This is a genomic window from Microbacterium pasadenense (assembly GCF_047246565.1).
GTDB lineage: Bacteria > Actinomycetota > Actinomycetes > Actinomycetales > Microbacteriaceae > Microbacterium.
The window spans coordinates 848,631-905,183 of sequence record NZ_JBFOKN010000002.1 but is presented as its reverse complement, the minus strand read 5'-3'; the positions used below and the strand labels follow the sequence as shown (position 1 = coordinate 905,183).

General features: G+C 70.4%; 55 protein-coding genes and 1 tRNA gene (2 of these 56 running past the window's edge). 42 read left to right on the top strand and 14 right to left on the bottom strand.

The features are described from left to right. Positions 1-325, top strand: partial view of a ribosomal maturation YjgA family protein gene (locus tag AB3M83_RS10525; protein ID WP_412947792.1) — the 3' portion only. The gene continues 83 nt to the left of window position 1, outside the view; only the last 325 of its 408 coding nucleotides appear in the window; its start codon lies off the left edge, out of view; the stop codon is at positions 323-325. A 6-nt stretch (positions 326-331) separates the two neighbouring features. On the opposite strand, the gene AB3M83_RS10520 is transcribed toward AB3M83_RS10525, so the two are convergent. From AB3M83_RS10520 to AB3M83_RS10510, 3 genes are all read right to left on the bottom strand, one after another. Beyond that, complete coding sequence (locus AB3M83_RS10520; protein ID WP_412947790.1) at positions 332-697, bottom strand: RNA-binding S4 domain-containing protein; 366 nt, start codon at positions 695-697, stop codon at positions 332-334. Positions 698-764: 67 nt separating this feature from the next. Then, on the bottom strand, positions 765-1,271 hold the full coding sequence (locus tag AB3M83_RS10515; RefSeq protein ID WP_412947789.1) for an O-acetyl-ADP-ribose deacetylase: 507 nt from the start codon (positions 1,269-1,271) through the stop codon (positions 765-767). Further along, positions 1,268-1,843: a GNAT family N-acetyltransferase gene (locus AB3M83_RS10510; protein ID WP_412947787.1), complete on the bottom strand. Its 576-nt coding sequence runs from the start codon at positions 1,841-1,843 to the stop codon at positions 1,268-1,270. Before AB3M83_RS10510 ends, AB3M83_RS10515 begins: the two co-directional genes overlap by 4 nt. A 104-nt stretch (positions 1,844-1,947) precedes the next feature. Between AB3M83_RS10510 and AB3M83_RS10505 the strand changes: the two genes are divergently transcribed. Continuing rightward, positions 1,948-2,021, top strand: a tRNA-Pro gene (locus AB3M83_RS10505). A 475-nt stretch (positions 2,022-2,496) separates the two neighbouring features. Here the strand turns inward: AB3M83_RS10505 and AB3M83_RS10495 are convergent. Then, positions 2,497-3,594, bottom strand: a complete 1,098-nt coding sequence (locus tag AB3M83_RS10495) for an SDR family oxidoreductase (protein WP_412947786.1) — start codon at positions 3,592-3,594, stop codon at positions 2,497-2,499. Positions 3,595-3,916: 322 nt separating this feature from the next. Between AB3M83_RS10495 and AB3M83_RS10490 the strand changes: the two genes are divergently transcribed. The 4 genes from AB3M83_RS10490 to AB3M83_RS10475 all read left to right on the top strand — a co-directional run bounded on the left by AB3M83_RS10490 (position 3,917) and on the right by AB3M83_RS10475 (position 8,089). Next, positions 3,917-5,452 (top strand): glycosyltransferase family 2 protein, encoded by a 1,536-nt coding sequence (locus AB3M83_RS10490; protein ID WP_412947784.1) that lies wholly within the window; start codon positions 3,917-3,919, stop codon positions 5,450-5,452. Positions 5,453-5,538: 86 nt separating this feature from the next. Then, positions 5,539-6,783, top strand: a complete 1,245-nt coding sequence (locus AB3M83_RS10485; protein WP_412947880.1) for an MFS transporter — start codon at positions 5,539-5,541, stop codon at positions 6,781-6,783. 128 nt (positions 6,784-6,911) lie between these two features. Beyond that, complete coding sequence (locus tag AB3M83_RS10480; RefSeq protein WP_412947783.1) at positions 6,912-7,505, top strand: fasciclin domain-containing protein; 594 nt, start codon at positions 6,912-6,914, stop codon at positions 7,503-7,505. A gap of 185 nt (positions 7,506-7,690) precedes the next feature. Then, entirely contained in the window at positions 7,691-8,089 is a 399-nt protein-coding gene (locus AB3M83_RS10475; protein WP_412947782.1) for a hypothetical protein, read from the top strand. 18 nt (positions 8,090-8,107) lie between these two features. Here AB3M83_RS10475 and AB3M83_RS10470 read toward each other — a convergent pair whose 3' ends face one another. Further along, positions 8,108-9,130, bottom strand: coding sequence for an NADPH:quinone reductase (locus tag AB3M83_RS10470; protein WP_412947780.1), 1,023 nt, complete (start codon positions 9,128-9,130; stop codon positions 8,108-8,110). 162 nt (positions 9,131-9,292) lie between these two features. Here AB3M83_RS10470 and AB3M83_RS10465 point away from each other — a divergent pair, with 162 nt between their 5' ends. From AB3M83_RS10465 to AB3M83_RS10455, 3 genes are all read left to right on the top strand, one after another. Beyond that, positions 9,293-10,282 (top strand): aldo/keto reductase, encoded by a 990-nt coding sequence (locus AB3M83_RS10465; protein ID WP_412947778.1) that lies wholly within the window; start codon positions 9,293-9,295, stop codon positions 10,280-10,282. A gap of 38 nt (positions 10,283-10,320) precedes the next feature. Continuing rightward, positions 10,321-11,340: a YihY/virulence factor BrkB family protein gene (locus AB3M83_RS10460; protein WP_412947777.1), complete on the top strand. Its 1,020-nt coding sequence runs from the start codon at positions 10,321-10,323 to the stop codon at positions 11,338-11,340. Between the two features lie 83 nt (positions 11,341-11,423). Further along, positions 11,424-13,919 (top strand): glycogen/starch/alpha-glucan phosphorylase, encoded by a 2,496-nt coding sequence (locus AB3M83_RS10455; protein ID WP_412947775.1) that lies wholly within the window; start codon positions 11,424-11,426, stop codon positions 13,917-13,919. A gap of 2 nt (positions 13,920-13,921) precedes the next feature. Here the strand turns inward: AB3M83_RS10455 and AB3M83_RS10450 are convergent, their stop codons facing one another. Next, entirely contained in the window at positions 13,922-14,656 is a 735-nt protein-coding gene (locus tag AB3M83_RS10450; protein WP_412947773.1) for a glutamine amidotransferase, read from the bottom strand. Between the two features lie 102 nt (positions 14,657-14,758). On the opposite strand from AB3M83_RS10450, the gene AB3M83_RS10445 reads away from it, so the two are divergent. Beyond that, entirely contained in the window at positions 14,759-15,004 is a 246-nt protein-coding gene (locus AB3M83_RS10445; protein WP_412947772.1) for a response regulator, read from the top strand. Further along, complete coding sequence (locus tag AB3M83_RS10440; protein WP_412947771.1) at positions 14,994-15,626, top strand: CYTH domain-containing protein; 633 nt, start codon at positions 14,994-14,996, stop codon at positions 15,624-15,626. Before AB3M83_RS10445 ends, AB3M83_RS10440 begins: the two co-directional genes overlap by 11 nt. 120 nt (positions 15,627-15,746) lie before the next feature. Here the strand turns inward: AB3M83_RS10440 and lpdA are convergent, their stop codons facing one another. Together lpdA and AB3M83_RS10430 are read right to left on the bottom strand one after the other, a co-directional pair. Beyond that, positions 15,747-17,147 carry a dihydrolipoyl dehydrogenase gene (gene lpdA / locus AB3M83_RS10435; RefSeq protein WP_412947770.1) on the bottom strand — a complete coding sequence of 467 codons (1,401 nt, stop codon included), beginning with the start codon at positions 17,145-17,147 and terminating at the stop codon, positions 15,747-15,749. 28 nt (positions 17,148-17,175) lie between these two features. Next, the gene (locus AB3M83_RS10430) at positions 17,176-17,739 is read right to left on the bottom strand and encodes a copper resistance CopC family protein (RefSeq protein WP_412947768.1); all 564 of its coding nucleotides are present in this window, start codon (positions 17,737-17,739) and stop codon (positions 17,176-17,178) included. Positions 17,740-18,072: 333 nt separating this feature from the next. Between AB3M83_RS10430 and AB3M83_RS10425 the strand changes: the two genes are divergently transcribed. The 3 genes from AB3M83_RS10425 to AB3M83_RS10415 all read left to right on the top strand — a co-directional run bounded on the left by AB3M83_RS10425 (position 18,073) and on the right by AB3M83_RS10415 (position 19,882). Further along, on the top strand, positions 18,073-18,561 hold the full coding sequence (locus AB3M83_RS10425; protein ID WP_412947767.1) for an FHA domain-containing protein: 489 nt from the start codon (positions 18,073-18,075) through the stop codon (positions 18,559-18,561). Beyond that, a complete protein-coding gene (gene ftsR / locus AB3M83_RS10420) occupies positions 18,558-19,238 on the top strand; it encodes a transcriptional regulator FtsR (RefSeq protein ID WP_412947766.1) in 681 nt (226 codons plus the stop codon). Before AB3M83_RS10425 ends, ftsR begins: the two co-directional genes overlap by 4 nt. 98 nt (positions 19,239-19,336) lie before the next feature. Next, positions 19,337-19,882, top strand: coding sequence for a MerR family transcriptional regulator (locus AB3M83_RS10415; protein WP_412947764.1), 546 nt, complete (start codon positions 19,337-19,339; stop codon positions 19,880-19,882). A 60-nt stretch (positions 19,883-19,942) separates the two neighbouring features. On the opposite strand, the gene AB3M83_RS10410 is transcribed toward AB3M83_RS10415, so the two are convergent. Next, positions 19,943-20,755 (bottom strand): ParA family protein, encoded by an 813-nt coding sequence (locus tag AB3M83_RS10410; protein WP_412947762.1) that lies wholly within the window; start codon positions 20,753-20,755, stop codon positions 19,943-19,945. Positions 20,756-20,855: 100 nt separating this feature from the next. Here AB3M83_RS10410 and AB3M83_RS10405 point away from each other — a divergent pair, with 100 nt between their 5' ends. Genes AB3M83_RS10405 through AB3M83_RS10395 form a run of 3 tightly spaced genes read left to right on the top strand, consistent with a single transcriptional unit; the run spans position 20,856 to position 26,205 of the window. Further along, a complete protein-coding gene (locus AB3M83_RS10405; protein ID WP_412947761.1) occupies positions 20,856-24,263 on the top strand; it encodes a pyruvate carboxylase in 3,408 nt (1,135 codons plus the stop codon). 51 nt (positions 24,264-24,314) lie between these two features. Continuing rightward, the gene (locus AB3M83_RS10400) at positions 24,315-25,715 is read left to right on the top strand and encodes a MinD/ParA family ATP-binding protein (RefSeq protein ID WP_412947760.1); all 1,401 of its coding nucleotides are present in this window, start codon (positions 24,315-24,317) and stop codon (positions 25,713-25,715) included. 1 nt (position 25,716) lies between these two features. After that, positions 25,717-26,205, top strand: coding sequence for a peptide deformylase (locus tag AB3M83_RS10395; RefSeq protein WP_412947759.1), 489 nt, complete (start codon positions 25,717-25,719; stop codon positions 26,203-26,205). Positions 26,206-26,267: 62 nt separating this feature from the next. Here AB3M83_RS10395 and AB3M83_RS10390 read toward each other — a convergent pair whose 3' ends face one another. Then, on the bottom strand, positions 26,268-28,103 hold the full coding sequence (locus AB3M83_RS10390) for an AMP-dependent synthetase/ligase (RefSeq protein WP_412947757.1): 1,836 nt from the start codon (positions 28,101-28,103) through the stop codon (positions 26,268-26,270). A 151-nt stretch (positions 28,104-28,254) separates the two neighbouring features. Between AB3M83_RS10390 and AB3M83_RS10385 the strand changes: the two genes are divergently transcribed. The 3 genes from AB3M83_RS10385 to AB3M83_RS10375 are packed head-to-tail and all read left to right on the top strand — an operon-like array spanning position 28,255 to position 31,257. Next, positions 28,255-29,190, top strand: a complete 936-nt coding sequence (locus AB3M83_RS10385) for an ROK family protein (RefSeq protein ID WP_412947756.1) — start codon at positions 28,255-28,257, stop codon at positions 29,188-29,190. 1 nt (position 29,191) lies between these two features. Then, positions 29,192-29,881: a lysophospholipid acyltransferase family protein gene (locus AB3M83_RS10380; RefSeq protein WP_412947754.1), complete on the top strand. Its 690-nt coding sequence runs from the start codon at positions 29,192-29,194 to the stop codon at positions 29,879-29,881. A 47-nt stretch (positions 29,882-29,928) separates the two neighbouring features. Continuing rightward, entirely contained in the window at positions 29,929-31,257 is a 1,329-nt protein-coding gene (locus tag AB3M83_RS10375) for a class II 3-deoxy-7-phosphoheptulonate synthase (protein WP_412947753.1), read from the top strand. 87 nt (positions 31,258-31,344) lie between these two features. Here AB3M83_RS10375 and pknB read toward each other — a convergent pair whose 3' ends face one another. Together pknB and AB3M83_RS10365 are read right to left on the bottom strand one after the other, a co-directional pair. Next, positions 31,345-33,303 carry a Stk1 family PASTA domain-containing Ser/Thr kinase gene (pknB, locus tag AB3M83_RS10370; RefSeq protein WP_412947752.1) on the bottom strand — a complete coding sequence of 653 codons (1,959 nt, stop codon included), beginning with the start codon at positions 33,301-33,303 and terminating at the stop codon, positions 31,345-31,347. Between the two features lie 69 nt (positions 33,304-33,372). Beyond that, complete coding sequence (locus AB3M83_RS10365) at positions 33,373-34,602, bottom strand: LysM peptidoglycan-binding domain-containing protein (RefSeq protein ID WP_412947750.1); 1,230 nt, start codon at positions 34,600-34,602, stop codon at positions 33,373-33,375. A gap of 192 nt (positions 34,603-34,794) precedes the next feature. Between AB3M83_RS10365 and AB3M83_RS10360 the strand changes: the two genes are divergently transcribed. After that, complete coding sequence (locus tag AB3M83_RS10360; RefSeq protein WP_412947748.1) at positions 34,795-35,139, top strand: Rv2175c family DNA-binding protein; 345 nt, start codon at positions 34,795-34,797, stop codon at positions 35,137-35,139. A gap of 21 nt (positions 35,140-35,160) precedes the next feature. Here AB3M83_RS10360 and AB3M83_RS10355 read toward each other — a convergent pair whose 3' ends face one another. After that, positions 35,161-36,261, bottom strand: a complete 1,101-nt coding sequence (locus AB3M83_RS10355) for a polyprenyl synthetase family protein (protein ID WP_412947747.1) — start codon at positions 36,259-36,261, stop codon at positions 35,161-35,163. Between the two features lie 61 nt (positions 36,262-36,322). On the opposite strand from AB3M83_RS10355, the gene AB3M83_RS10350 reads away from it, so the two are divergent. The 20 genes from AB3M83_RS10350 to AB3M83_RS10255 all read left to right on the top strand — a co-directional run bounded on the left by AB3M83_RS10350 (position 36,323) and on the right by AB3M83_RS10255 (position 55,522). Next, positions 36,323-36,697 carry an SCO2097 family morphological protein gene (locus AB3M83_RS10350; protein ID WP_412947745.1) on the top strand — a complete coding sequence of 125 codons (375 nt, stop codon included), beginning with the start codon at positions 36,323-36,325 and terminating at the stop codon, positions 36,695-36,697. A gap of 228 nt (positions 36,698-36,925) precedes the next feature. Beyond that, complete coding sequence (gene mraZ / locus AB3M83_RS10345) at positions 36,926-37,357, top strand: division/cell wall cluster transcriptional repressor MraZ (RefSeq protein WP_412947743.1); 432 nt, start codon at positions 36,926-36,928, stop codon at positions 37,355-37,357. A gap of 101 nt (positions 37,358-37,458) precedes the next feature. Further along, positions 37,459-38,418, top strand: a complete 960-nt coding sequence (gene rsmH / locus AB3M83_RS10340) for a 16S rRNA (cytosine(1402)-N(4))-methyltransferase RsmH (RefSeq protein WP_412947742.1) — start codon at positions 37,459-37,461, stop codon at positions 38,416-38,418. Then, the gene (gene ftsL / locus AB3M83_RS10335) at positions 38,415-38,990 is read left to right on the top strand and encodes a cell division protein FtsL (RefSeq protein ID WP_412947741.1); all 576 of its coding nucleotides are present in this window, start codon (positions 38,415-38,417) and stop codon (positions 38,988-38,990) included. The genes rsmH and ftsL overlap by 4 nt, the downstream gene beginning before the upstream one ends. A gap of 5 nt (positions 38,991-38,995) precedes the next feature. Further along, a complete protein-coding gene (locus tag AB3M83_RS10330; protein ID WP_412947739.1) occupies positions 38,996-40,807 on the top strand; it encodes a peptidoglycan D,D-transpeptidase FtsI family protein in 1,812 nt (603 codons plus the stop codon). Between the two features lie 28 nt (positions 40,808-40,835). Further along, complete coding sequence (locus tag AB3M83_RS10325; protein ID WP_412947738.1) at positions 40,836-42,248, top strand: UDP-N-acetylmuramoyl-tripeptide--D-alanyl-D-alanine ligase; 1,413 nt, start codon at positions 40,836-40,838, stop codon at positions 42,246-42,248. Next, positions 42,245-43,354, top strand: coding sequence for a phospho-N-acetylmuramoyl-pentapeptide-transferase (gene mraY, locus AB3M83_RS10320; protein WP_412947736.1), 1,110 nt, complete (start codon positions 42,245-42,247; stop codon positions 43,352-43,354). The genes AB3M83_RS10325 and mraY overlap by 4 nt, the downstream gene beginning before the upstream one ends. Then, positions 43,351-44,892: a UDP-N-acetylmuramoyl-L-alanine--D-glutamate ligase gene (gene murD, locus AB3M83_RS10315; protein WP_412947733.1), complete on the top strand. Its 1,542-nt coding sequence runs from the start codon at positions 43,351-43,353 to the stop codon at positions 44,890-44,892. Before mraY ends, murD begins: the two co-directional genes overlap by 4 nt. Continuing rightward, positions 44,849-46,078, top strand: coding sequence for a putative lipid II flippase FtsW (ftsW, locus tag AB3M83_RS10310; protein WP_412947731.1), 1,230 nt, complete (start codon positions 44,849-44,851; stop codon positions 46,076-46,078). The genes murD and ftsW overlap by 44 nt, the downstream gene beginning before the upstream one ends. Positions 46,079-46,088: 10 nt before the next feature. Then, positions 46,089-47,162: a UDP-N-acetylglucosamine--N-acetylmuramyl-(pentapeptide) pyrophosphoryl-undecaprenol N-acetylglucosamine transferase gene (locus tag AB3M83_RS10305; RefSeq protein WP_412947729.1), complete on the top strand. Its 1,074-nt coding sequence runs from the start codon at positions 46,089-46,091 to the stop codon at positions 47,160-47,162. Positions 47,163-47,271: 109 nt separating this feature from the next. Continuing rightward, a complete protein-coding gene (gene murC, locus AB3M83_RS10300; protein ID WP_412947728.1) occupies positions 47,272-48,672 on the top strand; it encodes a UDP-N-acetylmuramate--L-alanine ligase in 1,401 nt (466 codons plus the stop codon). 2 nt (positions 48,673-48,674) lie between these two features. After that, positions 48,675-49,862, top strand: a complete 1,188-nt coding sequence (locus AB3M83_RS10295; protein ID WP_412947726.1) for an FtsQ-type POTRA domain-containing protein — start codon at positions 48,675-48,677, stop codon at positions 49,860-49,862. A gap of 155 nt (positions 49,863-50,017) precedes the next feature. Then, positions 50,018-51,178, top strand: coding sequence for a cell division protein FtsZ (gene ftsZ / locus AB3M83_RS10290; protein ID WP_412947724.1), 1,161 nt, complete (start codon positions 50,018-50,020; stop codon positions 51,176-51,178). 4 nt (positions 51,179-51,182) lie between these two features. After that, entirely contained in the window at positions 51,183-51,872 is a 690-nt protein-coding gene (locus AB3M83_RS10285) for a YggS family pyridoxal phosphate-dependent enzyme (protein WP_412947722.1), read from the top strand. Positions 51,873-51,903: 31 nt separating this feature from the next. Continuing rightward, a complete protein-coding gene (locus AB3M83_RS10280; RefSeq protein ID WP_412947721.1) occupies positions 51,904-52,350 on the top strand; it encodes a cell division protein SepF in 447 nt (148 codons plus the stop codon). Positions 52,351-52,354: 4 nt separating this feature from the next. Beyond that, positions 52,355-52,657 carry a YggT family protein gene (locus AB3M83_RS10275; RefSeq protein ID WP_412947720.1) on the top strand — a complete coding sequence of 101 codons (303 nt, stop codon included), beginning with the start codon at positions 52,355-52,357 and terminating at the stop codon, positions 52,655-52,657. Positions 52,658-52,768: 111 nt separating this feature from the next. After that, positions 52,769-53,374 (top strand): DivIVA domain-containing protein, encoded by a 606-nt coding sequence (locus tag AB3M83_RS10270; RefSeq protein ID WP_412947719.1) that lies wholly within the window; start codon positions 52,769-52,771, stop codon positions 53,372-53,374. Between the two features lie 11 nt (positions 53,375-53,385). Then, a complete protein-coding gene (lspA, locus tag AB3M83_RS10265) occupies positions 53,386-53,952 on the top strand; it encodes a signal peptidase II (protein ID WP_412947718.1) in 567 nt (188 codons plus the stop codon). Position 53,953: 1 nt separating this feature from the next. Next, positions 53,954-54,874: an RluA family pseudouridine synthase gene (locus AB3M83_RS10260; protein WP_412947717.1), complete on the top strand. Its 921-nt coding sequence runs from the start codon at positions 53,954-53,956 to the stop codon at positions 54,872-54,874. A gap of 78 nt (positions 54,875-54,952) precedes the next feature. Next, the gene (locus AB3M83_RS10255) at positions 54,953-55,522 is read left to right on the top strand and encodes a GNAT family N-acetyltransferase (RefSeq protein WP_412947716.1); all 570 of its coding nucleotides are present in this window, start codon (positions 54,953-54,955) and stop codon (positions 55,520-55,522) included. A 1-nt stretch (position 55,523) separates the two neighbouring features. On the opposite strand, the gene AB3M83_RS10250 is transcribed toward AB3M83_RS10255, so the two are convergent. Then, entirely contained in the window at positions 55,524-55,997 is a 474-nt protein-coding gene (locus AB3M83_RS10250) for an NUDIX hydrolase (protein WP_412947715.1), read from the bottom strand. A 126-nt stretch (positions 55,998-56,123) separates the two neighbouring features. Here AB3M83_RS10250 and dnaE point away from each other — a divergent pair, with 126 nt between their 5' ends. Continuing rightward, positions 56,124-56,553, top strand: the beginning of a protein-coding gene (gene dnaE, locus AB3M83_RS10245; RefSeq protein ID WP_412947714.1) for a DNA polymerase III subunit alpha. 3,089 nt of this gene lie beyond the right edge of the window; 430 of the gene's 3,519 nt are visible here — the first part of the coding sequence; the start codon lies at positions 56,124-56,126; its stop codon lies beyond the right edge, outside the window.

The following is a 56,553-nucleotide window of genomic DNA, read 5'->3' as shown; positions in this document are numbered from 1 at the left end:
GGCGGCAGACGGCGCGGCATCCGACGTCGCTGGAGACGCCCTGTACGTCATCGCGGTCTGGGGCGGAATCGTCGCCCTCGCCCCGCGGTGGCCGTCCGCCGCGGTGGGCGGTGTCGTCCTGGCGTGGTGCGTCGGCGTCGAGCTGTTCCAGCTGACCGGCCTGCCGGTGCAGTGGGCACAGGCGTGGCCTCCGGTCATGCTTGCGCTCGGCACCGTCTTCGACCTCCGAGACCTGGTCGTCTATGCGATCACGGCTGCGGTGATCACGGCGACGGATGCGGCGCTGCGGGGGATCCGGGGTGGCCCGCGAGCAGTGTCGCGCTGACGAGCGTCAGCGGTCGTCGCGACCGCGGAGCCGCTCGATGTCGCGTCGCTCGCGCTTGGTCGGGCGCCCGGCGCCGCGGTCGCGGACGGCGAGTTTCGCCACCGGTTCACGGACCGGAGTGCGGTCTTCGGCGGCGAGTGCCGCCTGAGGTGCACCGACGCGTTTCGTGAGGAGCTGGCGGACGGCGAGGATGCGGTCGAACCCCGCGATCCGCACCCGCAGCTCGTCGCCCACCCGCACCTGCTGCGCCGCTTTCGCCTTCTCGCCGTTCACGCGGACATGGCCCGCACGGCACGCCGTGGTCGCGGCTGACCGGGTCTTGTAGACCCGCACCGCCCACAGCCACGAGTCGACACGAACGGCGTCCGCCATGGTCGGCCTCCCGGTGTCATGCGTGCAACACGGCCCGGCTCCGGGCCCCGACCATCGTAGAACGCCGTCAGCCCCGTTCGATCCGGCGCCGCACGAGGTCGTGCATCGCCGTGTCGAAGGCGACGATGCGCACGTCCGTCACTGCGGTGTCGGCGGCGGCGATGGTGGCGACCGCGGCATCCACGGCATCCTCATGCGGCCAGCCGTAGATGCCCGCGCTGATCAACGGGAAGGCGACGGTACGCGCGCCCAGCTCGTCGGCGACGGCCAGGGCGCGGCGATAACACGACTCCAGAAGCGCCCGGTCACGCTCACCGGCGCGGAAGTTCGGGCCGACGACGTGGATGACCCAGCGGGCCGGCAGGAGACCCGCCGTCGTCCAGCCGGCGTCGCCGGTCGCCAGGCCGGTCGGGAAGCGGGCGATGCAGTCCTCGAGGATGGTGCGGCCGCCGGCGCGGTGGATCGCGCCGTCGACGCCGCCGCCGCCGCGCATCGCCCGGTTCGCCGCGTTCACGATCGCGTCGACATGCTGCTCGGTGATGTCGCCGCGGACGGCGGTGATCGTCGGCGTCACAGCGTCAGCGAGACGATGGGGCGGGCGGCGGCCGGTCTGGCGACCTCGGTGAACCCGGCCGCGAGGAAGCTCGACAGGGTGCCGTGGAAGAGCTCGTTCGACGTGAAGCGCTTGACGTCGGAGTCCAGCGGATATCCCTCGACGATCCGCGCTCCGGAGGTCCGGGCATGATCGACGGCCGCATCGAGAAGAGCGCTCGCGACGCCCTGGCTGCGGTGCTCGCGACGGACCACGAAACAGGTGATCGCCCACACGGTCGGATCGTCCATCGGCTCGGGCGATTTCTGGATGTTCCGGGTCCGGGCGAGGCGGGGCTGGTCGGGGCGTGGCGACACCTTGACCCAGCCCGCGGCGTCGCCGTCGACGTAGGCGATCAGCGCCGACGGGACGGATGCTGCCAGGTCCTCACGGAGGCGATCACGCCGCTGCTCGCGCGAGAGGGCGTCGAACTCCTTCGGCGCGAGCATCCACCACTGGCACCAGCAGCTCGCCCCATCGCCGCCGCCGGTCATGGTGCGCTCCGCATCCGGGAACCGGTCGGCGGTGGCCGGTTCGATCGTGAGGTGAGTCATGCCGGGAAGGTTAGTGGGCGGCGGGGACACGCGGAAGGCAGGGCCGGTTCGCAGCACCCCGAGAGAGCGGGTAGGATAGGGGAGTTGTCCGAGAGGACGATGTCCGGGATGTGGCGCAGCTTGGTAGCGCACTTGACTGGGGGTCAAGGGGTCGCAGGTTCAAATCCTGTCATCCCGACGGAATGAGAAAAGGCCCGCCTAATGGCGGGCCTTTTCTCATTCCCGCGAGCGATTGTCCAGGCGGGGCCCGCGGGTGGAGCCTCCGCGTCCCTTCTGCATTCGTGAAGCACGATGACGGCGCTGCCGGTGCTGATCGTGTTCGTGTTCGCGCTGCACCGCTGACGAGCTCAGGCGCGCCATCGCTGACGGCCGCATCTCCGAAATGGCTCTCGGGGCGATCAGTCAGATCCCGATGGACAGACTCCGATTCTTCCTGGCTGGGTCTGACGCAGGGACGCGCGGCGTCGCGACGAGTCCGCAGCCGCTCTCCGGGGACGAGGCGACTCGCCTTTCCATGCTCGCCTCGCAGATCTTCCAGGGGTTGGAGGTCGGCGACGATGAGCGTCTCCCAGCGATGCTCGAGGGGCTGACGACGCAATTCCATCTCACTCTCGAGAACTTCTCGCTACGGCCGCGCGCGCGGACTGGCGACCCTAGGGAATGAGGCGTTCGGCACGGTAGCGGTCGAACAGATCGACGAAGGCCCGCTCCGTACGCCGGTAGGCGAGGAAGCCGGCATCCCGGCTCTTGCCCATGTCGGTGACGACCTCCATGTCGCGGCCGAGGTCCGCGTCGGTGTGCCACCACGAGGCGATGCGGCTCAGGTCGGACTCGACGAGCCCATGCTTGCGGGCGATGTGGGGCCAAGCCTGCTCGTGAGCCGCCATCTGCTGCTCGAGGGGTCGCGGTGCGTCCTCGTACCCCTTGACGCGATCCGGGTCGACGCCGAGGTGTTCGGCCAGACGCGGCCACATCCAGCGCCAACGGAAGACGTCTCCGTTGACGATGTTGAACGCCTCATTGGCGCCAGCCGGATCCGTCGCGGCCCACACCATCTGCTCGGCGAGAACACCGGCGTCCGTCATGTCGGTCAATCCGTTCCACTGCGTGTCGCTGCCGGGGAAGACGAAGTCGAGGTCGAGCTCCTTCGCGATCGTCGCCTGTGCGGCGATCGTCAGCCCCATGTTCATCGCGTTGCCGACGGCGTACCCGATGATGGTGTGCGAACGGTGCACCGACCAGGTGAAGCCCTGCGCCGCTGCCGCGGCGAACAGCTCGTCCTCCTGCGCGTAGTAGAAGTTCGGGGTGTCGAGCCGCTCCTCCTCCTCGTGGAACGGGGTGTCGGGCATCTCACCCGCGGCGTACGCCTCGAACGGACCGAGGTAGTGCTTCAGCCCGGTCACCAGAGCGACGTGCTCGAGGGGCGCGTGCGCGAGCGCTGCGAGAAGATCGCGCACCATCGCGCCGTTGACCGCGATGTTCTCCGCCTCGGTGGCCTGCCGCTGCCAGGCCGTGAAGAACACGTGGGTGGGATGCTCGTCGGCGAGGGCGGCCGTGAGGCTGCTCGGGTCACGCAGATCGGCCGCGATGCCTCGCACCGCTCCGTCGGTCAACGCGCGTCGCGAGAGAGCGAGCACCTCCCAGCCGTCTTCCACCAGCTGGTCGACGAGCGCCGATCCGGTGATGCCCGAGGCGCCGACGACGAGAGCGCGGCGGATCGGAGAGTCGGGGGCCTGCGTCGAAGTAGTCATCCTGAGGTCAACAGCTCACGCCCAGCGGCATTCCTCAGGTCGCCGAGGTGGTGAGGCGCCGCCCGAGGTACGGCGCCGTCCGGTTCTTGTGCCAGCGTCATGCGTCGTCGCCCAGCTGGCACACCGCCATTCATACGGTGGCATCCACCGTGCCCGCATCGCCTTCAACTTCGACACAGCCCTCATCGGCACCTCACTCTCCGCGGGGCGCCGATGCCCGGAGGGTGGTCGGTGCGCCGAGATCGGGCGCCCACCATATTGGCGGTCGGCGTCCAAGACCAGCCCTTTGTCCCAATTTTTCCGGGATGGCTTCATTGAGCGCATGACATCCCGCACGGCCCTGACGACGATACTCAGCGCAGCGGCGTGGCTGTGTCTCGTGGCGGGGCTCTCTGCCGGCGTGCTGGGCGAAGGCGGCTCTCCTGCGGGAGTCGTGTTCTGCGTGGCATCCGCTCTGCTGTGGATGCCGGGGCTTCGCACCGCCGCGCTGTGGATGCGATCCGCGGCCCGGCCGGTGCCCGCGCCGGCATCTCTGACCGGCCCACGGCGGGCCGACGCCGACCTCCGCATCGCGCTGCTCTACTGCGTGACCGACGATGTCGATCTACGCGCGATCGCCGCCAGCATGCGTCAGGACCGTCCCGTCGACACCGTCATCCTCGATGATTCGGGCGACTCCGCGACGCAGCGCAGGATCGACCTCTTCGCTGCACGAAGCGGATGCCGGGTGATCCGCCGCAGCGACCGTGCCGGCTACAAGGCCGGGAACCTCAACCATGCTCTGTCGGTCCTTCGCGGTCAGTTCGATGCGTACGTCATCTGCGACAGCGATGTCGTCCTGCCGACCGAGTTCGCACGCGTCGCTGCCGGTGCACTCGCAGACCCCGCGGTCGCTGTCGCACAGGGAGCGCCGGATGCCCGCGGCGGGCGCACATGGTTCGCGCGCTACTTCGGCCCGCTGTTGACGACGCATGTCGCGATGACGCGACGGGGCCGTGAGGCGCACGGCGTCGTGGCGTTCCTCGGCAGGGGAGCGATGGTGCGAGCGACGGCACTCGATGCGGTGGGGGGATTCCCCACGGCCGTCGCCGAGGACCTCTCGCTCACGGCCGCGCTGCGACGCCACGGGTGGCGGCTCGTCAACGTCGATCTGTCGTTCCGCGAGGACTACCCGGTCGACTACCGCTCCTTCCGGACGCAGACCCGCAAGACGGCGGAAGGGGCCGTCGAGTTCCTGCGGCGCCCCGGTCACCTGCGCGGGCTCCCGCTCCGAGAGCGGATCGACCTCCTCCTCGACGTCTCGATGGTGCCGGTGACCGCGCTGGCGGGCGTGACCGCCCTGATGTCCGGCTCTGTTCTGGCCGCGAACGGCGAACCGCCGCCCGTGTGGGCGCTGGCGGTGAGCGCCCTGAGCGCTCTGGCGCCGCTGCTGCCCGAAGCCGTGGCGCGCGGACGCACCGAGCGGATCCCGGCGGCGCTCATGTTCGTCGGGCTCGGCGGAGCGCTCTACGCCTCGTCCATGTTCGTCATGCTCGGGGCCGTCCTGCGCACCGTCGGGGGCGGCCGGGCGGTCTTCTGGACGACGCCGAAGACAGCCCGCAGGCTCGGCCTCCGGCAGGTGCTCGTCCAGCTCGGACCGGAACTGATCCTCGCGCCGCCGCTGATGGTGGCGACGATGCTCGTGTCCGGCATGCCGCTGTCCGCTGTCGGGCTGCTGTGGCCGCTGGTGGCGTCGCTCGCCTTCCTGTACCCGGCGATGCGGGCAGTCGCGGTCCTGCCGGTGGATCGTCCGCGGCGGGAGCGCCGCCTGGCGCCCCTGCGACGGACGGAGAACAGTCTCGCGACGACGAGGTCCTGACGCCGCCGGGTCCCGCCCCCCGGACGGCTTCGCGGTCCGCTCATGTCGGCGGATCGTCCTAGGCTCGTCCGGTGGGCATCGGAGAGATGGTGGCGCCGCGGCGGCTGGGACGCGACTTCCGGTGGCTGCTGGCCTCGTCGTGGACCAGCAATGTCGGCGACGGCATCGCGCTCGCCGCCTCACCGCTGCTGATCGCCTCGATGACGGATTCGCCCGTGCTCGTGGCATCCGGAGCCGTCATGCAGTTCCTGCCCTGGCTCCTGTTCGGGCTCCACGCCGGTGCCATCGCGGACCGGGTCGACCGGCGGGTGCTGATCATGCTCGCCAACAGCACGCGTGCCCTGGTCCTCGTGGGGCTCTGCGTCTTCCTCGTGACCGGCGCCGCGAGCATCTGGATCGTGCTCGCGGTGGCATTCGTCTACGGCTGCGCGGAGGTCTTCGTCGACACGACCAGCAGCACCCTGCTCCCCATGATGGTCCGCAAGGCCGATCTCGGCGTCGGGAATGCCCGGCTGCAGGCCGGCTTCCTCGTCGCGAACCAGTTCGGCGGCCCGCCGCTGGGAGCGTTCCTCTTCGCCCTGGGGTCGTTCTGGCCGTTCGCGGTCCAGGCGATCTGCGTCGCGCTCGCCGTGGTGCTGATCTCACGAATCGCCACCAGTCGCGTCGTCCCGGCGCACGAGGATCGCCGTCGCACGGCGGTGCACACCGACATCGCCGAGGGAGTGCGCTGGCTGTGGGGGAACCCGCCGGTGCGGACGCTCGTCATCATCATCCTGACCTTCAACATCACCTGGGCGGCGCCGTGGGGCGTGCTCGTGCTCTATGCGACCGAGCACCTGCAGATGGGACCCGTCGGATACGGGGCGCTCACCACCGCCTCCGCGGTCGGCGGCCTGCTCGCGACCGTGAGCTTCGGCTGGCTCGAGCGACGCTTCTCCTTCACCGCGCTCATGCGCGTCTGCCTCAGCGCGGAGGTGCTCATGCACCTCGCGTTCGCGCTCACGACCTCCGGCGGCGTCGCCCTGGTGATCATGTTCGCCTTCGGGGCGTACGCGTTCGTGTGGGGGACCATCTCCACCACCGTGCGTCAGCGGCTCGTCCCGCACGGACTGCAGGGACGGATCGCCTCCGTCAACATGGTCGGCGTCTTCGGCGGTCTGGTCATCGGTCAGGCGCTCGGCGGCGTCATCGCACAGGTCTGGGGTCTGACGGCGCCGTGGTGGTTCGCGTTCGTCGGCGCCGCCCTCACCCTGCTGCTGGTGTGGCGCCCGATCTCGCACATCGCCGCCGCGCGCCCGGCCGCGGATGAGGACGCCGCCGCCGAGGGCTGATGGCGCGAGCTCGCCGTGCGGTCCGTTTCTCCCCGTGGTGCATCCGCGGATGCCGTTCGCCCGGAATACCTGTTAGGCGCCCGTCGGCACTCGTCGAGCGTGACTCTTCTCATCGAAGGAGCTGGAAGATGAACAGGAAAATCGGAATCGCCATGGCCACTCTCGTCGCGGGCGCGCTCGTCCTGAGCGCGTCGCCGGCGTCAGCCCACGGCGGAGCGAAGCCGGCCGGCACGATCGTCGACGTCGCGGTGGCGGCATCCGGCGGAGGAACGCCCGACAGGAACGGCTCCGACTACGACCTGCTCGTGCAGGCCGTCCTCGCCACCGGCCTGGACGGCGCGCTCTCGGACACCGGCACGAAGTACACCGTCTTCGCACCGAACGACCGGGCGTTCCTGCGGCTCGTCACCGACCTCACCGGCACGCGACCCGCTTCCGAGGCGGCCGCCCTCGACACCATCACAACCGCCTTCACGACGGAGCAGATCGCCGACATCCTGCTGTACCACGTGGTCGCGGGCAAGAAGCTCGGTCCGATCCAGGTCCTGCTGTCGAAGAAGCTCACGATGGCCAACGACGGCATCGTCAAGCCGCGCGGCTTCACCCTGCGCGATGAGACCCCGTCGCTGAAGGATCCGCGCCTCGTCCTGTGGGACATCAACATCCCCGCATCGAACGGAGTCATCCACACCATCGACCGCGTGCTCGTACCGGCAGCCTGACCGCGACGCGGAGAAGCCGGGACCGCCCGATGCGGTCCCGGCTTCTCCGCGCCCGGCCGGACGCAGACAGCCGCAACCCCTGGCCCGCCCGCGGAACCCGGTCGCCACGGCCAACTGCCAGGCGCCTCCTGCGAGACTGGATGGGCGTCGCGGCTCTCGCGGCGTGTGCAAGGAAGGGGGCATCCGTGCCCACCTGGTTCGAACATCTCATCCACGCCGTCACAGGCCGCATCAGCGCCCACGATGGACTGCCCGATCTCCGCGAGCTCCCGTCCGAGCGGGTCCCCGTCGAGCGGACCCCGTACCTCGTGAACGACCGGGAACGCCGCTCCCAGGACGACCGTCTCTACGTCCTGCGGCGCGAGCCGCGGTCGCGGCGCCACGATGCCGAGGTGGCCGTCTACTCGAACGGTCGCGGTGTCGGCTACCTCTCCCGCACCGCAGCGCAGTCCCTGGCGGCCACTCTCGACGGCCTCGGCGGCGCGGCCATCGTCAACGGTGCCGGCTCGAAGCAGGGCAGCATCCGGCTCTGGGTGGACGTCCCTACATCCGACGCGCTCGCCGGCGCCCTCCCCGCGGCGTGAGCCGCACGGCCATCGAGGTCACAGGTCTGCGACGCGGATGAGGACCTTCCCGACCGTCGCGTCCTCCACGGCGTCATGCGCTGCAGCCGTCTCGTCGAGCGAGAACCAGGTCAAGGGGAGTCCGGCGTCGTCGCCGACGGGCAACGCGCCGTCCTCGAGGGCCCGGGTGATGTCCTCGGCGGCCGCCGCGTGCGCCGCCTCGCCGACCGTGTAGAGCAGAACGCCCTGCACGCGGACGTTCTTGGCGAAAGTCGGGCGGATCGGCATCGCGAACTCCTCGCCACCGTCGTCCGCGTAGAACGCGATCACGGCGTGGTTCGCGGCGACCTGCGCGTCGACCGCGGCGTTCACGGCGAGGGACACCTCGACGATCTGGTCGATGCCCTCCGGCGCCACGTCGCGGATCTTCGCGGCGAGGTCGCCGGTCGTGTAGTCGAGCACGTGGTGGGCACCGGCTGCGCGAGCCAGGGTCGCCTTGGCGTCGGAGCTGACTGTCGCGATGACGGTGGCGCCTGCCCACCGGGCGAGCTGGATCGCGGCATGGCCGACGGCGCCCGCGCCGCCCGCCACGAGCACCGTGCGTCCGCTCAGGGCACCGGGCACCAGTCGGGCAGGACCGTGCTCGTGCACCGTCAGCGCCCGGTGAGCCGTCACGGCGGGCACACCGAGGCTCGCGGCGACCTCGAAGCCGATGCCGTCGGGAAGCCGGACGGCACGGGATGCGGGAACCACCGTGTACTCCTGCGCGGTGCCGGTGGGACGCTGATGCTGGGCGAGGTGCACCCAGACCCGGTCTCCGACGCTGAGCCCGGACACTTCCTCGCCGACCGCGTCGACGACGCCCGCGCCGTCCTGGTTCGGCACGACCTCGGCGAAGTTGCCGCGCTGCGAGCCGTTTGCGCGCGCCTTCCAGTCCGTCGGGTTGACGCCGGAGACGGCGATGCGCACGCGCACCTCGCCCGGGCCGGGATCGGCCGCTTCGCGGTCGACGAGGGACAGGACGTTCGACGCGCCGGGGGCGCTGTACACGATGGCCTTCATGCGGGACCCAACCGTACGGCGCGGCGGGACATTCCCCGGCGCGACGCTTTCGGATGTCGACGAACGGATGCCGCGCCGCGTACCGCCGTCGTGCGCCTGGCATCCCGTGGCGCCGAAGGCAAGACCCGTCGCCCATCTCGCCCGTCCCGATAGCCTGAAGCCATGCAGCATCGTTCTCTCGGCCGCACCGGCCGCACCGTCTCGGCCATCGGACTCGGCACGTGGCAGCTCGGCTCGGACTGGGGTGACGTCTCCGAAGACGACGCGACCGCGGTGCTCGCCGCATCCGCGGAGGCGGGCGTGACGCTCTTCGACACCGCGGATGTCTACGGCGACGGTCGCAGCGAGACGATCATCGGCCGCTTCCTCGCCTCGCACCCGGACTCTGGCATCACCGTCGCGACGAAGATGGGCCGGCGCGTCCCGCAGGAACCCGAGAACTACACTCCGACGAACTTCCGCGCCTGGACCGACAGGTCGCGCCGGAACCTCGGCGTCGACACCCTCGACCTCGTGCAGCTCCACTGCCCGCCGTCCGAGGTGATCGAGTCCGAGGCCACCTACGATGCGCTCGACGACCTCGTCGAGGCGGGCGCGATCGCGGCATACGGGGTATCGGTCGAAACGGTCGAGCAGGCCCTCGCCGCACTGCGGCATCCGAACGTGACCAACCTGCAGATCATCTTCAACCCGTTCCGGCTGAAGCCGCTCGACGAGGTCCTCCCCGCCGCCGCGGCGGCGGAGGTGGCGGTCTTCGCCCGCGTTCCGCTGGCGTCGGGTCTGCTCAGCGGCAAGTACACGCGGGACACCGAGTTCGCCTCGGACGATCACCGGTCCTTCAACCGCAACGGCGAGGCGTTCGACAAGGGTGAGACCTTCTCGGGCGTCGACTTCGAGACCGGCCTCCGCGCGGCGGACGAGCTGACGGCGGCGCTGCCGTCCGGCGCGACCCTTCCCGCCGCGTCACTCGCGTGGGCGGCGTCCCAGCCGGGTGTCACCAGCGTCATCCCCGGCGCGCGCAACGTGCGCCAGGCGCAGGCCAACGCGGCTGCGGCCGCTCTCCTCGAAGACGCCGATCTCCGCGCCTTCGGCGCGGCCGTGCAGAGCGTGTACGACCGCCTGCTGCGCGCCGACATCCACCCGCAGTGGTGAGCGAGACGGCCGCGCCGCGGCCGGGAGATGAGCCGACGATGACGGACGACGCCCCCACCAAGCCGCTGCTCGCCCGCATCGTAGCCTGGACGCTGTCGCTGCGCATCGTGCGCGCATACCTCCGCTACGGCGAGCATCGCGGTGCGATGCTCGCCGACAGCGTGACGTATCGCACGCTGTTCAGCGTCTTCGCGGGCGTGCTGCTCGGGTTCTCCGTCGCCGCACTGTGGCTCGCCGGGAACCCCCAGGCGTGGGACGCGCTGATCGACGCGGTCGACAACGTGATCCCCGGTCTCGTCGGCACCGGCGGGCTGATCGACCCCGACGACCTCGCCGAGCCGCTGGCGCTGTCGTTCGCCGGTGCGCTCTCGCTCCTCGGTCTCGTCGGTGCGGCCATCGGAGCCATCGGCTCCCTGCGGACCGCCCTTCGCACGATCGCCGACAAAGTGCACGACGACACGTTCTTCCTGCTCGTGATGCTGCGGAACCTCGGGCTCGCCATCGCGATCGGGGCGGGCCTGATCGCCGCCGCGGCGGCCACAATCGTGGGCACGGCGGGGGTCGGGATCATCGCCGACCTCCTCCGCGTCTCCGAGGATGCGCCCGTCACGCGGATCCTCAGCGGCGGCGTCGCCGTGGTCGTGACGTTCTTGCTCGACACCGCCGCCGTGGCGTTCCTCTTCCTGACGCTGTCAGGCGTGAAGGCGCCCGCGCGCGTCCTGTGGACCGGCGCGGTCCTCGGCGGCATCGGGCTGACGGTGCTGCAGCAGCTGTCGAGCCTGTTCGTCGGCGGCGCTTCGTCGAACCCGCTGCTCGCGTCCTTCGCCTCACTGATCGCACTGCTGCTGTGGATCAACCTGTCGTCGCAGGTCATCCTCATCGCGTCGTCCTACATCGTCACCGGGACGCTCGAGCACGAGGACCGGGTGCGCACGAAGCACGGCGCGACGACGATGATCGAGCGTCGGGTGCAGACCGCCGAGGACCAGGTCCGTGCCGCGACCGTCGAGCTGCGGGCCGCTCGGGACGCGCTCGCCGAGGAGCGCAGCGACGGCTGAGCGGATGTCCGACCGGTCACGGCCTCGGAAAACATCGTGGCTCCGGGCGGAACTATCGGCGGCCGGTGTGTACGGTCGAAGACGTGACAACCCCCATCATCCCTTCGCGTCCCCAGGTCAGCCACCCGCTCGCACGAGGTCCGGTGAGCCCGCCGCCGGCGACCGTCGACGGCTTCGTGGCGCAGTTCCTGCAGAACCTGACCAACGGTCGTGGCGTCTCGCTCCCGGCCTCCACCGCGAACGACCGCTACTTCGCGCTCGCCGCCACGGTCCGGGACTACCTCATGGGCCGCTGGCTGGATGATGTCCGGAAGTACCGGTCGTCTCAGGCGAAGGGTGTCGCCTACCTGTCCGCGGAGTACCTCCTCGGCCGTCAGCTCGACAACAATCTCCTCGCGACCGGCCTGACCGACATCGCGGGGGAGGCCCTCTCGGCATGCGGGATCGACATCGAGGAGATCCGGGCGCTCGAGGTCGAGCCCGGCCTCGGCAACGGGGGACTGGGACGTCTCGCAGCCTGCTTCATCGACTCGCTCGCGACGATGGGCGTGCCCAACATCGGCTACGGCATCCGGTACGAGTTCGGGATCTTCCGGCAGACCTTCGTCGACGGTCAGCAGGTCGAGCAGGCCGATTCGTGGCTGTCGCTCGGCTCGCCGTGGGAGTTCCCGCACCCGGAGGCCGCCCAGACGATCTCGTTCGGCGGTCACACCGAGACCTACGACGACGGCGGGGTGACCCGCACCCGCTGGGTGCCGTCCTGGAACGTGCAGGCCGTGCCCCACAACTACATGGTGCCCGGCTACCACAACGGCCGCGTCAACACCCTTCGGCTGTGGAGCGCACAGGCCACGAGCGGGTTCGACCTGCGGGTGTTCAACGAGGGGGACTACCAGGAGGCGGTGCGGGCGCAGACCTACGCCGAGAACATCTCGAAGGTCCTCTACCCCGAGGACTCCACCCCGCAGGGCAAGGAGCTGCGTCTGCAGCAGCAGTACTTCTTCGTCGCGGCATCCATCGGCGACTTCCTCAACCTGATCCTGCCGCGGGACCAGGACCTCACGAAGCTGTCCGAGCGTGTCATCTTCCAGCTCAACGACACCCACCCGGTGATCGGCGTCCCCGAGCTGATGCGCGTCCTCGTCGACGAGCGCAAGCTCGAGTGGGATGCCGCCTGGCAGATCACGCAGCAGTGCTTCGCGTACACGTGCCACACGCTGCTCCCCGAGGCCCTCGAGGTGTGGTCCGGCGATCTGCTCGGGCGGCTGCTGCCGCGCCACCTGGAGATCATCTACCGGATCAACGACGAGTTCCTCGCCGACGTGCGTGACCGGTACGGGGACGACCCGGATCGCATCCGCCGGATGTCGATCATCTCGCCCGACGGTGCGGTCCGGATGGCGTACCTCGCCACGGTGGCGGGCGCGAAGGTCAACGGGGTCGCGGAGTTGCACTCGCAGCTGCTGCGGGAGAAGGTGCTCCCCGACTTCGACGAGTTCTATCCGGAGAAGTTCACCAACGTCACCAACGGCGTCACGCCTCGACGCTTCGTGCGCCTGGCGAACCCGCGGCTGTCGCATCTGATCACCGACACCATCGGACCCGGCTGGCTGACCGATCTCGATCGGCTGCGCGAACTCGAGCCCTACGCGGACGACCCCGAATTCCGCTCCGCGTTCACGGCTGTGAAGGCCGCGAACAAGCGGGTCCTCGCGCGGACACTGCAGGCGAGGGACGGGCTCACCGTCGACGACAGCCATCTGCTGGACGTCATGGTCAAGCGCCTCCACGAGTACAAGCGGCAGACGCTCAAGCTCCTGCACATCGTCACCCAGTACGACGCCATCGCGTCGGGGCGCGTGGCCGCGGCCGACGTGACGCCGCGCACCTTCGTGTTCGGGGCGAAGGCTGCGCCCGGCTACGCGATGGCGAAGCGCATCATCCACCTCATCAACGCGGTGGGCGAGGTCGTCAACAACGATCCCCGGGTCGAAGGGCGCCTCGCGGTGCTCTTCCCGCCGAACTACAACGTGACCCTCGCCGAGCGGGTCGTTCCCGCCGCCGACCTCTCCGAGCAGATCTCGCTCGCCGGCAAGGAGGCCTCGGGGACCGGCAACATGAAGTTCGCGCTCAACGGCGCCCTGACGATCGGGACCGACGACGGCGCCAACGTCGAGATCCGCGAGCTCGTCGGCGACGAGAACTTCTTCCTCTTCGGCATGACGGAGCCGGACGTCGCGGCGCTGTCCGATCGGGGCTACCACCCCATCGACTTCGTCCGCGCCGACGAGAACCTCGCACGAGCGCTCGGCCTCATCTCGTCCGGTGCGTTCTCGGGGGGCGACGGATCGGTGTTCGAACCCGTCGTGTCGAACCTGCTCCACCACGATCCGTTCATGGCCCTCGCGGACTACACCTCCTACATCGCCGCGCAGGAGAAAGTCGACGCGCTCTACGCGGACCGCGACGCGTGGACACGCGCTGCGATCCTGAACGTGGCGCGGTGCGGCTTCTTCTCCTCGGACCGGTCGATGCGCGACTACATCGACCGCATCTGGCACGCGACGCCGATCAGCTGAGGTCAGCGGGCGTAGCGTTCCACGAACGCGCGCAGGATCGCCCCCGTCTCGGTGACGGGCGCGCGGTGCACGGCGGCGACGGTCGTGTCGTACTCGTGGGCCTCGAAGTAGCCGTAGCCGCGGTACGCGTCGACGCGCACGAGGATGCCGTCCAGGTCGAGCTCGGGATGGAACTGCGTGGCATAGACGTTCCGGCCGACGCGGAACATCTGCACGGGGCAGCCGGGGGAGGATGCCAGGAGGGTCGCCGACGGCGGCAGCTGGGAGATCGCCTCTTTGTGCCCGACGAAGGCGCGGAAGGTGGCCGGCAAGCCCGCGAGCAGGGGATCCGCGGCGCCCTGGTCGGTCAGGGTGACGTCCACGACGCTGATCGGCTCCCCGTAGGTGCGATCGATGCGGGCGCCCTGGTGCGCGCCGACCGTGCCGATGCCGTAGCAGGCGCCGAGGAACGGGACGTCCCGCGCGACGACCTCATCCAGCAGCGTCGCGAACTCCGCTTCGACCCGCCGCTGGACCTCCGACTTGCGTTCGGCGGGGTCCGAGGCGTTGAACGGGCCGCCGCCGACGAAGATCCCCGAGATCGCATCGAGATCCAGGTCGGGCATCCGCTCCTGCTCGAGCCGGACCCGCCGCACGTCGGCCTCGGCCAGCCCGGAGTGCCGCAGGAAGAGCGCGTACTCCTCGTCCGCGGGGACGTCCTCGGCGCGGGTGGCGAGGAGGACGAAGGGCTTGCTCATCCCGCCAGGCTACGCGGAGCGGAGTACCACCGGCGACCGCCGGGGGCAACCCGGTGAGGCCGGGGCGGGCTCTCGTTAGAGTCGATGGCGGAGGTATTTCTCATGTCTATTGCACGACTTCACGGCGGCCCCCTCGACGGCCAGACCCTTCCCCTCGACGACGCGACGGACGACCGGCTGATCCTGCCGTACAGCGACACCCAGATCGTCTACGAGCGCGCCGGTGCCGACGAGAACACCGGAGACGCGGACGGGGCGACGACCACGGACTTCCGCTTCGTCGAGACCGAGGGAGACATCGACCCGTCCGCCGACGAGCGCGACGACCGCGTGAACCTTGACGACTGAGCCGGAGCACTCGCTCGAGATCGAGCGGAAATACGACGTAGACGAGGACACGCCGCTGCCCGACTGGGCCGCTCTTCCCGGCATCGCGTCGGTCGACGCGCCGGAGGTCCGCGAGCTCGACGCCCGGTATCTCGACACGTCCGACGGCGCGCTCGGTCGCGCACGCGTGGCGCTCCGCCGACGCGTGGGCGGACCGGACGAAGGCTGGCACATCAAGCGGGTGACGCCCGCCGGCAAGGCCGAGTCCCGGTGGCCCCTCGACGAGGCGGATGCCGGGACCGAGCCCGTGCCGCCGGCCGAGATCGTCGCCGCCCTCGCCGAGGTCGCGGCCCCTCCGTTCACGGTGCTCGCGCGCATCCGCAACTCACGGACCGCGTACGCGCTGCGGGACGGCGGCGGCGGCCTCGTCGCGGAGTTCGTCGACGACCGGGTCACGGCGACGGACGAGCGTGCCGGACGCGAATCGTCCTGGCGGGAGTGGGAACTCGAGCTGGGCCCGGCCGCGCCCGCCGATGAGCGGAGCCGCGACGACCTGTTCGCGCGGGCGGACGATCTGGTCCGCGCCGCAGGAGGACGCGTCGCGGCATCCGGCTCGAAGCTCGGCCGCGCGCTCGGACTCTGACGGCCGCGCCCCGCGATCGCGCGATCAACGCACTGACGCCGCCCCCGGCTTCGATGGGGCGGCGTCAGTCCTGTCGATCAGGCTCCTCGATAGGTGTCCGTATCGACAAGCCCGGTCGGGTCAGAGGTTGATCATGTGCCCGGCGAGGCCGTGGAACGCCTCCTGCAGGCCCTCGGACAGCGTCGGGTGCGTGTGCACGTTGCGGGCGGCCTCGAGAGCCGTGAGGTCCCACTTCTGCGCGAGCGTCAGCTCGGGGAGGAGCTCGGAGACGTCCGGCCCGATGAGGTGGCCGCCGAGCAGCTCGAGGTGCTCGCCGTCGGCGATGAGCTTGACGAATCCGACCGGCTCGCCGAGCCCGTTCGCCTTGCCGTTCGCCGAGAACGGGAACTTCGCGACCTTCACGTCGTAGCCCGCGTCCCGCGCCTGCTGCTCCGTCAGACCGAACGAGGCGACCTGCGGCGAGCAGAAGGTGGCGCGCGGCATGTTGCGGTAGTCGCCGAGCGTCTGCGTCTCGGCCTTGCCGATGGTCTCGGCGGCGACGACGGCCTGGGCCTCGGCCACGTGGGCGAGCTGCAGCTTGGCGGTGACGTCGCCGATGGCATAGACGCCCTCGACGTTCGTCCGCATGTGGTCGTCGATGTCGATCGCACCGCGATCGGTGAGCTTCACGCCGGTCTTCTCGAGACCGAAGCCCTCGACGCGGGGAGCGAAGCCGATCGACATGAGGACCTTGTCGGCCTCGATCTGGCCCTTGGCGCCGTCGGAGTTCGCGGAGTACGACACGGTGACCTTGTCGCCCGAGTCGACGACGGACTCCACCTTGGTCGAGGTGAGGATGTCGATGCCGTACTTCTTGTACTGCCGCTGGATCTCCTTGGAGACCTCGACGTCCTCGTTCGGGAGGGCGCGGTCGAGGAACTCGATGATGGTCACCTTGACGCCGTAGTTCGAGAGCACGAAGGCGAACTCCATGCCGATCGCCCCCGCGCCGACGATGACGATCGAGTCGGGGAGGTCACGGGTGAGGATCTGCTCCTCGTAGGTGACGACGTTCTCGCTGAGAGTCACGCCGGGCAGCAGGCGCACCGTCGAGCCGGTGGAGATGATGACGTTGTCGGCGGTGACGGTCTCGGTCGAACCGTCGGTCTTCGTCACCTCGATGGTCTTGGCGTCGAGGAACGAGCCGCGGCCCTGGTACTCGGTGACCTTGTTCTTCTTCATCAGGAAGTGGATGCCCTTGACGTGCGTCTCCGCCACCTTGCGGCTGCGGTCCCACGCGGTCCCGAAGTCGAAGCTCACGTCACCGCTGATGCCGAAGAGGTCGGCCTTGTGGGTGAAAGTGTGGGCGAGGTCCGCGTTCTTGAGCAGCGCCTTGGAAGGGATGCAGCCGACGTTCAGGCAGACACCGCCCCAGTACTTCTCTTCGATGATGGCGGTGGACAGTCCGAGCTGTGCCGAGCGGACGGCCGCGACATAGCCGCCGGGGCCGGCACCGAGGATGACGACGTCGTAGTGAGGCATGCTTCCAGCCTAGTCCGCCGCGCGAGACTCAGTCCTTCGTCGCACCCCGCCGGCCGCGCGAGATGGCGATCGCGATGACGATGCCCACACCGAGGAAGAGGACGCCGGCACCGACGGCGTACGGGGTGCCGTTGAAGCCCTCCGTGGAGCCCTCGGCCTCCTGGATGGTGCCCTCCGCGCAATCCTCCGCGGCGGCCTGCGCGCCGGCGTCGCCGACGGAGAACTCGAGCTCGTCCGAGATGGGATGCCCGTCGCTCGAGACCACTCGCCACGCGACGTACACCGCGCCCTCGACCGGGCCGGTGATGGCCTGGGTCACCTGGACGCCGTCCACCACGGGGTCGCCTTCGGCGATCGACACGCAGTCCTGGTCGAACACGGCGATCTCGGTCGACCCGGGCTCGGTCAGCGGGGTGTTGCTGAACGTCAGCGTGATCTGCTCGGGCGTCTCACCCAGGACCGCCTCGTCGGCGGGGTCCGAGCTGACGAGCTCGTCGTGAGCGGCCGCGGGTGCGGCGGGGAGCAGGAGCAGGGCGGCAAGCCCCAGTGCGGCGAGGACGGAACCGGTACGCGAGGACTTCAGTGCAGGCATGCTCCGACGCTAGTACGGGTCGTCGGCTGCTGCCTGGCCCTGTCGTCCCGCGGTGACGCCGACTAACATGTGCGCGGCGGGGCCTTCCCGATCGCACCGGCCGATCTTCGCACCGTCACGCGACGTGCCCGCCGTCGGCTCCGTCGACGCCGATCCGCGCCTCGTCTGTGATCTGCTCCTTGTCCGGAAGGGGTGGTGTACGCGAGGCTACGGGGACGGCTTTTCCCGTGTCGCGCCCGACGACACAGTCGGAACCCAGTGACGAGCCGATCCGTCGTGATGCCGATCGCAGATCGGACAGCGGATCGGTTAGTGTGGAAGAAGGAGGACATCGTGGACGACACTCACCGCTCCGGCGGCGACATCCATCGCGACGCGGAGACGTCGGCTCAGCCGCGACTCGTGGATGCGACGCAGACGTTCGGGCACGATTCCGACCTGTCGTTCGTGCCTTTCGGCAATGAGCTGACGCCCGCCGAGGTCGAGGCGATCAACGCACTCCCCGGTCGCGCCGCCCTCCTCATCGTCCGCTCCGGCCCCACCGCCGGTGCCCGGTACCTGCTCGACACGGATGTGACGACCGTCGGCCGTCACCCCGAGGCCGACATCTTCTTCGACGACGTCACCGTGTCACGCCGGCATGCCGAGATCACGCGCACCGGCGCGGTCTTCGAGCTGATCGACCAGCGTTCGCTCAACGGCACGTACGTCAACGGCGAGCGCGTCGACCGTGCCACGCTCACCGACGGCGCGGAGGTGCGCGTCGGCAAGTTCCGGCTGAACTTCTTCGTGGCGCCTGCCGAGCGGGCGATCGGAGCGTGACACCGGCCGCAGCGCCCCGTGGACGATCATCGTCCTCGGGCTCACTCAGCATCGGCCAGGTCCTGGCGCGGCTGAGCCCGGAGTTCCCCGCGCTCACCGCCAGCAAGCTCCGCTTCCTCGAGGTGCAGGGGATCGTCACGCCGGTGCGCACCGAATCCGGGTACCGGAAGTTCTCGCCGACCGACGTCGATCGACTGCGCACCGCGCTGACGATGCAGCGCGACTACGGCATCCCGCTCGCCCGCATCCGCGAGTACCTCGAGGAGCACGCGGACGCCCAGGCGCCGGCGGCACCGGCCTCGATCGTCCAGACGGCCCGGCGCTACCGCCGTGACGAACTGATCGCCACCGCCGGAGCCAGCACGGGTCTGCTCAACGATGCGGTCAGTGCCGGCCTGATCGCGCCGGCCGATTCCTACGACGAGCGGACGCTGGGCCTCCTCCGCTCCCTCGTGGCGCTCGAGGCGCACGGCATCCAGCCGCGTCACATCCGGAGCGTCCGCCAGACCGCCGAACGCGAGGTCTCCCTCATCGAGAGTGCGATCGCCCCGCTCATGCGCCGATCGGATGCCGGTTCTCGTGCGCGCGCGAACGAGCTCGCCCCCGAGCTCGCCCGGCGCATCGACGAGATCCGCGACGTCTTCGTCCGCGCGGCGCTCGACCGGCTCACGCCCTGACACATCGCCGCGACACGCCGACCGCCTGAGCCGGATGTCGTTGCCGCACGACCTTCCAGCATCTAGCGTGGAAGGACCGAACACCGCTGGAGGTCCCGATGACTGCGCATGACGCGCTCGGAGAACAGAAGTTCACCACGGAACTCCTGTTCACGGACGGGCTCCCGGAGATGGACGACGAGGTCGGCTACCGGGGCGCCGTCGCCGCACGCGCCGCCGGCATCACCTACCGCCAGCTCGACTACTGGGCTCGCACCGAGCTCGTCGAGCCCACCGTTCGCGGTGCGTCGGGATCGGGAACCCAGCGGATGTACGGATTCCGCGACATCCTGGTGCTCAAGCTCGTGAAGCGGCTCCTGGACACGGGCATCTCGCTGCAGCAGATCCGCACCGCCGTCGACCAGCTGCGTGCGGCCGGCATCCGCGACCTCGCCGGTACGACGCTCATGAGCGACGGCGCCTCGGTGTACCTGTGCACCTCGAACGACGAGGTCATCGACCTGGTCAGCCGTGGTCAGGGCGTCTTCGGCATCGCGGTGGGCAAGGTCCTCCGCGAGGTGGAGACGACTCTCGTCGAGTTCGACCCGCAGGCACCGGATCCCGTGGACGAGCTCGCCGCTCGCCGCGCCGTCCGCAGCGCCTGACGGCCACCGCGTCCCGCGCAGACCGGGGTGAGCTCCTCCGGATGAGCTCCGGGCGGTGTGTCAGGCCTGGGCGGCAGCTCCGGCCACCGGGATGCGGCCGGTGCGGACCACGCGGTCCAGCAGCGAGTCGAAGTCCGCGGCGAGCTCCTGGGCGGAGTCGCCGGGCCAGATGTGCAGCGGCTTCGCGGCGCCCTGCGCCTGCTGCAGCGAGGTGCGCTCGGGCAGCTGCGGCGTCAGCACGAGCGGTCCGAACATGTCACGCAGCTCCTTGATCCGGAACTGGTGCTCGATCGACTGCGGGCGGACGCGGTTCACGACGATGCCGAGCGGCTGGAGCCGGGGGGAGAGCCCTCGGCGGATCTCCTCGATGGCCCGCAGCGCGCGGTCGGCGGCGGCGACGGAGAACAGGCCGGGCTCGGTGATGACGATGACGCGGTCGGACGCCGCCCACGCGGTGCGGGTGAGGGCGTTCAGCGACGGCGCGCAGTCGATGAGGACGAGGTCGTAGTCGGCCTCGATGGTCGCGAGCGCCTCCTCGAGCTTCCACACGTCGCGGACGCTCGGGTGGGGGCCGTCGAAGTTGATGGCGGAGGGGCTGCCGATCATGACGTCGATCGTGCCGGGGTGCACTTTCGCCCAGCCGCTCGAGGTGATGGCCTGACGGACCACCTTCTCCTTCGGGTTGGCGAGCACGTCCGCCACGTTGAGACGACCGGCGACCTGGATGTCCATGCCCGTGGACACGTCGGACTGCGGGTCGAGGTCGACGACCAGGGTCCGCACCCCGCGTGCGAACGCCGCCGAGGCGAGGCCGAGGGTGACGGTGGTCTTGCCGACGCCACCCTTGAGCGAGCTGACGGAGAGTACGTGCACGAGGCACTACGTTACCGTCCCCTAGGCTGTGAGGGTACTCAGCCCGATCGCCGGTGAGCCCGAAGCCGTGGCGCCCCTGCACCCCCTTTGAGGTGAGAGCATGTTTCGCAAGATCCTGGTCGCGAACCGCGGAGAGATTGCCATCCGAGCATTCCGAGCGGCGTACGAACTCGGCGCGCGCACGGTCGCGGTCTTCCCTTACGAGGACCGTTACTCCCTGCACCGCCTGAAGGCGGATGAGGCCTACCAGATCGGCGAGGTCGGACACCCCGTCCGCGCGTACCTCGACGTCGACGAGATCATCCGCGTCGCGCTCGAGAGCGGCGCCGACGCGATCTATCCCGGCTACGGCTTCCTGTCCGAGAACCCCGACCTCGCGGCGAAGGCCGCCGAGAACGGCATCGCCTTCATCGGCCCGGCGTCCACGGTGCTCGAAATGGCGGGCAACAAGGTCACCGCCAAGGAGCACGCCGTGGCGGCGGGCGTCCCGGTGCTGCGCTCCACCGAAGCATCCGACGACGTCGACGCACTCGTCGCGCAGGCCGAGGACATCGGCTTCCCGATCTTCGTCAAGGCCGTCGCCGGCGGCGGCGGGCGAGGCATGCGCCGCGTCGAGGTGAAGGAGCAGCTCCCGCCCGCTCTCGCGGAGGCCATGCGTGAAGCGGGCAGCGCGTTCGGCGACGCCCGCGTCTTCCTCGAGCAGGCCGTCCAGCGGCCGCGCCACGTCGAGGTGCAGATCCTCGCCGACAAGGCGGGTCAGACCGTGCACCTCTTCGAGCGCGACTGCTCGGTGCAGCGCCGCCACCAGAAGGTCGTCGAGATCGCGCCGGCCCCGAACCTCTCCGACGAGGTCCGCTCGAGTCTGCACGCCTACGCCGTCGCCTTCGCCAAGTCGATCTCGTACGAGAACGCGGGCACGGTCGAGTTCCTGCTCGAGACCGCCGGTCCCCGTACGGGCGAAGTGGTCTTCATCGAGATGAACCCGCGCATCCAGGTCGAGCACACCGTCACCGAGGAGGTGACGGACGTCGACCTGGTCCAGTCGCAGATGCGCATCGCCGCGGGGGAGAGCCTCGACGACCTCGGTCTGCAGCAGGAGAACATCCACCTGCGCGGCGCGGCACTGCAGTGCCGCATCACGACGGAGGACCCGGCGCAGGGCTTCCGTCCCGACACCGGCAAGATCACGACCTACCGCTCGCCCGGCGGTGCCGGCATCCGTCTCGACGGCGGCACGACCGCCGCCGGCTCGCAGATCAGCCCTCACTTCGACTCGATGCTGTCCAAGCTCACCTGCCGCGGGCGCGACTTCGCGTCGGCGGTGCGCCGTTCGCGTCGCGCCCTGGCGGAGTTCCGCATCCGCGGCGTCTCGACGAACATCCCGTTCCTGCAGCGCGTGCTGGACGACCCGGCGTTCGTCGCGGGCGACCTCAGCACGGCGTTCATCGATGAGCGTCCGGAGCTCGTGAACGGGCGCGAGTCCAAGGACCGCGGCTCCAAGATCGTCTCGTGGCTCGCCGACGTGACGGTCAACCGTCCGCACGGCGACAGCCCCGTGCACACCGACCCGGGGACGAAGCTGCCCGCGATCGACCTCTCGGTCGAGCCGCCCACAGGCTCCCGTCAGAAGCTGCTCGAGCTCGGTCCGAAGGGCTTCGCCGAGGCGCTGCGGGCGCAGCGCAGCCTGGCCGTGACCGAGACGACGTTCCGCGACGCGCACCAGTCGCTGCTCGCGACGCGGGTGCGCACCAAGGATCTCGTCCGGGTCGCGCCCCATGTCGCGCGGCTCACCCCGCAGCTGCTGTCCGTCGAGGCCTGGGGTGGGGCGACGTACGACGTCGCCCTCCGCTTCCTCGGCGAGGACCCGTGGGAACGCCTCGACGCGCTCCGCTCCGCGCTGCCGAACGTCGCGATCCAGATGCTCCTGCGCGGCCGGAACACGGTCGGCTACACGCCGTACCCCACGAAGGTCACCGACGCGTTCGTCGCCGAAGCCGCGGCATCCGGCGTCGACATCTTCCGCATCTTCGACGCGCTGAACGATGTCAGCCAGATGCGTCCGGCGATCGATGCGGTCCTCGCGACCGACGCCGCGGTCGCCGAAGCCGCGATCTGCTACACGGGCAACCTGCTCGACCCGGCGGAGGACCTGTACACCCTCGACTACTACCTGCGGCTCGCCGAGCAGGTCGTGGACGCGGGCGCCCACATCCTCGCGATCAAGGACATGGCGGGTCTGCTGCGTCCCGCGGCGGCCTCGCAGCTCGTGACGGCGCTCCGCGACCGCTTCGACCTGCCGGTGCACGTCCACACCCACGACACAGCGGGCGGTCAGCTCGCGACCCTGCTCGCCGCGAGCGCGGCAGGGGCGGATGCCGTCGATGCGGCCGCTGCGCCGATGTCGGGCACCACGAGCCAGCCGTCGCTGTCGTCGCTCGTCGCGGCGCTCGCGAACACCGACCGCGACACGGGTCTCGACCTGCAGTCCGTCTCCGACCTGGAGCCGTACTGGGAGGCCGTCCGCAACCTCTATGCGCCGTTCGAGTCGGGCCTGCCCGGCCCCACCGGCCGCGTCTACCACCACGAGATCCCGGGCGGGCAGCTGTCGAACCTGCGCCAGCAGGCGATCGCGCTGGGGCTCGCCGAGGACTTCGAGCTCATCGAGGACATGTACGCGGCCGCGAACCGCATCCTCGGCCGTGTGCCCAAGGTGACGCCGTCCTCGAAGGTCGTCGGCGACCTCGCCCTGCACCTGGCTGCCGTGAAGGCGGACCCGGCCGACTTCGAGGCCAACCCCGAGAAGTACGACGTGCCCGACTCGGTCGTCGGGTTCATGGCCGGCGAGCTGGGCGATCTGCCCGGTGGCTGGCCCGAGCCGTTCCGCTCCAAGGTGCTCGCCGGGCGGACCGTGAAGGTCGGGGTGACCGAGATCTCCGATGAGGACTCCGCCGCGCTCGACGCCGATTCGCAGACGCGCCGCACGAAGCTCAACACGCTCCTGTTCGCCGGCCCCACGAAGGCCTTCCACGACGTGCGGGAGACCTACGGCGACCTGAGCGTGCTCGACACGATCGACTACCTGTACGGGCTCGTCCCCGGTCAGGAGCACGTGGTGGAGATCGAGCGGGGCGTGCAGCTGTACGTCGGGCTCGAGGCCATCGGCGAGGTCGACGAGAAGGGCATGCGCACGGTCATGGCGACCCTCAACGGCCAGCTCCGTCCGGTCGCGGTGCGCGACCGGAAGGTCACCGTCGAGGCGCGCCAGGCCGAGAAGGCCGACACCTCCAAGCCCGGCCAGGTGGCCGCTCCGTTCTCGGGCGTCGTGACGCTCAAGGCGGAGGAGGGCGCGAAGGTGCAGGCGGGGCAGCCGGTGGCATCGATCGAGGCGATGAAGATGGAGGCGGCCATCACCGCCCCCGTCGACGGCGTCGTCGAGCGGCTCGTCATCGCCGGCACGGCGCAGGTCGAGGCGGGTGACCTTTTGCTGGTCGTTCGCCCGGCCGAGTAACCTGGTCTGTCGGGCGTCTCCGCCCGGAACCGACCTGGAGTGAACCGTCCGATGCGCGACCGCGACAACGACCTGCCCGACGACGCCGACAACGGCGTGCTGGCCAGCACCGAGAACCTCGCCACCACGGGGATGATCGGCATCGTCGACGGCGCCACCGCGCAGGTCGACGTCACGCTGCCGCCGCTCGCCGACGATGACGACGACGACTACGCGGACGACGACGGCGCCGTCTCGGCGGCGCCCGCCGAGACCATGACGTTCGACGCCGATCCCGCCGCACCGGTGAGCCCAGACGCTCCGCATCCGGCGGCAGCCGACGGCATCGTGGACGCGGAGCTCGTCGTCGATGCGCCGGCCACCGGGGCGACCGCCGCGGCGTACACCCGGCGGCAGATCCACCACACCGCCTCCGTCCACAAGCATTCGCTCGAGCGGGTTCGGGTGGCTCCGGTGGAGCCCGAGCTGCTGCAGTCCCGTCGGCTCGACCAGCTCGGCGTCGATCGCGAGAGCGCCGATCTGCTGACCGCCGACCGGCTGCTCGACCCCGCGCGGGTCGCCGACCCCGAGCCCGAGGGCGGCTGGCAGCGGCTCGTCTACGCCGCGACAGCCCGCCGCGTGAACCTGGGCGACAGCAGGCGCGTCCGTGAGCGCAAAGAGCTCGACGCTCGCATCGGCGCTCCGCTCAGCGGCGGCGCGAAGTTCGTTCCCGTGCTGTCCCGGAAGGGTGGCGTCGGCAAGACGAGCGTCACGACCCTTCTCGGCATGGCGCTGGCGGACGCCCGGGAGGATCGCGTCGTGGCCGTCGACGCGAACCCCGATCGCGGCACGCTCGCCGAGCGCATCGGCCGCACGAGCGGCAAGACGGTCCGCGACCTCGTCCGTCTCCGCGCGGAGGTTACCGGGTACAACGACCTCTCGGCGATCGTCTCGCGGGACGAGACCCGTCTGGACGTCCTGGCATCGGACGCCGATCCGCACCTGTCCGAGGCCTTCAGCGACCGCGACTACCACGACGTCGCCGCCGTCGCCGCCCACTACTACTCGATCGTGCTGACCGACACCGGTACCGGCATCGTGCATTCGGTGATGGATGCCACCCTCGAACTGGCCGACCAGCTCATCGTGGTCGCGGGTCGCAGCATCGACGAGGCCCGTCTGGCGTCGGAGACCCTGACGTGGCTCGAGACGAACGGCTACGCCGCACACGTCCGAGGGGCGATCGTCGTCCTCAACAGCTCGCGCCCCGGCGCGAGCCTCGTCAAGCCGGCCGAGCTCGAGGCGCACTTCCGCAGCCGCGTGCGCGCCGTCGTCTCGATGCCGTACGACGCGCACATCGCGACCGGTGGCGCCGTGACCTTCCGCGAGCTGGACCCGCGCACGCGCCAGGCGGCGCGGGAGCTGGCCGCGACGCTCGTCGAGGGCCTCCGCAACCCGAGCGCGGGGAGCTGACGTGACCGTCCGCACCATCCGCATCTTCGGCGACCCTGTGCTGCGTGCCGCCTGCGAACCGGTCGGCGAGATCGACGACGGCATCCGCGGTCTCGTCCAGGATCTGCTGGACTCCGTCGCCCTGCCCGGCCGGGCCGGCGTCGCGGCGCCGCAGATCGGCGTCGCCGCACGCGCCTTCAGCTACAACGTCGACGGCGACATCGGCTATGTGCTCAATCCGGTCCTCGAGGTGTCGGGCGAACCGGAGCCGACGGGGGAGGGATGCCTGTCGGTTCCCGGCCTCTGGCATGACGCGATGCGACACCCGTGGGCCCGCGTCACCGGGACCGACCTCGACGGCGAGGAGATCGTCATCGAGGGCGAGGGGCTCCTGGCGCAGGCTCTTCAGCACGAGTGCGACCACCTCGACGGCATGCTCTACCTGGAACGGCTGCCGAAGGACGTCCGCCGGCAGGCGATGCGCGAGGTGCGCGAGTCCGACTGGTTCTGACCTCGCCTGACGACGATGGAGGGGGCCCGGAACGCCGGGCCCCCTCCATCGTCACCGGCCGGTCAGTTGCCCAGCGAGATGTTCGTCGTCGAGACCTTCGCCGCGTACAGCTCGTCGATGTCGGCGGCGAAATCCTCGAGGATGACGTTGCGCTTGATGCTCATCTTCGGGGTGAGGTGGCCTGAGGCCTCCGTCCACTCGGTGTCGAGGAGCACGAACTTCCGGATGGACTCCGCGCGGGACACGCCCTTGTTCGCGCGGTCGACCGCCGTCTGAACCTCCGCGAGGACCTTCTCGTTCCGGACCGCCTCCGACATCGGCAGATCGCCCGGCAGGCCGTTGTTGCCGAGCCACGTCGGCAGCATCTCGCGGTCGAGCGTGATCAGCGCCGCGATGAAGGGCTTCTGGTCGCCGACGACCACGACCTGGCCGACGATCGGGTTGGCGCGGATCGGGTCCTCGAGCACGGCGGGGGCCACGTTCTTGCCGCCCGCGGTGACGATGATCTCCTTCTTGCGACCGGTGATCGTGAGATACCCGTCCGCATCGACGGTGCCGATGTCGCCGGTGCGGAACCAGCCGTCGTCGAAGGTGTCCCGGGTGGCATCGGGGTTCTTCCAGTACTCCTTGAAGACGTTGATGCCCTTGACCTCGATCTCGCCGTCCTCGGCGAGGCGGATGCTGACGCCGGGGAGGGCGGGGCCGACGGTGCCGATCTTGGACTTCTCGGTCCGGTTCACCGTTGCCGGCGCGGTCGTCTCGGTGAGGCCGTAGCCCTCGAGGATGTGGACGCCCAGACTGTGGAAGAAGTGGCCGAGCCGGGGACCGAGGGGCGCCGAGCCGGAGACGGCGTACTTGACGTTGCCGCCCATCGCGGTGCGCAGCTTGCTGTAGACGAGCCGGTCGAACAGGGCGAACTTCACCTTCATGCCGAGCGGGATCTTCTCGCCGTCCTGGAGGCGACGCGAGTGCTCGACGGCGGTCGCGGCGGCGGCCCGGAAGATCTTGCCCTTGCCGCCGGCTTCGGCCTTCTGCTCCGCGGAGTTGTAGACCTTCTCGAACACGCGCGGCACGGCCAGCAGGTACGACGGCTTGAACGAGCCGAGGGCGGCGAGCAGCTTCGTCGTGTCGGGCTCATGGCCGGTCTTGACGCCGGCGTGGATGTTCAGCACGGCGATGAACCGGGCGAAGATGTGCGCCAGCGGCAGGAACAGGACGGTGGAGGCGCCGGGCTCCTCGACGACGGAGCTCAGCGCGACGGCCGAGTTGCGCGCCAGCTCGACGAAGTTGCTGTGCGTGAGCACGCACCCCTTCGGGCGTCCGGTCGATCCGGAGGTGTAGATGAGGGTGGCGATGTCGTCGCCGTTCGCGAGCGTGCGGCGCCGCTCGATCTCGGAGTCGGCGACGTCCGCGCCGGCGCCCGACAGGGTGTCGAGGTCTCCCGCGCTCATCGTCCAGACGCTCCGGACCAGGGGCACCTCGTCCCGGATCTCCGCCACGCGCGCGGCGTGCGCCTCGCCCTCCGCGATCACGGCGACGGCGCCGGAGTCGGAGAGGATCCACTGGATCTGCGTCGCCGAGCTCGTCTCGTAGACCGGGACCATGACGGCACCGGCGAAGAAGAGGGCGAAGTCGACGAGGGACCAGTGATATGTCGTCCGAGCGATGAAGGCGACCTTGTCGCCGGGCTCGATCCCGGCGGCGGCGAAGCCCTTCGCCAGGGCGGTCACCTCGCGGGAGAAGTCGGCGGCGGTGACATCGCGCCATCCGCCACCGTCGGGAACGGCGAACAGAGCGAGCGACGGTGTCGCCTTCACACGTGCGACCAGCAGGTCTGACGCGTTCGCCGTCGGGTCGGCGGGTATGACTGCAGGGACGTCGAATTGTACGGCGCTCATGGGCGGCAGCTCCTTCGGTACCGGGTGGCGTCGGGTAGGTGCGACTGAGTCTAGGGCACCGTGACCCTCGATCCCACGGAACCGGCCGCGGACCGCGCCGCACTAGACTCTCGGATGCCGTGCGCGCACGCGCCGGCGGAGAGGGAGTGGCGTGCTCAACGTCGGCATCGACATCGGTGGGACCAAGATCGCCGGAGGCGTCGTGGACGAGGCGGGCACGATCCTCGAGCAGCGTCGGGTTCCCACCCCGGCCGATCCCGCCGCTCTCGCAGAGGCTGTGGCCGTGATGGTCCGTGACCTCACCGCCCTGCACGACGTGCACGCCGTCGGCGTCGCCGCCGCCGGGTTCATCGACGTCACCCGCTCGGTGATCCTCCACGCACCCAACATCGACTGGACGAACGAGCCCCTGCGCGCCGAGCTCGAAGGTCGCATCGGACGGCCCGTCACCCTCGAGAACGATGCGAACGCGGCGGGGTGGGGCGAGTTCCGCTTCGGCGCCGGCCGCGATGTCGACAACATGGTGATGCTCACCCTCGGGACGGGCGTCGGCGGAGCCGTGATCATCGGCGGTGAGCTGGTCCTCGGCGGCAACGGCACGGCGGCCGAACTCGGCCACATCCGCTTCGAGCGCGGCGGTCGCCCCTGCGGCTGCGGCCAGCGGGGATGCCTCGAGCAGTACGCCTCGGGGCGAGCCCTGCAGCGTGAGGCGTCGGAGATCGCGGATGCCGGGGGAATCGGTGCGGGTCTCGCGGCGGCACGCACGGCCGACGGCATCGTCCCGGGCGCCGCGATGGCCGAGCTGATCGCCGCCGGAGACGCCGGCGCGCGGGAAGCCGTCGAACGGGTCGCGACCGCGCTGGGAGAGGCGTGCGGCGGTGTCCAGTCGGTGCTCGACCCCGAGCTGTTCGTCATCGGAGGCGGAGTGGCGGATCTGGGGGAGCACCTGCTCCACCCGGCGAGGACGGCGTTCGCGGCATCCCTGCCGGGCTACGGCCAGCATCCCGTCGCGTCGTTCTCGATCGCCACGCTCGGCAACGACGCGGGCCTCATCGGCGTCGCCGACCTCGCCGGAGGACGCGTCTGAGATGGTCTACTGGATCCTCAAGTACCTCGTCATCGGGCCGGTCGCCAAGGCGATCTTCCGACCGTGGGTCGTGGGACGGCGCAACATCCCGGCATCCGGCGCCGCGATCATCGCGAGCAACCATCTCTCCGTCAGCGACTCGATCTTCTTCCCACTGATGATCGACCGACCGATGTCGTTCCTCGCCAAGAGCGACTACTTCACCGGCAGGGGCCTGAAGGGCTGGGCGACCCGGCTGTTCATGAAGGGCACCGGTCAGATAGCGATCGACCGCACCGGTGGCAAGGCCTCGGAGGCGTCCCTCAACACCGGCCTGCAGGTGCTCGGCCGCGGTGACCTGCTCGGGATCTACCCCGAGGGCACGCGCAGTCCCGATGGGAAGCTCTATCGCGGCCGCACCGGGCTGGCGCGCATGGCGCTGGAGGCCCGCGTTCCCGTCATCCCGGTGGTCATGGTGGGGACGGACGAGGTCATGCCCATCGGCCGCGCGATCCCGCGGGTCGGCCGGGTCGGGATCATCATCGGCGAGCCGCTCGATTTCAGCCGGTTCCAGGGCATGGAGTCCGACCGCTTCGTGCTGCGGTCGGTCACGGACGAGATCATGGTCGCGCTCCAGCGCATGGGCGAGCAGGAGTACGAGGACGTGTACGCCTCGACGGTGAAGAACCGCGCCGCGGCCACCGCCTCGTGAGCGTCACAGGACGCGGGCGCGCGTCCCGGCCCCGGTAGAATACGGGGATGCCCACCTCTCTCGACCACTGGCGCTCGCTCCCGATCAAGCAGCAGCCCATGTGGCCCGACTCGGACGCCGTCGCCGCGGTGTCGGCCGAGATCGCCAGCCTCCCTCCGCTCGTCTTCGCCGGCGAGGTCGACAACCTCCGCGACCGGCTGGCCCGCGCGGCATCCGGTCAGGCGTTCCTGCTCCAGGGCGGCGACTGCGCAGAGACCTTCGCCGGTGCCACCGCCGAGCAGATCCGCAACCGCATCAAGACGGTGCTGCAGATGGCCGTCGTCCTCACTTACGGTGCGTCGATGCCGGTCGTCAAGATGGGGCGCATGGCGGGGCAGTTCGCCAAGCCGCGCTCCAGCGACACCGAGACCCGCGGCGACATCACGCTGCCGGCCTACCGTGGCGACATCGTCAACGGCTACGACTTCACCGAGGCCTCCCGGACCGCGGACCCGCAGCGACTGCTGAAGGGGTACCACACAGCGGCATCGACGCTGAACCTGATCCGAGCGTTCACCCAGGGCGGCTTCGCCGACCTCCGCGAGGTGCACAGCTGGAACCAGGGCTTCGCGAAGAACCCCGCCAACGAGCGGTACCGCCTGCTCGCGTCGGACATCGACCGCGCCATCAAGTTCATGGAGGCGGCGGGCGCCGACTTCGACTCGCTGCGGGGCGTCGAGTTCTACACCGGCCACGAGGGTCTGCTCATGGACTACGAGCACCCCATGACGCGGATCGACTCGCGGACGCTCACGCCGTACAACACGGCCGCCCACTTCCTGTGGATCGGAGAGCGCACGCGCGACCTGGACGGCGCGCACGTCGACTACTTCTCGAAGATCCGGAACCCCATCGGCGTGAAGCTCGGACCCACGACGACGCCGGAGACCGCGCTCGCGCTCATCGACAAGCTCGACCCGGCTCGCGAGCCCGGTCGACTGACGTTCATCACGCGCATGGGGGCCGGCAAGATCCGCGACGCGCTGCCGCCGCTGCTGGAGGCGGTCCGTGACTCCGGCGCCACGCCGCTGTGGGTGACCGATCCCATGCACGGCAACGGGATCACGACCCCCACCGGGTACAAGACGCGTCGGTTCGACGACGTCGTCGACGAGGTCCGCGGCTTCTTCGAGGCGCACCGCTCGGTCGGCACCTTCCCCGGCGGCATCCACGTCGAGCTCACCGGCGACGACGTCACCGAGTGCCTCGGCGGCTCGGAGATGATCGACGAGGCGACCCTCGCCACCCGCTACGAGAGCCTGTGCGACCCGCGCCTGAACCACATGCAGTCGCTCGAGCTCGCCTTCCTCGTGGCCGAGGAGCTCGGCAAGCGCTGATCGGCTGATCCGCTGACGCGGGTGTCCCGGGGAGATCCCGAGCCACCCGCGTTCGCACGCGGCGGCCGGGCGCGGCCCGTGCCGGGGTCAGCCGAAGGGCTGGAAGACGGGCGTCAGGTGCACCGTCGTGCCCGGGCGCTCCATCGCTCCCGGCTCGGGGCTCATCGCGCTCACGCGGTAGACGTCCCAGTAGCGTCCGCCGAGAGGGAGCTCGGCGTCGTCGATGTTGGGGTTCACCTTGAATCCCGCCGACTGCAGCGCGTCGACCGCGTCCCGGATGCTCTGGCCCACGACGTTCGGGACCTCGATCGGCCGCGGGCCGTCGGAGACGACGATCGTCACGGTCTCGCCGCGCTGCCAGGAGCCGCCGCCCTCGCGCTCGGTCATGCGGATGACCAGGTCGTCGGCGACCTCGCTGCTGTACTCGCGCGTCTGGTCCACCTCGACGCCCGCGTCGCGGAGCATCCGCACCGCGTCATCGCCGGTTTCTCCGACGACGTCCGGCAGCGGGCCGAGCGACACCCGCAGCTCGGCCGAGGAGCCCTCGAGGACCCGGCATCCCTCGGTGCACTCGACGGGCTCGTCGCGTCCCGGCTGCGTCACGTACACGCGGACCACGCGGTCCGGATCGAGCGACGTGAAGTAGAGGTTGGTCTCGGCGACCTCGATGTTGTTCTCGGCGAGCACCGTCTCGGCATCGGTGACATCCAGATCGCGCAGAGTCGGGAGCTCGGCTGTCGCCGGTCCCGCCGAGATCGACACCGTGACGGTGGCGTCGCGATCGAGCCGGTCGCCGGCCTCGGGGGTGGACCCGAGCGCCTCACCGGCGGGGACGTCCAAGCTGTTCACGGACTCCTCGACGGCGACGAGCGACCGCTCTTCGAGGATGTCGGCGGCATCCTCGAAGCTCATGCCGGTGACGTCGGGGACCTGCACGAGCGAGCCCGGGCCCGAGCCGAACCACCAGCCGAGCCCACCCGCGGCAGCGGAGAGGAAGAGGACGATCGCGAGCAGCCAGCCGCCCTTGACGGCGTTGCGGTGCGAGCGCTGCCGCAGTCGCGTGGCGTTGTCGACCTCCGTGGTGACGCTCGGGGCGGTGAAGGTGCCCGGCATGACCCGCGTCAGCTCGTCGGAATCCAGCGAGTCGTCCACCACGACGGCGGCGCCGGCGGGCGTGGAACGGACGACCTGCGGGAAGATCCCGAGCTCCCGTTCGATCTCGCGGAAACGGTCGAGCATCTCACGGGCGTCCGTGGGGCGATCGTCCGGGTCGCGCTCCGTCGCCCACAGCACGAGTTCGTCGAGCTGCTCGGGCACGCCGGGGTTCTTCACACTGGGGCGGGGGACCGAGTGCGTGGCGTGCTGGTACGCGATCTGCATGGGCTGCTCGCCCTTGTACGGCTGCTCGCCCGCGAGCATCTCGTACAGCATGATGCCGAGGGCGTAGATGTCGCTGCGCGCGTCGGCGGTCCCCCGGGTCACGAGCTCGGGAGCGAGGTAGGCGATCGTCCCGAGCAGCATCTGGCCGGTCGCGGTGTTCGCACTCGTCGCCCGGGCGAGCCCGAAGTCGCCGATCTTGATCCGGCCGTCCTCGGCGAGGAGGACGTTCTCGGGCTTGACGTCCCGGTGCACGATGCCGGCGCGGTGCGCGGCCGCCAGGCCGGCCAGGACGGCGTCCATGATCGTGATGGTCTGCGGCAGCGTGAGTCGGCGCTGCTCGCGGACCAGTTCGCGCAGCGTGATGCCGGGCAGGTACTCCATCACCAGGTACGCCATCTCGCCGTCCTGGCCCTGATCGAACACGTTCACGACGTGCGGATCGGCGAGGCGCGCGGCGGACCTGGCCTCCTGGATGAAGCGGTTCTGGAAGACGGTGTCGTCGGAGAGGTGGCCGTGCATGACCTTGAGCGCGACCCGGCGCTCGAGGCGCAGATCCGTGGCGACGTAGACGGTCGCCATTCCTCCGCGGGCGATGCGAGCGCGCACCCGGTACCGGCTGTCGACCAGACGGCCGATCAGCGGGTCGGTCTGCTGACTCGTACTCACGGTCCGAGTCTACGGAGCGGATGCCGCGAGCCCGGTGAGCGGCTCACCCCGGGGCGCACCCGAAAACGATCACCCGTAGACGTCGATCCAGCGGTGCGCCTGCTTCTCCCAGATGCCGTACCGCTCGGGGTAGGCCGAGATCTGCACGGCCTGCGCCGCGTCGGCGAGATCCATCTTCTGCCATCCGGGGACGTCCAGCAGGCCGCGGGTCTCCTGACCGTTGGGGTCCTGCGGCCCGCCGAAGAAGGCCGCGGCGGCGCGGCGCCGATCGCGCACCTGGTCCTCGGTGCCCCATCCGGCGCTCGGGCGCTGCTGGAACAGGCCCAGCGAATCGCGGTCGCCCCAGTCGAGGTTCCGGATCCAGGACTCCACCATCGCGGTCGACAGGGCGACCGCGATGCCGTCGCGCGACACGCCGCGGCTGCGTCCGACCTCGATGATCAGCCGCACGTTCGCGATCTGGTCGTCGTCGAGGACGACGTCTGCCGCGTCCGCGGCCGTGCGGGCCACGATCGGTGCCGTGCCGGGGATGGTCAGCTTCTGACCCGGGTAGATGATCGAGCCGCCATCGAGGTCGTTGGCAGCGAGCAGCCGCGAGAGGCTGATGCCGTGGCGATCGGCGATGGCCCACAGGGTCTCGCCCGAACCGACCTCGTGGTGCGCCGTCGCCGTCCGGGGCGACGCGGTGGGCGCTGCGGTGCGACCGGCGGCGCGCTGCACCTTCTGCTGCGTCCCGGGGATGGTCACCTTCTGCCCCGGGCGGATCATGGTCGAACGGCCGAGCGAGTTCGCCTCGGCCAGCGCTGCGACGGTGACGTCGTACCGGCCGGCGATGGCCCACAGCGTGTCGCCGGTGCGCACGGTGTGCACGCCGGCGCCCTGGGAGGTGCCGCCGTCCTTGTCCGGGGAGGCGGCCTTCTTCCGGGTCGCGGCCTTCGCCGGCCCGGCCCCGAGGCGGAGCACGTCGCCGGGGCGGATGACGGACCGCCACGAGAGGTCGTTCCAGGCCAGGACGTCGGCGGTGCGCAGACCGTGGCGGGCGGCGACCGCGCTGACCGTGTCCCCGTGCGCGACGGTGTGCGTCCGGACCGAAGAGGACGCCGCCGGCACGCCGACCACATCGACGTGGGTCGCCGTCGGACGATCGGCGAGGGGCCGCGGTGCGGCCGGGGCGCTCTCGGCGGCGGCCGCGGGGGAGGGGGCGCCCGTGAGAGTGGACAGCGACAGCGCGATGGAGCCGATGACCGCCGGGGCGGTCACGTGCATCGCGGTCGGGCGGAGAGCGTCGTGTCGGCGCAAGTGAGTTCCTTCGTTTTTCGGCCCCAGGTGTACGCGACCCCAGTCGTCACAGCCCCCGCACACGCTGGCACGGCTTGTGACTCACGTCAACAGATGTGACCGATGTGAAAGATGTGAATGTTGTCATGTGCGCCGCCGACATCGCCGCAGGAGTCGGACGACGACGGTGCGGCCGGATGGAATAGTGGTCGTGTGACCACCGACACGCCCACCCCCACCGACTGGCTGACCCTGCCCGATCTCGTCGAACTGACGGGAGAGTCGCTCGGCCGTGTGCGACGGATGCTCGACGAGCACCAGCTCGTCGCGACCCGCCGTCACGGCGCTCCGACCGTGCCGTCCCTCTTCCTCGTCGACGGCGCGCCGTTGTCGTCCCTGCGGGGAACGATCATCGTGCTGCAGGATGCCGGATTCTCCGACGACGAGGTCATCGACTGGCTGCTCGCGCCCGACGAGTCCATCGGCCTCGCGCCGATCGAGGCGCTCCGCGCCGGTCGCAAGAGCGAAGTGCGACGGGTCGCGCAGACGCTCGCGTAGGTCCGGCGGCGCCCGCCCGGCTCAGGACGAACGCACCGTCGCCGCGCGAGCGAGGTCGCGCAGCTCTCCGACGGCCCCGTTCCCGAGATCCGCTCCGCGCAGCGCACGATCGGCTTCGTCCGCCCACGCGGCGATGTGATCCTCCACGCGGGCGAGGGCGCCCGTGTCGACCATCGTCTGCTGCAGGAAGCCGACCTGCTCCGGCGTCAGGTCCGGCTCGCCGATCAGCTCGTCGAACACGCGCTTCGTGCCGCGGCCCAGCTCGGCGCGGGTGTAGGCCACGAGCAGGGTTCGCTTGCCCTCGCGCAGGTCATCGCCGACGGGCTTTCCGGTGACGGCGCTGTCTCCGAAGACGCCGAGGACGTCGTCCCGCAGCTGGAAGGCCAGGCCGATCGGGTGACCGAAGCGACTCAGCGAGTCGTACTGATGGGATGCGGCGCCGGCGAGTGTCGCGCCGAGGAGGAGCGGATGCTGGACGCTGTAGCGCGCCGACTTCAGCGAGGCGATGCGAAGCGCGCGCTCGGCATGCTCGGAACCGGGCGCCGCGACGTGTGCGGATTCCTCCGCCACATCGAGGAACTGCCCGATCGTCACCTCGCGCCGCATCCGCGCGTACTCGACGCGGGCCGCCGCCGCGCGCTCGGAGTCCGCCCCCGACGCGAGACCCTCCTCGAACAGGTCGTCGCTCCACGCGACCAGGAGGTCGCCCAGCAGGACCGCGGCCGATCTCCCGAAGGATGCCGCGTCGCCGGCCCAGGCGGCGTGCCGATGGCGTGCCTCCCAGGCGCGGTGCGCCGCCGGTCGGCCCCGACGGGTGTCGGAGCTGTCGATGATGTCGTCGTGGACGAGCGCCGCCGCGTGGAACACCTCGAGGGCGGCCGCGGCGGAGACGACGGAGTCGGGGGGAGTCGTGTCGGGACTCCCGTTCGCGGTGACCACGGCGCGCCATCCTGCGACGCAGAATCGCGCGCGGAAGCGCTTGCCTCCGGTCGCGGCCTCCGCCCCGGATTCGACGAACGCGCGGGCTTCGGAGCCGAGCTCGGCGACGATGTCGCGCTGTGCCCTCAGGAACCTCTCGACTCGCTGGGAAACGGCCGCGATCGGCGAATCGGGAGGGGACACAGGCCTAGCCTAGTGATCACGCGCACGCGTAGACTCGATGGACCGGACTTGAGGGGGATGCATGCCACTGTCAGAGCAGGAGCAGCGTCTGCTGGACGAGATGGAACGCCATCTCATGCGCAACGACACGGACGTCGTGAGCGCTGATCGCGGCGCCAACACGCTGAGTTATCGGAACATCGTCTACGGCTCGGTCATCGTGCTCCTCGGCATCGCCGGCCTGGTCGTGGGTGTCGCCTCGTCGCTCATCATCGTGGGGGTCATCGCCTTCGTCGTGATGGTCGGCGGCGTGGTCCTCGCCTTCACCCCGACCCGAGGTGTCGCGTCCGCCCGGGCGGAGTCCGTCGGCACCCGCAAGCCCACCGAAGCACGCGCCTCCGGCTCCTTCATGGACCGGATGAACGACCGGTGGGACCGACGGAACGACGGCCGCTGACACCGCCCCTCCACCACCCTCCACTTCGAGAAGCACCGACCTCCGGGTCGGTGCTTTTTTTCGTGTGCGGCGGCGTTCCGAGGCGCTGTCGTCGTGGCGCCGTTCCCGCGAGCGCAGCGGATCGGCGCGCGGGAGGGTGCCGCGCCCAGAAAGTAGTCGCCAAGTGGAGGGAAGTGGAGTAAAGTGGCGTGCACCTGGAGTGGTCCGGATTAAGGGGGTGGCCCGATCATGCTGTTGGGCACGCACACCCCCAAGCTCGACGACAAGGGCCGCGTCATCCTCCCGGCGAAGTTCCGGGACGATCTCGGGCCGGGCGTCGTGGTCACCCGGGGCCAGGAGCGGTGCCTCTACGTCTTCAGCTCGGTCGAGTTCGAGCGCGTCTACGAGCGCATCCGCGAAGCGCCCCTGACGAACAAGCAGGCCCGCGACTTCCAGCGCATGTTCCTCTCCGGGGCGAGCGCGGAGAAGCCCGACTCCCAGAACCGCATCACGATCCCCCCGCACCTGCGGACCTACGCGAACCTCGAGCGCGAGCTCATCGTCACCGGTGTCGGAGCGCACGCGGAGATCTGGAACGCCGACGCCTGGAACTCCTACGCCGACAGCAACGAAGACACGTATTCCGACATGGAGCAGGAGGTGATCCCCGGACTCTTCTGACCCTCGGCTGTGACTCCCAGCCGCACGCCCTGACGCACTTCCCCGGCGCCAGGTCGGAGCGGATGGGGATCAGAGCCGAGGGGACCGGTCCTCTCGACATCATGGCCCTCGACGACATCCACACCCCCGTTCTGCTCGACCGCTGCGTCGAGCTGCTCGCCCCCGCGCTCGACCGCGAGGGCGCCGTCTTCGTCGATGCGACCGAAGGCATGGGCGGACACTCCGAAGCTATACTCGAGCGCTTCCCGCAGGCATCCCTCATCGGCCTCGACCGCGACACCGACGCCCTCCGCATCGCGGGGGAGCGGCTCGCCCGGTTCGGCGATCGCGTCTCCCTCGTGCACACCGTCTACGACGGCATCGCCGAGGCGGTGCGATCCGTGGGCCGTCGACGCGTCGACGGCATCCTGTTCGACCTCGGCGTCTCGTCGCTGCAGCTCGATGAAGCGGACCGCGGCTTCGCGTACTCCCAGGACGCTCCGCTCGACATGCGCATGGACCAGACCGCGCCCACGACGGCCGCCGACATCGTCGCGACCTACGGCGAGGGCGATCTGCGCCGCATCTTCGAGCGCTACGGCGAGGAGAAGCTCGCGGGGCGCTATGCCCGCGCCATCATCGCCGCGCGGCAGCAGGCCCCCATCGAACGGTCGTCCCAGCTCGTCGAGGTGCTGATCGGGGCGACCCCGGTGGCCGTCCAGCGCGAGCGCGCCGGCCACCCCGCGAAGCGCGTCTTCCAGGCACTCCGCATCGAGGTCAACGGCGAGCTCGCCGTCCTCGAGCGGGCTCTTCCCGCAGCTCTCGATCTGCTGCCGGTGGGCGGCCGGATCGTCGTCATGTCGTATCAGTCGCTCGAGGACCGGCTGGTCAAGCGTGTGTTCGCGGACGCCGCGGCGTCGACGGCGCCGGCCGGACTGCCGATCGAGCCGCCCGAGCACGCACCGAAGTTCAAGCTCCTGGTGCGGGGTGCCGAACTGGCATCCGACGAGGAGAAGCTCCGCAACCCGCGCGCCACCCCGGTGCGCCTGCGTGCGGCCGAACGTGTGAGGGAGGCAGCATGAGCGCTCCGGCTCTGATCCCGGTTCCCGAGGTCCGCCCCGCCGACGGCGTCGGCCACCGGCTCCGCCCCCTGGCCGACGCCCGCCCGCGTCGGCGCCCGCGCCTCGTCTTCGGGATCGTCGCCGTCGCCGGTGCCGTCGCCATCGGCGCGATCCAGATGGGACTGTCCATCGCGACGACGCAGGATGCCTTCCAGGTGCGTGCCCTCACCGCAGATCAGCGCGCCGTCAACTGGGAGAAGCAGATCCTCCAGGATGAGATCGCCGGACTCAGCTCACCGCAGTTCCTCGCCGCGAATGCGGCGGCTCTGGGGCTCGTCGCCGGCGGGGAGCCGAACTACCTCCGGCTCAGCGACGGCACCACCCTGGGCGCCGGGCAGGGCGCCTCCGACGCGTCCAGCATCGAAGCGCTGTCCCGTGCCGCGGTCTCGAACGCCCTCGTGAGCGACGTCCCCCTCGTCACGGACCCCGAGGCGAGCATGAACGCCGGCGTCGCCGTGGACGAGGCGCTCCTGGCCAATACACCGACACCCCCGCCGATCACCGACGGACTTCCGACCCCGACCACACACTGAGAAGCATGACGACTCGAGCCACCCGAAGCCCGCGCCGTCGAACGGTCGTCGCCCTCGCCGTCGTCCTCGTCGTCCTGATCGCGTTCGTGATCCGCCTCATCGACATCCAGATCGTCAACGCCGATCAGCACGTGAGCGACGCGCGCGACAAGGGCATGGAGGTCACCTCCAGGCTCGCCGGGACACGCGGGGAGATCGTGGACGCGAACGGCACGCCGCTCGCCTCCAGCATCCTGCTGTATGACGCCAAGCTCGACCCCTTCATCGCGATCCAGGGGATCAACCAGCGGGGCGAGGACGGCGCGGTCGTCCTGGACGAGAACGAGAAGCCGGTCCGTCTGACCTGGCCCGAGCTCGCCGTGCAGATCGCCGACGTCACCGGGCAGGACGTCGCCGACGTCGAGGCGATCGTCACGGATGCGCTGGCCGCGGACCCGCACAGCCGGTTCGCCTACCTCGACCGCTACATCTCCACGGCGGAGTTCCGCGCGCTGGCGGACCTCGAGCTGCCGTTCCTGAGCTTCGAGCCGCACCCGTCCCGCACGTATCCGAACGGCGCCGTCGCGGGCAACCTCCTGGGATTCGTCGGGAGCGACGGGAAGCCGCTCGAAGGCGTCGAGGAGATGCAGAACGACTGCCTGACCGCGACCGACGGCAGCATCCGCTACCAGCGCGGCGCCAACGGCGTGACGATCCCCGGCACCGCGGTCGAAGAGCCGGCGGTCAACGGCGGCACCCTGAAGCTCACGATCGATGCCGACCTGCAGTGGTACCTGCAGCAGCTGATCGCCGAGGAGACCGACCGCTACAAGGCGGACTGGGGCGGGATCATCGTGATGGAGACGGCGACCGGCAAAGTGCGCGCCATGGCTGAGACGCCGACCGTCGACCCCAACGATCCCGGTGCGAGCGAGCCCGAGGACCGCGGATCGCGACTGCTGCGCTACTCGTACGAGCCCGGCTCCACGTTCAAGCCGGTCACCGCGGCCACCGCCATCGAGCAGGCGGGCGTCACCCCCGGCACGGCGGTGGAGGTGCCGGACCGTCAGGTCTTCGACAACGGCGCCGTCGTCAACGATTCCGAGAACCACGCCACCGAGAACCTCACCCTGACGGGCGGCCTCGTCACCTCGTCGAATGTCGCGATGTCGAAGTTCGGCGGCATGGTCGATGCGCAGACCCGGCACGATTATCTCCAGCGGTTCGGGGCCGGCCAGCCGTCCGGACTGAACTGGACGGGCGAGCCGCAGACCACCCTGCACCCCGCCGAGCAGTGGGACAGCCAGTCGAACTACGCGACGACCTTCGGACAGGCGTTCACCGTCACCGCCGTCCAGGTCGCGAACGCCTATCAGGCCTTCGCGAACGGCGGCCTGCGGATGCCGGCATCCCTCATCGAGTCCTGCACCACCGCGGACGGGACCGTCATCGAACCGGATCTCGCCGAGCCCGTGCAGGTCATCGAGAAGGAGACGGCGGAGCAGATCTCGCTCATGCTGGAGAACGTCTTCGCACAGGGCACGATGGCCGACGACGTCGCCATCGAGGGCTACCGCATGGGCGGCAAGACCGGCACGGCGCAGGTCTCGGACGGCCGCGGCGGGTACAAGTCCAACCTGTACTTCACGTCGCTGGTCGGCTACGCCCCCGCCGACGATCCGCAGTATGTTGTTCTGACCGTCTTCGACGAGCCCAAGAAGCAGCGCATGTCGTCGGCCAATCGCTCGGTGTTCAAGAAGGCGATGACCCAGGTGCTCACGCACTACCGCGTCATGCCGTCGGGCTCGGAGACCCCCCTCCTGCCCGTGAACGGTTGAACCGGGCGCACGAGGAGAATCCCACCGCATGATCCGCATGACGCTCGCCGAGGTCACCCGTGCCGTCGGCGGCACCCTCCACCTGCACGCATCCGATGCCGACGACACGACCGTCGACGGCGTCGTGGACACCGACTCCCGCGAGATGGGCCCGGGCTCCGTGTTCGTGGCGAAGCCCGGCGACGTGACGGACGGCCACCTGTTCGTGGATGCCGCGGTCCGAGCCGGCGCAGCGCTGGCGATCGTCGAGCACACCGTCGACGCGCCGGTCTCGCAGATCGTCGTCCCGGACGCCGTCGCCGCCCTCGGCGATCTCGCCCGCGAGGTCGTGTCCCGGGTGCGCTCGCGCGGCGACCTGCGCGTGGTGGGCATCACCGGATCCAACGGCAAGACGACCACGAAGAACCTGCTCGCCCGCATCCTGCAGGACGAAGGGCCCACCGTCGCGCCGCGCGCGTCGTTCAACAACGAGGTGGGTGCACCCGTGACGATGCTGCGCGTCGTCGATACGACCCGGTTCCTGGTGAGCGAGCTCGGGGCGTCACGCCCCGGACGCATCGCCGAGCTGGCCGGCCTCATCACGCCCGATGTCGGTGCCGTGCTGATGGTGGGCCTCGCCCACGCCGGCGGCTTCGGCGGTGTCGAGGCCACCCAGAAGGCCAAGCAGGAGCTCATCGAGTCGGTGCGTCCCGGCGGCGTCGCGGTGCTGAACGCCGACGACCCGCGGGTGGCGGCGATGGCGGCCGCGGCCGAGGCGCGCGGTGTCGCCGTCCGGTGGTTCGGTCGGGGCCCCGACGCCGACGTGCGTGCCGAAGACGTCGAGGTGACGGCATCCGGCACCCGCTGCACCATCGTGGTCGGCGGCGAACGGCACCCCCTCGTGCTGCGGGTGCTCGGTGAGCATCACGTCATGAACGCCCTCGCCGCGATCACGATCGCCGGGGTCCTCGGTGTCGCCGCGGCGGACGCCGTCGCACGTCTGGAGACGGTGGAGATCGCGGAGCGCTGGCGCATGCAGCCGCTCGGATCGGACCGCATCCGCATCATCAACGACGCCTACAACGCCAGTCCCGACTCGATGTCGGCGGCGCTGCGGACCGTCGCCCAGATCACCGAGCCGGGTCAGCGGAAGGTGGCCGTCCTCGGCGCCATGAGCGAGCTCGGCGAGCAGGCGGGGGAGGAGCACGACCGCGTCGGGCTGCAGGCCGTGCGCCTGCGCTACGAGCGCATCGTGGTCGTCGGACCGGACGCGCGGCGCCTCTACCTCGCCGCGATCAGCGAGGGCTCGTGGGACGGCGAAGCCGTCTTCTTCGCCAGCGCCGATGAGGCGTTCGACTACCTGCAGACCGAGCTGCGCGACGGCGATCGCGTCCTCGTGAAGTCGTCGAACTCCGCCGGCCTCAGGTTCCTCGGCGATCGTCTGGGAGAATCGTTCTCGTGAGATCTCTCCTTGCCGCTGCGACGATCTCGCTGGCGTTCACCCTGTTCCTGACTCCGCTGTTCATCCGACTCTTCCAGCGGATCGGGTGGGGACAGGTGATCCGCACGCCCGAGGACGTGAACAACCCGAGCCACCACGCCAAGCGCGGCACGCCCACCATGGGCGGGATCGTGTTCATCCTCGGCACCGTGGTCGGGTACTTCGTCGGCACGCTGACCGGCGGGACGGCACCCACCATCTCGGGGATGCTCGTCCTCTGGATGATGGTGGGCCTTGGCGCCGTGGGGTTCATCGACGACTACATGAAGGTGCGTCAGCAGCGGAGCCTCGGGCTGTCGGGCTGGCGCAAGATCGTCGGGCAGATCGCCGTCGCGGTGCCGTTCGGGATCATGGCGCTGAGCTTCCCCAACGCCTACGGCGAGACGCCGGGCTCGCCGTACATCTCGTTCTTCCGGGACATCCCGACGCTGTCGTTCATGGCGCTCGGCGCGGTCGCCGGCTGGATCCTCTATCTCGCGTGGATCTCGTTCATGTCGGTCGCCTGGTCGAACGCGTCGAACCTCACCGACGGCCTCGACGGACTCGCGACCGGCGCCGGCATCTTCACGATCTCGGCCTACAGCCTCGTGACCTTCTGGCAGCTGCAGCAGCGATGCCACTCCACGGCGCTCGCCGCGGAGTACACGTCGGGCTGCTACGACACCCGCGACCCGATGGGCCTCACGATCGTCGCCGCCTCGTTCGTCGGCGCGCTCGTCGGCTTCCTGTGGTGGAACGCGCCCAAGGCGAAGATCTTCATGGGCGATGTGGGCTCCATGGCCATCGGCGGCGTCGTCGTCGCGATGGCGGTCCTCAGCCGCACCCAGATCCTCGCGGTCATCATCGCGGGCGTGTTCATCATCGCCCCGGCATCCGTCATCCTGCAGCGCGCCTACTTCAAGGCCACCGGCGGCAAGCGGCTCTTCCTCATGAGCCCGTTCCACCACCATCTCGAGATGCGCGGGTGGCCGGAGATCACGATCGTGGTCCGCATGTGGATCATCGCGGGCATGCTGGCGGTCTTCGGCGTCGGCCTGTTCTACGTCGGCTGGCTCGCGGCAGTATGACCGGGCGCCTCGACACACTCACCAGCTGGAACGCCGACTGGTCGGGCCTGCGCGTCGCCGTCCTCGGCCTGTCGATGACGGGGTTCTCGGTCGCCGACACGCTGGCCGAACTGGGGGCGGACGTCCTGGTCGTGACGGAACAGGCCTCGGAGGAGTACGCGCGGCTGCTGCCCGTCATCGGTGCGACCCTCTGGGAAGGACCGCTCGACACGGTCCCCGAGGTGCTGCGCGAGTACGCGCCGGAGGTGATCATCGCCTCACCCGGCTTCCCGCCGCACCACCCCGTCGTCGCGTGGGCGCGCGAGCAGGGCATCGCACTGTGGGGCGACCTCGAACTGGCCTGGCGCGTCCGCGACAAAGTCGCGCGCCCGGACGGCACCCCCGCCGACTGGGTGATGATCACGGGCACGAACGGCAAGACGACCACGACGCAGTTGACGGCGTCGATGCTCGTCGCGGGCGGTCTGCGGGCCGCGCCGTGCGGCAACATCGGCGTGCCGGTGCTCGACGCGGTCCGTGATCCGGCCGGGTTCGACGTCCTCGTCGTGGAGGTCTCGAGCCACCAGCTCTGGTACCTGAGCCTCCAGTCGGGTCCCGATCGCGTCTCGCCGTACGCGAGTGTCTGCCTCAACATCGCCGAGGACCACCTCGAATGGCACGGCTCCTTCGCCGCGTACCGCCACGCGAAGGCCTTCGTGTACGAGAACACGCGGGTCGCCTGCGTGTACAACAAGAGCGACGCCGCGACCCGCGAGATGGTCGAGGACGCCGATGTCGTGGACGGATGCCGCGCCATCGGCTTCGACCTGGGCGTGCCCGGCCCGAGCGACGTCGGCATCGTCGACGGCATCCTCGTCGACCGCGCCTTCCTCGAGGAGCGGCGCACCAACGCGCTCGAACTCACCACTCTGGAGGAGCTCGCGGCATCCGCCCTCGCCGCTCCCCACATCGTCGCGAACATCCTCGCGGCGGCCGCCCTCGCCCGGGCGCTCGACGTGGCACCCCTCGCGATCCGCGGCGCGCTCCGCGACTTCCGGCTGGACGCGCACCGCATCGAGGTCGTCGCGGTCGACGCGGGCGTCACCTGGATCGACGACTCCAAGGCCACCAACCCGCATGCGGCCTCCTCGTCGCTCGCGGCCTTCCCCGGTTCGGTGTGGGTCGTCGGCGGCGTCTTCAAGGGCGTGGACGCGAGCGATCTGATCGCCGAGCGCGGACCGCAGGTCAAGGCCGCGATCGTCATCGGCGTCGAGCGGGCCGGGATCACGGCGGCGTTCGCACGACACGCGCCCGCAGTGCCGGTCTTCGAGGTCGACCACACTCAGACTGAAGACGTCATGACCGAGGTCGTCGCGCTCGCGGCGGACGTGGTCCGTGACGGAGACGTGGTCCTCCTCGCTCCGGCCGCGGCATCGTTCGACCAGTTCGCGTCGTACTCGGATCGCGGTCGGCGCTTCGCCGCCGCGGTGCAGGAGCGGATCGGGAAGGATGCCGGTGACCACGACGACCGACCGTCCCGTCCCGGCGGAGCCGGCTGACGACCGACCCGCGTTCCTGGCGAGGGTGAACCTCGGCCGCGTCTTCACGCCGGTGCCGAGCGAGTTCCTGCTCATCCTGTCGACGGCGCTGATCCTCACCGTGTTCGGGCTCGTCATGGTGCTGTCGGCGACCATGGCCACGTCGGTCGGCTCCGACGGCGGGCCGTTCCAGACGGCGATCAAGCAGTCGATGTTCGCCGTCGTCGGCATCCCGCTCATGCTCGTCCTGAGCCGCCTGCCGGTGCTGTTCTGGAAGCGCATCTCCTGGATCGCGCTCGGAGGCGCGCTGGGTCTGCAGATGCTCGTCTTCACGCCGCTCGGCTACTCGTTCGATGGAAACCGCAACTGGGTCTCGATCGCCGGTCAGCAGCTGCAGCCCTCCGAGTTCCTGAAGCTCGCCTTCGCGCTGTGGCTCGGCTACGTGCTGTACCGCAAGCAGACGCTGCTCTCATCGTGGAAGCACGTGTTCATCCCGGTCGTCCCCGTCGCCATCATCGTGATCGGGTCCGTCGTGGCCGGCCGCGACCTCGGCACGGCGATGATCCTCGTGCTCATCCTGCTCGCCGCGCTGTTCTTCTCGGGCGTCAAGTTGCGCCTGTTCATCATCCCGGCGGCCCTCGCCGCCGGCGTCGTCGCCTTCCTGGCGATCTCGAGCCCGAACCGCATGGCTCGCATCATGAGCTTCCTCGATGCGAACTGCATCGACGACTACCTCGACGGCTGCTACCAGCCGCTGCACGGCATCTGGGGCCTCGCGAGCGGCGGGGTCTTCGGGCTCGGGCTCGGCAACTCCCGCGAGAAGTACGCGTGGCTGCCCGCCGCCGCCCACGACTACATCTTCTCGATCGTCGGCGAGGAACTGGGTCTCATCGGCTGCGTCGTCGTCCTCGCCCTGTTCACGCTCTTCGCGATCGGCGCCTTCCACGTCATCCGCAAGACGCCGGACCCCTTCATCCGGATCGCGGCAGGCGGCATCACGGTGTGGATCGTCGGCCAGGCGCTCATCAACATCGGCGTCGTTCTCCGCGTGCTGCCCGTGCTCGGCGTCCCGCTGCCGTTCATGTCGCAGGGCGGCACGTCGCTCGTCTCGGTGCTCATGGCCTGCGGCGCGCTGCTCGCCTTCGCCCGCACCCTGCCCGCCTCGCAGCCGGCGGCTGCCGCGGGCGGCGTCGCTCCCCGCCGGTAGGCTCGATCCGGTGACGACGTACCTTCTGGCCGGCGGCGGGACCGCAGGCCACGTGAACCCGCTGCTCGCCGTCGCGGACGCCCTGCGCGCCCGCGAGCCCGAGGCGACGGTGCTCGTCCTCGGCACCCGCGAGGGGCTCGAGGCGCGGCTCGTGCCGCTCCGCGGCTACGAGCTGCTGTTCGTCGACAAGGTGCCCTTCCCGCGCCGGCCGAACGCGGCCGCCCTCCGCTTCCCCGCCCGGTTCGCGCGAGCGATGCGCCAGGTGCGCGCTCACATCCGCGACCGCGGTGTCGACGTCATCGTGGGGTTCGGCGGCTATGCGTCCGCCCCCGCGTACCTCGCCGCGCAGCGATCGCACGTCCCCTACGTCGTGCACGAGGCGAACGCCAAGCCCGGCCTCGCCAACATCCTCGGCGCCCGCCGGGCCGCGGCATCCGGCGTCGCCTTCGACGGCACGCCGCTGCGCGGCGCGGAGGTCGTCGGCATGCCGCTGCGCCCCGAGATCGTCTCGCTGGATCGGGAGGGCCTCCGGAGTGAGGCGGCCGCCGCCTTCGGACTCGACCCTGCGCGTCCGGTGCTGCTGGTGTTCGGCGGTTCGCTCGGTGCCCGGCGGCTGAACGCGGCCTTCGCCGAGGCGTGGCGCGATGTGACGGATGCCGGCTGGCAGATCCTGCACGCGGTGGGGGAGCGGAACGAGCTCGCCGATCCGGGCGACCCGTCGTACCGTGTGGTCCCCTACATCGACCGGATGGACCTCGCCTTCGCGCTCGCGGACGTCATCGTGTCGCGCTCCGGCGCCGCCACGGTGAGCGAGATCAGCGCGCTCGGACTCCCCGCGATCTACGTGCCGTACGCCGTCGGAAACGGCGAGCAGGCGCTGAACGCGGCATCGGCGGTGCGCGCCGGGGCGGCGATCCTGATCGACGACGCGTCGTTCACGGCTGACCGGGTGCGCTCGCACGTCGTGCCGCTCATCCGCGACGCCGACGCCCTCACCCGGATGCGCGCCGCGGCGGCCGGCGTCGGCACGCGCACCGGCAGCGAGAACGTCGTCGCGCTCATCGACCGCGCGCGGGGGCGCTGACCACCGGCCGACGGCCCGCGGCCGCGGGAGACGGTGCGGAACGGATGCCCGGGTCGGCGCAGCGCGCCGCAGCGAACGTCCGGGGTCGCCGACCTAGACTTGTCTGGCCATGATTCGACCCGATCTCACGCTCCCGATGCCCTCGGACATCACCGCCGCCCACTTCATCGGGATCGGCGGGTCCGGCATGTCGGGCCTCGCCGGGATGTTCCTCGACCGTGGCATCCGCGTGTCGGGATCCGACCGCTCCGACAGCGCCGCGATGCAGGCCCTCGCCGCTCGCGGTGCCGTCGTCTCGGTGGGTCACGCCGCGGCGAACCTGCCGGACGACGTCGACGCCGTCGTCTTCACCGGCGCCATCTGGCCCGAGAACCCCGAGTACCTGCGGGCGAAGGACCGCGGCGTCGCCGTGCTGCACCGCTCGCAGGCACTGCACTGGCTCGTCGGCGGACGTCGACTGGTGAGCGTCGCCGGAGCCCACGGCAAGACCACGTCGACCGGCATGATCGTGACGGCGCTGCGGGCGGCCGGCGCCGACCCCACGTTCGTCAACGGCGGTGTCATCGCGTCCCTCGGCGTCTCGAGCGCGACCGGGTCGGACGACGTGTTCGTCATCGAGGCGGATGAGTCGGACGGCTCCTTCCTGCTCTACGACACGGCCGTCGCCCTGATCACCAACGTCGATCCGGACCACCTCGACCACTGGGGTTCCCGCGAGGCCTTCTACGACGGCTTCGTCCGATTCGCCGACGCCGCCCGCGAGGCCGTCGTCATCTCGGCCGACGATGCCGGCGCCCGCGAGGTCCGCGCGTCGCTGAGCCACTCCCGCGTGCTGACGTTCGGCGAGTCCGAGGGCGCGGACGTGCGCGTGACCGACATCGTCACGGACGGTCCGGTGTCCTTCACGCTGCACCACGGCGATGCCACGGCCTCGGGACGCCTCGCCGTGCCGGGTTCCCACAACGCCGTGAACGCCGCGGGGGCCGTCGCGGTGCTGCTCACCCTCGGCTACGACCTCGAGCCCGCGCTGCGGGCGGTCGAGGAGTTCGGCGGCACCGTCCGGCGCTTCGAGCTGCACGGCATCCGTTCCGGTGTCAGCGTGTACGACGACTACGCCCACCACCCGACCGAGGTCGCCGCGGCGCTCTCCGCCGCCCGCACCGTCGTGGGCGAGGGGCGCATCATCGCGCTCCACCAGCCGCACACCTATTCGCGCACGCAGGCCATGTACCGCGAGTTCGCGGACGTCCTCGAGTCGCACGCCGACCACACCGTCGTCCTGGACGTGTACGGCGCGCGCGAGGACCCGGTGCCCGGCGTCACGGGCGAGCTCGTGAGCGGCGCCTTCACGGATGCCGATCGGGTGCACTTCGTCGCCGACTGGCAGCAGGCGGCCGACTACACGGCGTCCGTCGCGCAGCCCGGGGACTACGTCATCACCCTCGGCTGCGGCGACGTGTACCGCATCATCCCTCAGGTCCTGAGCGCACTCGGGTCGGAGCAGGACTAGCGATGCGACGGCCGTCTCCGCTGCCGTCGACGCCGCCGGCGCATTCCTCGGCCGAGCCGTCCGACGGGTCGGGTGCGCAGGGCGACACGGGTGGACCCGATCGGTCCGAGCCGCTCCTGCCGGCCCCGGCGCGCCGACCCGCCGGAAGCGCCCGTCGCTCGGGTGCCGGACCCGCCGACACCGTCCACGACGATCCGGCGCCGTTCTCCGCGGACCGGGCGGCCGGCCCGGCGGCGCCGGGCCCCCACGACGAGACCGTCCCGCTCGAGCCGTTCGGCGAGTCGGGACCCCTCGCCCCGGTGGTGCCGTTCGCCCCACCGGTTGACGGGCGGGTCGAGCCGGACGACGACGTCGCCTCGGCTCCCGCCGACTCACCGCCGACCGATCGCACCGGCGACACCGACCTCACCGCCGACGCTCCGGAGGACCGGCCCCTCGGCTGGCGGGACGTGTGGACCGCCGCCCGTGCCCGGCGCCGGGCGCTGCGCCGCGAGATCCGACGGTTCACGGCCCGCCAGCGCCGCCGCCGCAATGCGTGGATCGCGGGGCTCGGCGCGGTCGTGATCGTCGGGCTGGGGGCCGTCGCCACCGCGTACAGCCCGCTGTTCGCCGTCTCGGAGATCACGGTGGTCGGGACCGACCGCCTCGACGCCGACGCCGTCGAGGCGGCGCTGGGCGGCCAGATGGGCATCCCGCTCGCGCTCGTCGACTCGAGCGAGGTGAAGGCGGCGCTCGTCGGGTTCCCGCTCGTGGAGACCTACACCGTCGAGGCGCGCCCGCCGCAGGAGCTCGTCGTGCGGATCGTCGAGCGCACCCCGATCGGGTCGGTGTCGTCGAAGGCCGGTCACACCCTCGTGGACGCCGCGGGCGTGGCCCTGCAGACGACGAAGAAGGCGCCGAAGGGCTACCCGCGTCTCGACGTCGCGGGCGGCCCGGGCTCGCGGGCCTTCGGCGCCACCGGGGCGGTGTACCGCTCCCTGCCCGAGGACCTGCGCACGCGGGTGAGCGCCATGTCCGCCACGACCCCGAACGACGTCACCCTGACGATCGACGGCGCGGACGTGCTGTGGGGGAGCAGCGCCGACTCCGCGGAGAAGGCGGTCGTCCTCGCCGCCGCGATGAGCGCCAGCCCTCCCGACGAGGTCGAGATGTACGACATCTCCTCGCCCGGCGCCGTCGTCATCCGCTGATCACGGACCCGATCTCGCGACACGCCCGCACCGGTGCCGTCGCGCGTCCCGACCGCGCCTACTTTCGGAATCAGGAATTGCATACCGGGCAATTCTTTAAACCTCTGGTTGAGGTTGAAGGTTTAACCCACGGTGTGGACGATACGGAGGCCGGCGTGAGCCAGAACCAGAACTACCTTGCAGTCATCAAGGTCGTTGGCGTGGGCGGTGGCGGTGTCAACGCCGTCAATCGCATGATCGAGCTCGGCCTGCGCGGCGTCGAGTTCATCGCCGTCAACACGGATGCCCAGGCGCTGCTGATGAGCGACGCCGACATCAAGCTCGACGTCGGTCGTGAGCTGACGCGAGGCCTCGGAGCGGGTGCCGACCCCGAGGTGGGTCGCCGCGCCGCAGAGGACCACGCCGAGGAGATCGAGGAGGCCCTCGCCGGCGCCGACATGGTCTTCGTCACCGCCGGAGAGGGCGGCGGCACCGGCACCGGCGGCGCCCCCGTCGTCGCCCGGATCGCGAAGTCGATCGGCGCGCTGACCATCGGTGTCGTCACGAAGCCGTTCTCGTTCGAGGGTCGCCGCCGGCAGACCCAGGCCGAGACCGGCGTGGCGAAGCTGAAGGAAGAGGTCGACACCCTCATCGTGGTGCCGAACGACCGCCTGCTCGAGATCAGCGACCGCGGCATCTCGATGATCGAGGCGTTCGCGACCGCCGACCAGGTCCTCCTCGCCGGTGTCCAGGGCATCACCGACCTCATCACGACGCCCGGTCTCATCAACCTCGACTTCGCCGACGTCAAGTCGGTCATGCAGGGTGCCGGCTCGGCGCTCATGGGCATCGGCTCCGCGCGCGGCGCCGACCGCGCCATCAAGGCTGCAGAGCTGGCGGTCGAGTCGCCGCTGCTCGAGGCCTCGATCGAGGGTGCGCACGGCGTGCTGCTCTCGATCCAGGGCGGCTCCAACCTCGGCATCTTCGAGATCAACGACGCGGCGCAGCTGGTGAAGGAGGCCGCGCACCCCGAGGCCAACATCATCTTCGGAACCGTCATCGACGACACCCTCGGCGACGAGGTGCGGGTCACCGTCATCGCCGCCGGCTTCGACGGCGGCGAGCCGTCGGCGAAGGTGGAGCCGATCATGGCGACGCGTCCCGCCAGCGCCCCGGTGCTGCCGCCGCTGCCCGCCGACACGGTCGCCCGCGACCTGGCCGCCGCCGAGGCGGCCGCGCCGCGCGAGTCGGTCTCGGTCTCGGCTCCGGCCTCGAGCTCCGAGTACGACTCGGCCTTCGGCGACGACGACCTCGACATCCCCGATTTCCTGAAGTAAGCCGGTGGATCTCCGGTCGCGGCTCGCCGACGTCGACGCGCGCATCGCGGATGCCGCTCGGTCGGCGGGCCGCGATCCGTCCAGCCTGACTCGCATCGTCGTCACGAAGTTCCATCCGGTCTCGCTCATCGACGACCTCGCCGCCCTCGGCGTGCACGACGTGGGGGAGAACCGGCAGCAGGAGCTGACGGCGAAGCGGGCGGACTACGCGGGGGAGCCGCTGCGCTGGCACTTCATCGGGCAGGCGCAGACCAACAAGGCCCGCGCCATCCGGCTCGCGGCGGACGCCGTGCATTCCGTCGACCGCCCCCGCCTGGCGGACGCGCTGCACGCAGCCCGGCCCGAGGAGGACATCGCAGGCCCCCTCGATGTCCTGCTGCAGGTGAACCTCACCGACGACCCGGGTCGCGGCGGCGTGGCGGTGGACGGTGTCACCGCTCTGGCGGAGCATGTCGCGGCATCCTGCCCCTCACTGCGCCTGCGGGGCGTCATGGGGGTCGCACCGCTCGACGAAGCCCCCGCCGCCGCCTTCGCGCGGCTCGCGGCGTGCGCAGCGGACGTGCGACGCGTCGTGCCGGACGCCGCCTGGATCTCCGCCGGGATGACCGGCGACTTCGTCGACGCGATCGCGGCGGGTGCGACACACCTGCGGATCGGGTCGGCAATCACGGGCCCGCGGCCCGTGCACGGATAGCCTCGACACAGACGAGCAAACGGAGGATGCGATGTCGAACCCGCTCAAGAAGACCATGGTTTACCTGGGCCTCGCCGATGAGGAAGAGGTCTACGAGGAGCCGGCTCCGCGCCGTGAGAAGCAGGTCGAGAACAAGACCGCACCGGTGACGCCGATCCACCGGCCGGCCGTGGTCCGTCAGGCTGCACCGGCCGCCATCAGCGAGATCGTCACCGTCCACCCGAAGCAGTACCGCGACGCGCAGGCGATCGCCGAGAACTTCCGCGACGGCATCCCGATCATCATCAACCTCTCGCAGATGAGCGACGCCGACGCGCGCCGCCTCATCGACTTCGCGAGCGGTCTGTCGCTGGGTCTGTACGGCCGTATCGAGCGGGTCACCAGCAAGGTGTTCCTGCTCTCGCCCGAGAACATCGCAGTGTCGGGTGAGGGGGCGATCGCTCAGGGCGACGCCGACTCCACCCCGTTCACCTCCTGACGTCGTGCAGATCGTCGGCTTCATCGCCGGAGTCCTCAACACGCTGCTGCTGATCTACGTGCTGTTCCTCCTGGCGCGCCTGATCCTCGAGTACATCCCGATGTTCAATCGCGAGTGGCGCCCCCGGGGCGCCGGCCTCGTGGTGGCGGAAGCGGTCTTCACGATCACCGATCCGCCGCTGCGGTTCTTCCGCCGCATCCTCCCGCCGCTGCGCATCGGGCCGATCGCCCTCGACCTGGGCTATCCGGTCACGATGCTCTGCTGTTTCGTCCTGTTGTCCGTCACGCAGGTGCTGAGCCGGCTCTGACTCGAGTCCCACCCCGCCGTGGGTGCGGACTATGCTGTCGGGGTACGGCTCGCGCCCCGCGGGTCATCTGTTGACTGGCCCGCCTCCTGAGCCCCGAAAGAGGAAAGACACATGCCTTTGACTCCTGAAGACGTTGTCACAAAGCAGTTCCAGCACGTCCGGTTCAAGGAGGGTTTCGACCCGGACGAGGTCGATGACTTCCTCGACGAGATCGTCGTCGAGTGGCGCAAGACCATCGCTGAGAACGAGGAACTGAAGGCCAAGCTGGCCGCCTACGAGTCGGGCGAGACCCCCGCCGAGGCTCCGGCCGCCGACGAGGCCCCCGAGCCCGTCGCCGAGGCCCCCGCCGAGCAGCCGGCACCGGCCGAGGCTCCCGCCGAGCCCACCGGCGCCCTCGCTCCCGCGGCCGCCTCCGCCGGCATCATCGAGCTGGCCCAGCGCCTGCACGACGAGCACGTCGCCGAAGGAAAGGCCCAGAAGGAGAAGCTCGTCGCCGAGGCGCAGGCCGAGGCCGACTCGATCCTCACCGAGGCCCGCACGAAGGCACGTGAGGAGATGACGCGCCTGGAGAACGAGCGCGGCACCCTCGAGACCCGCATCGGCGAGCTCCGCCAGTTCGAGCGCGACTACCGCGTCCAGCTGCGCGGCTTCATCGAAGAGAAGCTCCGCGACCTCGACGTGGCAGGCACGTCGGGCGCCACGCCCATCGCGTCCTGACACTCGACGCCTTGTCGAGCAGAACGCCTCTGCGTACTGCGGCGGCCGGCACCATCATCGCGATCCTCGCGGTGGTGGTGCTGGCCGCTGATCAGTTCACCAAGTACCTCGCCCTCCAGGACCTCCCCTACCAGGAGACGGTTCCCGTGCTCGGCGACTTCCTCCAGCTGTACCTGACCCGCAATCCCGGCGCCGCGTTCTCGCTCGGCGAGGGCGTCACGTGGGTCTTCACCCTCGTCATGGCCGCCGCCGCCGTCGCCATCGTCGTCCTCGCGGCGACGCGCGTCCGCTCCCGGGCGTGGGCCGTGATCCTCGGTCTGCTGCTCGGCGGCATCCTCGGGAACCTGACCGACCGCGTGCTCCGGGAGCCGGGTCTCCTCGTCGGTCATGTCGTCGACTTCATCCACACGCCGTGGATGTGGCTCGGCTTCCCCTCGGCGATCTACAACATCGCGGACATGTTCATCGTCACGATGATGATCTCGGTCGCCGTGCTCGTCCTGCTCGGCGTCCGCTTCGACGGCAGTCGCGAGAAGGACGACGTCGCCGCGGAGCCCGCCGTCGAGAAGACCGACTGAGATGCCCACCCGCGCTCTCCCCGTCCCGGACGGGCTCGACGGCGTCCGCGTGGATGCCGCGCTGGCGAAGCTGCTGGGGTTCTCGCGCACCTTCGGCGCCGAGGTCGCCGAAGCGGGCGGCGTCGCCGTCGACGGTCGCACGGCCGGCAAGTCGGACAAGCTCGTCGCCGGCGGCTGGCTGGAGGTGACGTGGGAGGACAAGCGCGAGCCCGAGATCGTTCCGATCGCGGTTCCCGATCTCGGCATCGTCCACGACGATGACGAGATCGTCGTCGTCGACAAGCCCGCGGGCGTCGCCGCCCATCCCTCCCTGGGCTGGGAGGGGCCGACCGTCGTGGGCGCCCTCGCCGCGGCGGGCTTCCGGATCGCGACGTCGGGGGCTGCCGAACGGCAGGGCGTCGTCCATCGCCTCGATGTCGGGACGAGCGGCCTGATGGTGGTCGCGAAGACCGAGCGCGCCTACACCGCCCTGAAACGCGCCTTCAAGGAGCGTGAGGTCGACAAGATCTACCACGCCGTCGTGCAGGGGCATCCCGACCCGCTGACCGGCACGATCGACGCGCCGATCGGTCGGCATCCCAGCCACTCCTGGAAGTTCGCGGTGACGCCCACCGGCAAGGACTCCGTCACCCACTACGAGACGCTCGAGGCGTTCCCCGGCGCGTCGCTGCTCGAGGTGCACCTCGAAACCGGGCGCACCCACCAGATCCGCGTGCACATGGCGGCGCACCGGCATCCGTGCGTGGGAGACCCGCTGTACGGGGCCGACCCGACCGTGGCGCAGCGCCTGGGGCTGACCCGGCAGTGGCTGCACGCCCGCGAGCTGTCGTTCGCGCATCCCGTGACGACCGACTGGGTGACGTTCGCATCCGACTATCCGGCCGACCTGGCCCACGCTCTCGACCTGCTGCGCGGCGACTGACCCGCTGACCGGCGGGAACGGATCCCGCGCTCACGGGGAGGGTCGTGCCCGACCGGAGGTCGTGGCATCCTGTTCGCCATGTCCATCGAGGTGCGGGCGGCGACCGAGTTCGCCGATGTCGCCACCATGCTCGGGCCTCGGCGACCGGACGCCGACGTCTGCTGGTGCCTCAGCTATCGGGTGGCTGCCAAGGAGAACGCGGCGCTGCATCGCGAGGCGCGGGGCGACCGCATCCGCGAGCTCATGCGGCGGGGGCCGCCGGGCGTCCTGGCCTACGACGGGGACGAGGTCGTCGGGTGGGCTGCGGTGCACCCGCGCGCCGACACCTCCTTCGCGACGAACCGGAGGATCCCGCACCTCGACGACCTGGACGTGTGGAGCGTCTGGTGCATCCGGGTGCGCCCGGGGCATCGGGGCGCCGGACTGTCGCACGCACTCCTTGCCGGCGCCGTCGACTACGCGCGGACGAGCGGCGCCCCCGCCGTGGAGGGGTATCCCGTCGACAACGGCGGCGAGAAGGTCGACCTGACGATGGCGTACGTCGGCACGCGGTCCCTGTTCGAACGGGCCGGCTTCCGCAAGGCGGCGGACACGACGTCGACGCTGAACGGGTTCCCCCGCGTGCTGATGCGGCTCGATCTGGGCTGAGTCAGCGGCCGCCGGCGAACGACGCGGGGTCGTCCTCCGCGATCGCCAGGGCGATCTTGCGGACGTGCGACTGCTCCACCTCGACGAGTTCGCCGAGACCGTACCAGCCGACCTCGGTGACCTCGCCGTCGGCGGGGTGGGGCTCGCCCGACACCCAGTCGGCACGGAACACGAGGTCGAGGTAGTCCACCTGGTCGCCGTTGTCGTAGACGATGCGGGGGACCTGCTGGACGTGTGCGAGCCGGGTGACCCGGACGGTGACCCCGGCCTCCTCGAGGCACTCGCGGACGACCGCGTCGGCCGGCTCCTCGCCGGGGTCGACGATCCCCGAGACCGGCTGCCACGAGCCGTTGTCCGCGCGGCGGCCGATCAGGACCTTCTCGTCCTTGAAGACGATTGCCGTCACCCCGACGAGGGGCAGGGGAGCGGTGCCGATCTTCTCGCGCAGCGACAGGACGAAGTCAGGAGTGGCCATGCCGCCAGCCTAGGGTTCCCGGTCGCGGATGCCGGAACGCTCACCTTCACGTCGAACCTGAACCCACCTGCGCGGCGGACGGCGATCCCGGGCCGAGGATGTCGGGCGGCTTCGTAGACTCGGGGGGTGGCATCCGATTCCTTCGTCCATCTGCACGTGCACAGCGAATACTCGATGCTCGACGGCGCCGCCAAGATCAACGCGATGACGCAGGCTGCGGCCGAGTACGGGATGCCGGCCATCGCCGTCACCGACCACGGCAACACCTTCGCCGCGTTCGAGTTCTACCGCGCCGCGAAGAACGCCGGGGTGAAGCCCATCATCGGCCTCGAGGCGTACGTCACCCCCGGCACCCACCGAAGCGACAAGTCCCGGGTCGCGTGGGGCTCGCCCGACCAGAAGAGCGACGACGTCTCGGGGTCGGGCGCCTACACCCACATGACCATGTGGAGCCAGAGCACCGAGGGCATGCACAACCTCTTCCGGCTCAGTTCACGCTCGAGCATGGAGGGCTACTACTTCAAGCCGCGCATGGACCGCGAGCTGCTGCAGACCT

Excerpts from the sequence above, each read along its gene's own strand:
- AB3M83_RS10510 (WP_412947787.1), bottom strand. The coding sequence starts at position 1,843 with ATGACTCACCTCACGATCGAACCGGCCACCGCCGACCGGTTCCCGGAT.
- AB3M83_RS10460 (WP_412947777.1), top strand. The coding sequence starts at position 10,321 with ATGACGGACGACGCCCCCACCAAGCCGCTGCTCGCCCGCATCGTAGCC.
- AB3M83_RS10495 (WP_412947786.1), bottom strand. The coding sequence starts at position 3,594 with ATGACTACTTCGACGCAGGCCCCCGACTCTCCGATCCGCCGCGCTCTC.
- rsmH (WP_412947742.1), top strand. The coding sequence starts at position 37,459 with ATGGCCCTCGACGACATCCACACCCCCGTTCTGCTCGACCGCTGCGTC.
- AB3M83_RS10260 (WP_412947717.1), top strand. The coding sequence starts at position 53,954 with ATGCCCACCCGCGCTCTCCCCGTCCCGGACGGGCTCGACGGCGTCCGC.
- AB3M83_RS10430 (WP_412947768.1), bottom strand. The coding sequence starts at position 17,739 with ATGCCTGCACTGAAGTCCTCGCGTACCGGTTCCGTCCTCGCCGCACTG.
- murC (WP_412947728.1), top strand. The coding sequence starts at position 47,272 with ATGATTCGACCCGATCTCACGCTCCCGATGCCCTCGGACATCACCGCC.
- AB3M83_RS10465 (WP_412947778.1), top strand. The coding sequence starts at position 9,293 with ATGCAGCATCGTTCTCTCGGCCGCACCGGCCGCACCGTCTCGGCCATC.
- ftsL (WP_412947741.1), top strand. The coding sequence starts at position 38,415 with ATGAGCGCTCCGGCTCTGATCCCGGTTCCCGAGGTCCGCCCCGCCGAC.
- AB3M83_RS10255 (WP_412947716.1), top strand. The coding sequence starts at position 54,953 with ATGTCCATCGAGGTGCGGGCGGCGACCGAGTTCGCCGATGTCGCCACC.
- AB3M83_RS10280 (WP_412947721.1), top strand. The coding sequence starts at position 51,904 with ATGTCGAACCCGCTCAAGAAGACCATGGTTTACCTGGGCCTCGCCGAT.
- AB3M83_RS10330 (WP_412947739.1), top strand. The coding sequence starts at position 38,996 with ATGACGACTCGAGCCACCCGAAGCCCGCGCCGTCGAACGGTCGTCGCC.
- AB3M83_RS10325 (WP_412947738.1), top strand. The coding sequence starts at position 40,836 with ATGATCCGCATGACGCTCGCCGAGGTCACCCGTGCCGTCGGCGGCACC.
- AB3M83_RS10470 (WP_412947780.1), bottom strand. The coding sequence starts at position 9,130 with ATGAAGGCCATCGTGTACAGCGCCCCCGGCGCGTCGAACGTCCTGTCC.
- AB3M83_RS10400 (WP_412947760.1), top strand. The coding sequence starts at position 24,315 with ATGCGCGACCGCGACAACGACCTGCCCGACGACGCCGACAACGGCGTG.
- AB3M83_RS10295 (WP_412947726.1), top strand. The coding sequence starts at position 48,675 with ATGCGACGGCCGTCTCCGCTGCCGTCGACGCCGCCGGCGCATTCCTCG.
- murD (WP_412947733.1), top strand. The coding sequence starts at position 43,351 with ATGACCGGGCGCCTCGACACACTCACCAGCTGGAACGCCGACTGGTCG.
- AB3M83_RS10390 (WP_412947757.1), bottom strand. The coding sequence starts at position 28,103 with ATGAGCGCCGTACAATTCGACGTCCCTGCAGTCATACCCGCCGACCCG.
- AB3M83_RS10405 (WP_412947761.1), top strand. The coding sequence starts at position 20,856 with ATGTTTCGCAAGATCCTGGTCGCGAACCGCGGAGAGATTGCCATCCGA.
- AB3M83_RS10485 (WP_412947880.1), top strand. The coding sequence starts at position 5,539 with ATGGTGGCGCCGCGGCGGCTGGGACGCGACTTCCGGTGGCTGCTGGCC.
- AB3M83_RS10250 (WP_412947715.1), bottom strand. The coding sequence starts at position 55,997 with ATGGCCACTCCTGACTTCGTCCTGTCGCTGCGCGAGAAGATCGGCACC.
- mraZ (WP_412947743.1), top strand. The coding sequence starts at position 36,926 with ATGCTGTTGGGCACGCACACCCCCAAGCTCGACGACAAGGGCCGCGTC.
- AB3M83_RS10490 (WP_412947784.1), top strand. The coding sequence starts at position 3,917 with ATGACATCCCGCACGGCCCTGACGACGATACTCAGCGCAGCGGCGTGG.
- AB3M83_RS10350 (WP_412947745.1), top strand. The coding sequence starts at position 36,323 with ATGCCACTGTCAGAGCAGGAGCAGCGTCTGCTGGACGAGATGGAACGC.
- lpdA (WP_412947770.1), bottom strand. The coding sequence starts at position 17,147 with ATGCCTCACTACGACGTCGTCATCCTCGGTGCCGGCCCCGGCGGCTAT.
- AB3M83_RS10270 (WP_412947719.1), top strand. The coding sequence starts at position 52,769 with ATGCCTTTGACTCCTGAAGACGTTGTCACAAAGCAGTTCCAGCACGTC.
- AB3M83_RS10415 (WP_412947764.1), top strand. The coding sequence starts at position 19,337 with ATGACTGCGCATGACGCGCTCGGAGAACAGAAGTTCACCACGGAACTC.
- AB3M83_RS10445 (WP_412947772.1), top strand. The coding sequence starts at position 14,759 with ATGTCTATTGCACGACTTCACGGCGGCCCCCTCGACGGCCAGACCCTT.
- AB3M83_RS10375 (WP_412947753.1), top strand. The coding sequence starts at position 29,929 with ATGCCCACCTCTCTCGACCACTGGCGCTCGCTCCCGATCAAGCAGCAG.
- AB3M83_RS10450 (WP_412947773.1), bottom strand. The coding sequence starts at position 14,656 with ATGAGCAAGCCCTTCGTCCTCCTCGCCACCCGCGCCGAGGACGTCCCC.
- AB3M83_RS10520 (WP_412947790.1), bottom strand. The coding sequence starts at position 697 with ATGGCGGACGCCGTTCGTGTCGACTCGTGGCTGTGGGCGGTGCGGGTC.
- AB3M83_RS10380 (WP_412947754.1), top strand. The coding sequence starts at position 29,192 with ATGGTCTACTGGATCCTCAAGTACCTCGTCATCGGGCCGGTCGCCAAG.
- AB3M83_RS10480 (WP_412947783.1), top strand. The coding sequence starts at position 6,912 with ATGAACAGGAAAATCGGAATCGCCATGGCCACTCTCGTCGCGGGCGCG.